56 protein-coding genes (2 of these 56 cut by a window edge) are annotated in these 55847 nt (G+C 65.2%); 42 read left to right on the top strand and 14 right to left on the bottom strand.

Annotation, left to right across the window (positions count from 1 at the left end; genetic code table 11):
* From WN73_RS08555 to WN73_RS08565, 3 genes are all read left to right on the top strand, one after another.
* Positions 1-1085, top strand: partial view of an NAD(P)/FAD-dependent oxidoreductase gene (locus WN73_RS08555; RefSeq protein ID WP_271552335.1) — the 3' portion only. Its footprint begins 37 nt before the window's first position; 1085 of the gene's 1122 nt are visible here — the last part of the coding sequence; the start codon falls outside the window, past its left edge; it ends in the stop codon at positions 1083-1085.
* Between the two features lie 15 nt (positions 1086-1100).
* Positions 1101-1448, top strand: coding sequence for a RidA family protein (locus WN73_RS08560; protein ID WP_271552336.1), 348 nt, complete (start codon positions 1101-1103; stop codon positions 1446-1448).
* A gap of 162 nt (positions 1449-1610) precedes the next feature.
* Positions 1611-3224, top strand: a complete 1614-nt coding sequence (locus WN73_RS08565) for an ABC-F family ATP-binding cassette domain-containing protein (RefSeq protein ID WP_271552337.1) — start codon at positions 1611-1613, stop codon at positions 3222-3224.
* A gap of 190 nt (positions 3225-3414) precedes the next feature.
* On the opposite strand, the gene WN73_RS08570 is transcribed toward WN73_RS08565, so the two are convergent.
* Positions 3415-4743, bottom strand: coding sequence for a dicarboxylate/amino acid:cation symporter (locus tag WN73_RS08570; protein WP_271552339.1), 1329 nt, complete (start codon positions 4741-4743; stop codon positions 3415-3417).
* A 139-nt stretch (positions 4744-4882) separates the two neighbouring features.
* Between WN73_RS08570 and WN73_RS08575 the strand changes: the two genes are divergently transcribed.
* On the top strand, positions 4883-6202 hold the full coding sequence (locus WN73_RS08575; RefSeq protein ID WP_060910229.1) for a solute carrier family 23 protein: 1320 nt from the start codon (positions 4883-4885) through the stop codon (positions 6200-6202).
* 73 nt (positions 6203-6275) lie between these two features.
* Positions 6276-7112, top strand: a complete 837-nt coding sequence (locus WN73_RS08580) for an SDR family oxidoreductase (protein WP_271552340.1) — start codon at positions 6276-6278, stop codon at positions 7110-7112.
* Positions 7113-7165: 53 nt separating this feature from the next.
* On the opposite strand, the gene WN73_RS08585 is transcribed toward WN73_RS08580, so the two are convergent.
* The gene (locus tag WN73_RS08585) at positions 7166-7426 is read right to left on the bottom strand and encodes a DUF1488 domain-containing protein (protein ID WP_161536566.1); all 261 of its coding nucleotides are present in this window, start codon (positions 7424-7426) and stop codon (positions 7166-7168) included.
* Positions 7427-8171: 745 nt separating this feature from the next.
* Between WN73_RS08585 and WN73_RS08590 the strand changes: the two genes are divergently transcribed.
* The 8 genes from WN73_RS08590 (at position 8172) to WN73_RS08625 (ending at position 17222) form a co-directional block, all read left to right on the top strand.
* Complete coding sequence (locus WN73_RS08590; RefSeq protein WP_028172988.1) at positions 8172-8951, top strand: sensor histidine kinase; 780 nt, start codon at positions 8172-8174, stop codon at positions 8949-8951.
* Positions 8952-8996: 45 nt separating this feature from the next.
* A complete protein-coding gene (locus WN73_RS08595) occupies positions 8997-9401 on the top strand; it encodes a hypothetical protein (protein WP_011089917.1) in 405 nt (134 codons plus the stop codon).
* 146 nt (positions 9402-9547) lie between these two features.
* A complete protein-coding gene (locus WN73_RS08600; RefSeq protein WP_271552341.1) occupies positions 9548-10369 on the top strand; it encodes an NAD-dependent protein deacetylase in 822 nt (273 codons plus the stop codon).
* 140 nt (positions 10370-10509) lie between these two features.
* Positions 10510-12594 (top strand): hydantoinase/oxoprolinase family protein, encoded by a 2085-nt coding sequence (locus WN73_RS08605; RefSeq protein WP_271552342.1) that lies wholly within the window; start codon positions 10510-10512, stop codon positions 12592-12594.
* 2 nt (positions 12595-12596) lie between these two features.
* Positions 12597-14255: a hydantoinase B/oxoprolinase family protein gene (locus WN73_RS08610; RefSeq protein WP_271552344.1), complete on the top strand. Its 1659-nt coding sequence runs from the start codon at positions 12597-12599 to the stop codon at positions 14253-14255.
* A gap of 30 nt (positions 14256-14285) precedes the next feature.
* On the top strand, positions 14286-15284 hold the full coding sequence (locus WN73_RS08615) for a TRAP transporter substrate-binding protein (protein ID WP_271552346.1): 999 nt from the start codon (positions 14286-14288) through the stop codon (positions 15282-15284).
* Positions 15285-15292: 8 nt separating this feature from the next.
* The gene (locus WN73_RS08620; RefSeq protein WP_028172992.1) at positions 15293-15886 is read left to right on the top strand and encodes a TRAP transporter small permease subunit; all 594 of its coding nucleotides are present in this window, start codon (positions 15293-15295) and stop codon (positions 15884-15886) included.
* A gap of 31 nt (positions 15887-15917) precedes the next feature.
* Positions 15918-17222 (top strand): TRAP transporter large permease, encoded by a 1305-nt coding sequence (locus tag WN73_RS08625; protein WP_271552347.1) that lies wholly within the window; start codon positions 15918-15920, stop codon positions 17220-17222.
* Positions 17223-17273: 51 nt separating this feature from the next.
* On the opposite strand, the gene WN73_RS08630 is transcribed toward WN73_RS08625, so the two are convergent.
* Positions 17274-17918, bottom strand: a complete 645-nt coding sequence (locus WN73_RS08630; protein ID WP_271552349.1) for a glutathione binding-like protein — start codon at positions 17916-17918, stop codon at positions 17274-17276.
* Between the two features lie 107 nt (positions 17919-18025).
* Here WN73_RS08630 and WN73_RS08635 point away from each other — a divergent pair, with 107 nt between their 5' ends.
* Positions 18026-18694 (top strand): TetR/AcrR family transcriptional regulator, encoded by a 669-nt coding sequence (locus tag WN73_RS08635; protein ID WP_271552351.1) that lies wholly within the window; start codon positions 18026-18028, stop codon positions 18692-18694.
* A gap of 184 nt (positions 18695-18878) precedes the next feature.
* Here the strand turns inward: WN73_RS08635 and WN73_RS08640 are convergent, their stop codons facing one another.
* Both WN73_RS08640 and WN73_RS08645 read right to left on the bottom strand, forming a co-directional pair.
* Positions 18879-20846 (bottom strand): methyl-accepting chemotaxis protein, encoded by a 1968-nt coding sequence (locus WN73_RS08640; protein ID WP_028172994.1) that lies wholly within the window; start codon positions 20844-20846, stop codon positions 18879-18881.
* A gap of 283 nt (positions 20847-21129) precedes the next feature.
* Complete coding sequence (locus WN73_RS08645; RefSeq protein ID WP_271552354.1) at positions 21130-22095, bottom strand: 2-hydroxyacid dehydrogenase; 966 nt, start codon at positions 22093-22095, stop codon at positions 21130-21132.
* A gap of 144 nt (positions 22096-22239) precedes the next feature.
* Here WN73_RS08645 and WN73_RS08650 point away from each other — a divergent pair, with 144 nt between their 5' ends.
* From WN73_RS08650 to WN73_RS08665, 4 genes are all read left to right on the top strand, one after another.
* Complete coding sequence (locus tag WN73_RS08650; protein ID WP_011089906.1) at positions 22240-22608, top strand: YciI family protein; 369 nt, start codon at positions 22240-22242, stop codon at positions 22606-22608.
* Positions 22605-23906, top strand: a complete 1302-nt coding sequence (locus WN73_RS08655; RefSeq protein ID WP_028172996.1) for an RNA polymerase sigma factor — start codon at positions 22605-22607, stop codon at positions 23904-23906. Before WN73_RS08650 ends, WN73_RS08655 begins: the two co-directional genes overlap by 4 nt.
* A gap of 166 nt (positions 23907-24072) precedes the next feature.
* Positions 24073-24612: an SRPBCC family protein gene (locus WN73_RS08660; RefSeq protein ID WP_028172997.1), complete on the top strand. Its 540-nt coding sequence runs from the start codon at positions 24073-24075 to the stop codon at positions 24610-24612.
* 35 nt (positions 24613-24647) lie between these two features.
* Entirely contained in the window at positions 24648-25061 is a 414-nt protein-coding gene (locus WN73_RS08665; RefSeq protein WP_011089903.1) for a VOC family protein, read from the top strand.
* Between the two features lie 101 nt (positions 25062-25162).
* On the opposite strand, the gene WN73_RS08670 is transcribed toward WN73_RS08665, so the two are convergent.
* From WN73_RS08670 to WN73_RS08685, 4 genes are all read right to left on the bottom strand, one after another.
* Entirely contained in the window at positions 25163-25513 is a 351-nt protein-coding gene (locus tag WN73_RS08670) for a hypothetical protein (protein WP_028172998.1), read from the bottom strand.
* A 449-nt stretch (positions 25514-25962) separates the two neighbouring features.
* Positions 25963-26307, bottom strand: a complete 345-nt coding sequence (locus tag WN73_RS08675) for a hypothetical protein (protein ID WP_028172999.1) — start codon at positions 26305-26307, stop codon at positions 25963-25965.
* 273 nt (positions 26308-26580) lie between these two features.
* Positions 26581-27018 (bottom strand): hypothetical protein, encoded by a 438-nt coding sequence (locus tag WN73_RS08680; protein WP_011089901.1) that lies wholly within the window; start codon positions 27016-27018, stop codon positions 26581-26583.
* A 126-nt stretch (positions 27019-27144) separates the two neighbouring features.
* Entirely contained in the window at positions 27145-27933 is a 789-nt protein-coding gene (locus WN73_RS08685) for an SDR family NAD(P)-dependent oxidoreductase (RefSeq protein WP_271552361.1), read from the bottom strand.
* Positions 27934-28152: 219 nt separating this feature from the next.
* Here WN73_RS08685 and WN73_RS08690 point away from each other — a divergent pair, with 219 nt between their 5' ends.
* The 10 genes from WN73_RS08690 to WN73_RS08735 all read left to right on the top strand — a co-directional run bounded on the left by WN73_RS08690 (position 28153) and on the right by WN73_RS08735 (position 33477).
* On the top strand, positions 28153-28518 hold the full coding sequence (locus tag WN73_RS08690; protein ID WP_028173001.1) for a nuclear transport factor 2 family protein: 366 nt from the start codon (positions 28153-28155) through the stop codon (positions 28516-28518).
* Positions 28519-28695: 177 nt separating this feature from the next.
* Positions 28696-29100, top strand: coding sequence for a YciI family protein (locus WN73_RS08695; protein WP_271552362.1), 405 nt, complete (start codon positions 28696-28698; stop codon positions 29098-29100).
* Positions 29101-29165: 65 nt separating this feature from the next.
* Positions 29166-29528 (top strand): hypothetical protein, encoded by a 363-nt coding sequence (locus WN73_RS08700; RefSeq protein WP_271552363.1) that lies wholly within the window; start codon positions 29166-29168, stop codon positions 29526-29528.
* 152 nt (positions 29529-29680) lie between these two features.
* Positions 29681-30421, top strand: coding sequence for a TetR/AcrR family transcriptional regulator (locus WN73_RS08705; RefSeq protein ID WP_011089896.1), 741 nt, complete (start codon positions 29681-29683; stop codon positions 30419-30421).
* Positions 30422-30542: 121 nt separating this feature from the next.
* Positions 30543-31028 carry a DUF2852 domain-containing protein gene (locus WN73_RS08710; protein ID WP_028173002.1) on the top strand — a complete coding sequence of 162 codons (486 nt, stop codon included), beginning with the start codon at positions 30543-30545 and terminating at the stop codon, positions 31026-31028.
* A 236-nt stretch (positions 31029-31264) separates the two neighbouring features.
* Positions 31265-31450 carry a hypothetical protein gene (locus tag WN73_RS08715; protein ID WP_271552364.1) on the top strand — a complete coding sequence of 62 codons (186 nt, stop codon included), beginning with the start codon at positions 31265-31267 and terminating at the stop codon, positions 31448-31450.
* A 67-nt stretch (positions 31451-31517) separates the two neighbouring features.
* On the top strand, positions 31518-31775 hold the full coding sequence (locus WN73_RS08720) for a hypothetical protein (RefSeq protein WP_028173003.1): 258 nt from the start codon (positions 31518-31520) through the stop codon (positions 31773-31775).
* Entirely contained in the window at positions 31772-31921 is a 150-nt protein-coding gene (locus tag WN73_RS08725; RefSeq protein ID WP_167771257.1) for a hypothetical protein, read from the top strand. Before WN73_RS08720 ends, WN73_RS08725 begins: the two co-directional genes overlap by 4 nt.
* A 52-nt stretch (positions 31922-31973) precedes the next feature.
* The gene (locus WN73_RS08730) at positions 31974-32741 is read left to right on the top strand and encodes a serine O-acetyltransferase (RefSeq protein ID WP_271552365.1); all 768 of its coding nucleotides are present in this window, start codon (positions 31974-31976) and stop codon (positions 32739-32741) included.
* Between the two features lie 25 nt (positions 32742-32766).
* Entirely contained in the window at positions 32767-33477 is a 711-nt protein-coding gene (locus WN73_RS08735; protein WP_271552367.1) for an SDR family NAD(P)-dependent oxidoreductase, read from the top strand.
* 70 nt (positions 33478-33547) lie between these two features.
* Here the strand turns inward: WN73_RS08735 and ggt are convergent, their stop codons facing one another.
* On the bottom strand, positions 33548-35254 hold the full coding sequence (ggt, locus tag WN73_RS08740) for a gamma-glutamyltransferase (RefSeq protein WP_161536552.1): 1707 nt from the start codon (positions 35252-35254) through the stop codon (positions 33548-33550).
* Between the two features lie 655 nt (positions 35255-35909).
* Between ggt and tolQ the strand changes: the two genes are divergently transcribed.
* The 11 genes from tolQ to WN73_RS08795 all read left to right on the top strand — a co-directional run bounded on the left by tolQ (position 35910) and on the right by WN73_RS08795 (position 48702).
* Positions 35910-36626, top strand: a complete 717-nt coding sequence (gene tolQ / locus WN73_RS08745; RefSeq protein WP_018641591.1) for a protein TolQ — start codon at positions 35910-35912, stop codon at positions 36624-36626.
* A gap of 43 nt (positions 36627-36669) precedes the next feature.
* A complete protein-coding gene (gene tolR / locus WN73_RS08750) occupies positions 36670-37119 on the top strand; it encodes a protein TolR (protein ID WP_028173005.1) in 450 nt (149 codons plus the stop codon).
* A 3-nt stretch (positions 37120-37122) separates the two neighbouring features.
* Complete coding sequence (locus WN73_RS08755; RefSeq protein ID WP_011089888.1) at positions 37123-38082, top strand: cell envelope integrity protein TolA; 960 nt, start codon at positions 37123-37125, stop codon at positions 38080-38082.
* 23 nt (positions 38083-38105) lie between these two features.
* Positions 38106-39470, top strand: coding sequence for a Tol-Pal system beta propeller repeat protein TolB (tolB, locus tag WN73_RS08760; protein WP_028173006.1), 1365 nt, complete (start codon positions 38106-38108; stop codon positions 39468-39470).
* A gap of 236 nt (positions 39471-39706) precedes the next feature.
* The gene (locus tag WN73_RS08765; protein WP_028173007.1) at positions 39707-42037 is read left to right on the top strand and encodes a putative bifunctional diguanylate cyclase/phosphodiesterase; all 2331 of its coding nucleotides are present in this window, start codon (positions 39707-39709) and stop codon (positions 42035-42037) included.
* 181 nt (positions 42038-42218) lie between these two features.
* Positions 42219-42944: an N-acyl amino acid synthase FeeM domain-containing protein gene (locus WN73_RS08770; RefSeq protein ID WP_011089885.1), complete on the top strand. Its 726-nt coding sequence runs from the start codon at positions 42219-42221 to the stop codon at positions 42942-42944.
* Positions 42945-43214: 270 nt separating this feature from the next.
* Positions 43215-43703 (top strand): peptidoglycan-associated lipoprotein Pal, encoded by a 489-nt coding sequence (gene pal, locus WN73_RS08775; RefSeq protein WP_028173008.1) that lies wholly within the window; start codon positions 43215-43217, stop codon positions 43701-43703.
* Between the two features lie 189 nt (positions 43704-43892).
* A complete protein-coding gene (gene ybgF, locus WN73_RS08780) occupies positions 43893-44939 on the top strand; it encodes a tol-pal system protein YbgF (protein WP_271552380.1) in 1047 nt (348 codons plus the stop codon).
* An 82-nt stretch (positions 44940-45021) separates the two neighbouring features.
* Positions 45022-46107 (top strand): tRNA lysidine(34) synthetase TilS, encoded by a 1086-nt coding sequence (tilS, locus tag WN73_RS08785; RefSeq protein ID WP_271552382.1) that lies wholly within the window; start codon positions 45022-45024, stop codon positions 46105-46107.
* Between the two features lie 242 nt (positions 46108-46349).
* Positions 46350-48272, top strand: coding sequence for an ATP-dependent zinc metalloprotease FtsH (gene ftsH / locus WN73_RS08790; RefSeq protein ID WP_011089881.1), 1923 nt, complete (start codon positions 46350-46352; stop codon positions 48270-48272).
* A gap of 40 nt (positions 48273-48312) precedes the next feature.
* Positions 48313-48702 (top strand): DUF3052 family protein, encoded by a 390-nt coding sequence (locus WN73_RS08795; RefSeq protein WP_060910252.1) that lies wholly within the window; start codon positions 48313-48315, stop codon positions 48700-48702.
* Positions 48703-48796: 94 nt separating this feature from the next.
* On the opposite strand, the gene WN73_RS08800 is transcribed toward WN73_RS08795, so the two are convergent.
* Entirely contained in the window at positions 48797-49666 is an 870-nt protein-coding gene (locus WN73_RS08800) for an alpha/beta fold hydrolase (RefSeq protein WP_271552385.1), read from the bottom strand.
* Between the two features lie 255 nt (positions 49667-49921).
* Between WN73_RS08800 and WN73_RS08805 the strand changes: the two genes are divergently transcribed.
* The gene (locus WN73_RS08805) at positions 49922-50248 is read left to right on the top strand and encodes a BA14K family protein (RefSeq protein WP_028173012.1); all 327 of its coding nucleotides are present in this window, start codon (positions 49922-49924) and stop codon (positions 50246-50248) included.
* Between the two features lie 96 nt (positions 50249-50344).
* Here the strand turns inward: WN73_RS08805 and WN73_RS08810 are convergent, their stop codons facing one another.
* The gene (locus WN73_RS08810; RefSeq protein WP_271552387.1) at positions 50345-51829 is read right to left on the bottom strand and encodes a hypothetical protein; all 1485 of its coding nucleotides are present in this window, start codon (positions 51827-51829) and stop codon (positions 50345-50347) included.
* A gap of 287 nt (positions 51830-52116) precedes the next feature.
* Here WN73_RS08810 and WN73_RS08815 point away from each other — a divergent pair, with 287 nt between their 5' ends.
* On the top strand, positions 52117-52281 hold the full coding sequence (locus tag WN73_RS08815; protein ID WP_028173014.1) for a Flp family type IVb pilin: 165 nt from the start codon (positions 52117-52119) through the stop codon (positions 52279-52281).
* A gap of 336 nt (positions 52282-52617) precedes the next feature.
* Here the strand turns inward: WN73_RS08815 and WN73_RS08820 are convergent, their stop codons facing one another.
* Positions 52618-54105, bottom strand: a complete 1488-nt coding sequence (locus WN73_RS08820) for a hypothetical protein (protein WP_271552390.1) — start codon at positions 54103-54105, stop codon at positions 52618-52620.
* Between the two features lie 287 nt (positions 54106-54392).
* Here WN73_RS08820 and WN73_RS08825 point away from each other — a divergent pair, with 287 nt between their 5' ends.
* Positions 54393-55073, top strand: coding sequence for a TetR/AcrR family transcriptional regulator (locus WN73_RS08825; RefSeq protein WP_271552391.1), 681 nt, complete (start codon positions 54393-54395; stop codon positions 55071-55073).
* A 150-nt stretch (positions 55074-55223) separates the two neighbouring features.
* Here the strand turns inward: WN73_RS08825 and pyk are convergent, their stop codons facing one another.
* Positions 55224-55847 carry the 3' end of a pyruvate kinase gene (gene pyk, locus WN73_RS08830; protein WP_011089873.1) on the bottom strand. Its footprint extends 813 nt past the window's final position, so 624 of the gene's 1437 nt are visible here — the last part of the coding sequence; the start codon falls outside the window, past its right edge; it ends in the stop codon at positions 55224-55226.

The raw sequence follows: 55847 nt of genomic DNA on the forward strand, positions 1-55847 counted from the left end.
GCATCCACGGATGCTCGACCACGCTGCATCTGTGCCTCGCCGGCCTGAAGCCGGTGCTGATCGAGAAGGACTATGCCGGCCGGCATGCTTCCGGCGTCAATGCCGGCGGCGTGCGCCAGCTTGCGCGGCACATCCCGGAGATCCCGCTCTCGATCCGCTCGATGGGGATCTGGGAGAGGATCACCGACCTCCTCGACGACGATTGCAGCTTCGAGAGCCACGGCCAGGTGCTGGTCGCCGAGAACGAGGAAGAGCTCGCGGTCTGCCGCGCGCGCGTCGCCGAGCTCAATGCGCTCGGCTTCACCCATGAAGAGCTGATCGACGCCACTGAGCTGCGGCGGCTGGTGCCTGCGGTGGCCGAGACCTGTCCCGGTGGCGTGGTCTCGCGCCGTGACGGCGCGGCCAATCCTGCGCAAACGACGACCGCGTTCCGCCGCAAGGCCGAACAGCTCGGCGCGACCGTGCGCGAGGGCGTGGCGGCCAGCAACATCCGCTACAGCGACGGCCTCTGGTACGTCGATGTCGGCTCCGACACCTATGCCGCGCCGGTGCTGGTCAACGCAGCCGGCGCCTGGGCTGGAAAGATCGCCGCCGCGCTCGGCGAACCGGTGCCGGTCGAAACCGTGGCCCCGATGCTGATGATCACCTCGCGCGTGCCGCACTTCATCGATCCCGTCGTGATCCTGCGTGGCCGCAAGCTGTCCTTCAAGCAGTTCTCGAACGGCACCGTGCTGATCGGCGGCGGGCATCTCGCGACGCCCTATCAGGACCGCAATGAGACGGTGCTGGACTGGAAGAGCCTCGCGATCAGCGCGCGCACCGTGTTCGAGCTGTTTCCGGTGATGCGCAGCGCGACGATCGTTCGTGCCTGGGCCGGCATCGAGGCCAAGATGAAGGACGACATCCCCGTGTTCGGGCCGAGTTCGCGGCACAAGGGTCTCTATCACCAGTTCGGCTTCTCGCTGCACGGCTTCCAGCTCGGTCCCGGCGCCGGCGCCGTGATGGCGGAGCTGATCGTCAACGGTGGCACCCAGACACGCATCAGTGATCTCGGCATCGACCGTTTCCACCCTTCCACGCTCTAGCAACAAGAGGACATCATGAGCATCACCCGCAGCATCCGCACGCCCATCATGCACCGCGCCGTCGAGGCCAACGGCTTCATCTTCCTCGGCGGCACCATCGCCGACGACACGTCGGTTTCGATGGGCGATCAGACCCGCAATATTCTCGGCAAGATCGCCGGCTATCTGAAAGAGGCCGGCACCGACAAGAGCCGCGTCGTCAGCGCCTCGATTTTCGTCACGGATCTTTCCAAGAAGAAGGAGATGGACGCGGCCTGGACCGAGTTCTTCGGCGACAATCTGCCGACCCGCGCCACCGTCGGCGTCGCCGATCTCGGCGGCAGCGCGTTGATCGAAGTCGTGGTCACCGCCCTCAAGGGTTGACGGCATTCTTCGACGAGGACGGCAGCGCGCGACGCGCTGTCGTCCCTTTGGCTTGATCTTGCGCCTCTGCCGGACTAGGTAGAGGCATCTCAATCAGGAACTTCGCAGCCATGGATTTCACCCCGACCGCAACGCCGATCCGCCTTGCTCACGGGGAATTTCATGCCTGCTTCCATCATCCTGTCGAACCTGTCGCTGTCCACGCCTGACGGCCGTTCTCTTTTTTCCAATATCGATCTGACATTCGCGGCCGAGCGAACCGGTCTCGTCGGCCGCAACGGCGTCGGGAAATCCACACTGCTGGCGTCGATTTGCCGGGAACATGTTCCTCAGTCCGGGCGCATTCTGACCAACGGAACCGTCGGCCTGCTGCGCCAGGACGTTCAACTGCTTGCGGGTGCGACCGTGGCCGATCTGTTCGGCGTGCGGGAAGCGCTGAAGCTGCTTGGCCGTGCGGCGCGGGGCGATGCCTCCGCCGACGACATCGCTGCGATCGACTGGACTCTCGAAGCGCGGCTCGAAACCGCGCTGGCGCGCGTCGGGTTCGATCTTGCTCCCGATACGGAGCTGTCCTGCCTGTCCGGTGGCCGGACGACGCGGGTTCGTCTTGCCGCGCTGGTGTTCGCCGAGCCCGACTTCCTGCTGCTGGATGAGCCCACCAACAACCTCGACCGGGACGGACGCAGGGCCGTGATCGATCTCCTCGCCGCTTGGCGCGGCGGCGCGATCGTCGTCAGCCACGATCGGGGCCTGCTCGAAACCATGGACGCGATCGTCGAGTTGACGTCGCTCGGAGCAACGCGATACGGCGGCAATTGGAGCAGGTACCGCGAGCAGAAGGCCGTCGAGCTCGCTGCCGTCAGGCACGACCTTGCTTATGCCGAGAAGCGGCTGTCCGAGATCGACGGCAAGGCGCAGGAGGCTGTGGAGAGGAAGGCGCGCAAGGACAGCGGCGGCAGGAAGAAGCGTGCCAAGGGCGACATGCCGCGCATCCTGGCCGGCGCGCGCAAGGATCGCAGCGAGGACACCGGCGGAAAGACGGCGCAAGTTGCCGAGCGGCGGCGCGCGGAAGCGCTCGAGGCCGTCGACACGGCGCGCCGGCGCATCGAGATTCTCCAGCCGTTGTCCGTGAGATTGCCGTCGACAAACCTGCCGGCGGGGAGGGAGGTGGTTTGGCTCGATCGGGTCAGCGCCGGCTATCGTCCGGAGCGCGCGATCCTGCGGGATCTGTCGTTCACGATCGTCGGGCCGGAGCGTGTGGCGGTGGTCGGGCCAAATGGTTCAGGCAAGACGACGCTACTGAAGCTCATTGCCGGCGAGATGTGCCCCCTCGTGGGCACGGTGAGGGTCAAGCCCGAGTTCGCGCTGTTCGACCAGACGGTCAGCCTGCTCGATCCCGCGATCTCGATCCTGGACAATTTCAGGCGCCTCAATCCAGAGGCGGGCATGAATGCGTGCCATGCCGCCCTTGCGCGCTTCATGTTTCGCGCCGACGCTGCCTTGCAGATCGCCGGGAGCCTGAGCGGCGGACAGCTGCTTCGTGCCGGTCTTGCTTGCGTGTTCGGCGGGGCGACGCCGCCCTCACTGCTGATCCTGGACGAGCCGACCAACCATCTGGATATCGCGTCCATCGAAGCCGTCGAAGCGGGCTTGCGGGCGTATGATGGCGCGTTGCTTGTCGTCAGTCATGACGAGGCATTCTTGCAGGCGATAAGGATTACGCGGCGGCTCGATTTGGCCGCCGAGGTGCCTGGCGCCGATGGCCGGATCCTCTGATCCCGCCTCGCCGTCCGGATATCGCGGAGATTTTCAAAAGCCCGACGCCCTGCCCCCAGCGCGTCGGGCGGAAAGATTGACTATCAATCGGTAATCGCAATGCCATTGTTGTGACGCGTATCTCACCACTTTTCCACTCCGGGAAACTACCGCGTCGGAACCGGGTTGCTCCTGCTCGATCTGTGTCGCTTTACGCGCCGCCGCCCGGTTCCAGCGCCTCGCCGATCTCCAGCGGATGGGCCATGGTCTCGTGCAGCGCGTCGCGGTCGAGCTCGCCCTCGGAGATGCTGATGACGACGCAGGCGACGCCGTTGCCGATCAGATTGGTCAGCGCGCGGCACTCGCTCATGAACTTGTCGATGCCGACCAGGATCGCGATCGACTGGATCGGAATATCAGGCACGATCGAGAGCGTCGCGGCGAGCGTGATGAAGCCGGCGCCGGTCACGCCCGAGGCGCCCTTCGAGGTGATCATGGCGATGCCGAGGATGCCGAGCTCCTGCCAGATCGTCAGATGCGTGTTGGTCGCCTGCGCCAGAAACAGCGTTGCCAGCGTCATGTAGATGTTGGTGCCGTCGAGGTTGAAGCTGTAGCCGGTCGGGATGACGAGGCCGACCACCGAGCGGGAGGCGCCGAGATGCTCCATCTTCTGGATCATCTGCGGCAGCACGGTCTCCGATGACGACGTGCCGAGCACGATCAGCAGCTCGTCTTTGATGTAGGCGATGAAGCGCAGGATCGAGAAGCCGGCGAGCCGGGCGATCGCGCCCAGCACGATCAGCACGAACAGCATGCTGGTGAGGTAGAACGTGCCGATCAGCGCGGCGAGGTTGAGCAGCGAGCCGAGGCCGTAGGCGCCGACGGTGAACGCCATCGCGCCGAACGCGCCAACGGGAGCGACGCGCACGATGATGCGGATGATGCCGAAGAACATCTTCGCGGCCTTGTCGATCGCATCCGCAATGGGCTCGCCGGCCTTGCCGAGGAAGGCGATGGCGAAGCCCGAGAGGATCGAGATCAGCAGCACCTGGAGTAAATCGCCTCGTGCGATGGCGCCCACATAGCTGTCGGGGATGATCGCCATCAGATGGGCGACGATGCCTTCCTCCTTGGCCTTGGTGACGTAGGTCGCGACAGATTTCGGGTCGATCGTGGCGGGATCGATGTTGAAGCCGTGTCCGGGCTGGAGCACCTCGCCGACCAAAAGGCCGACCGCGAGCGCGACGGTCGAGACCGATTCGAAATAGATCAGCGACTTCAGCCCGACCCGGCCGACACGCTTGAGATCGCCCATCGAGGAGATGCCGTGCACCACGGTGCAGAAGATCACCGGCGCGATCATCATCTTGATCAGCGCGATGAAGCCGTCGCCGAGCGGCTTCAGCTCCTTGCCGAAATCGGGATAGAAATAGCCGATGAGCACTCCGAGCACGATCGCGATCAGCACCTGGATGTAGAGGATCTTGTACCAGGGCTGATGCCGGCGACGGATGGCTGGCTGGATCGCGATCTGTGTCATATGATGAGCCCGGAACGCATTGATTTTGCAAGATTTGAATCTTGCATGACTCGCATCATGTGATGGCCGCCGCAGAAGCGACAATCACATTTTTGTCGGATCGCACGAAGATCAATCGCTGCACCGCAACGGGGGGAGCATGACAACCACGACAGGCTCGGACGAGCAGACGCAGGGCTACTTTCCGCGCTGGAAACTCAAGACCTCGGGCGTGATCATGCCGGAGGAGCGGCTGTCATGGGGCCAGACCATCGTCTCCGGTCTGCAGCATTGCGTGGCGATGTCGGGCTCGACGATCATCGCGCCGCTGCTGATGGGGTTCGATCCCAATGTTGCGGTCCTGTTCTCCGGCGTCGGCACGTTGATCTTCTTCGTCATCGTCGCCGGACGCGTGCCGAGCTATCTCGGATCGAGCTTCGCCTTCATCGCCGTCGTCCTCGCCGCCACGGGCTATGCCGGGCAGGGGCCGAACCCGAACATCTCCGTTGCGCTCGGCGGCATCGTCGGAGCCGGGGTGCTCTACGGCGCGATTGCGCTGATCGTGATGTGGTCGGGCGTCGGCTGGGTCGAGCGCCTGATGCCGCCGGCCGTCACCGGCGCCGTGGTCGCCGCGATCGGTCTCAACCTCGCGCCGGTCGCGGTCAAGGCGGTGAGCGCCAATGCGTTCGACACCTGGATCGGGCTTGCGACCGTTCTCATCATCGGCGTGGTCGCCGTTGCAGCTCCAGGCCTGTGGCGCCGCCTGCCGATCATCCTCGGGGCGATCGGCGGATATCTCTTGTATTTTCTGTTCGCGAACGGCCTCGGTTTCGGCAAGCCGATCGACTTCGCACAGCTCTCGGCCGCGTCGTGGCTCGGCCTGCCGAAATTCACCACGCCGACCTTCCAGGCCGATGCGATCTTCCTGATCGCGCCGGTTGCGGTCATCCTCGTCGCCGAGAACCTCGGGCACATCAAGGCCGTCGGTGCCATGACAGGCCGCAGCCTCGATGCCTATCTCGGCCGCGCCCTGTTCGCCGACAGCCTGGCCACGATCGTCGCAGCCTGCGGCGGAGGCACCGGCGTCACCACCTATGCCGAGAACATCGGCGTCATGGCGGCGACGAAGGTCTATTCGACGCTGCTGTTTGCCTTGGCGGCCACGGTGTCGATCCTGCTCGGCTTCTCGCCGAAATTCGGCGCGCTGATCCTGTCGATCCCGGGTCCCGTCATCGGCGGCCTCTCGATCGTGCTGTTCGGATTGATCGCGGCGATGGCCGGGCGGATCTGGGTCGAGAACAAGGTCGACTTCGCCAATCCTGCGAACCTGATTACCGTCGCCGTGGCGCTGACCGCGGGCGCGGGCGACCTCACGCTCAAATTCGGCGCGTTCACGATCGGCGGGATCGGAACCGCGACCTTCGGCGCCATCATCCTCTATCAGATCCTCACCTCTTCCCTCGCGCAACACGCGGAATGAATCCCAGGGCTGCGCTGGTGTGATGGAACAAAACGTCGTTTCCGTCGATGATGAGGCACTCCGGAGAAAGCTCATGCCACAGACCGACCGCTCGATCCCCTTTCCCTCGCGCCTCGTTGGCCAATACGCGCTGGTGACCGGCGCCTCGCAAGGCATCGGCCGTGCCGTTGCCGTCCGGCTCGCCCAGGAAGGCGCGACCGTCGCCATCAACTATTTCGATCACCCTGGGAAGGCCGAAGAGACGCTCGCGCTCGCGCGGACGGCATCGGGCGACCGCGGCCACGGCGGGCTCGATCATGTCATCGTCCAGGCTGACATCGGCAGCGAGCAGGACATCGCCGCGATGTTCGAGACCATCCTGGCGCGCTGGAAGCGCCTCGACTGTCTCGTCAACAATGCCGGCTTCCAGCGGGAATCGCCGAGCGATGCGCTCGACGTCGAAATCTATCGCCGCATCATCGACGTCAATCTCAACGGTGCCGTGCTCTGCGCGCAGAAGGCGCTGGCGCATTTCGTCGCGCGCGGCGGAGGCGGCAGCATCATCAATTGCTCCAGCGTCCACCAGATCATTCCGAAGCCCGGCTATCTCGCTTATTCGATCAGCAAGGGCGGCCTGGCCAACCTCACGCGCACGCTGGCGCTCGAATTCGCGAGGCACGGCATCCGTGTCAATGCGGTAGGTCCGGGCGCGATCGACACGCCGATCAACGCGGCCTGGACGGGCGACCCGGAAAAGCGCGGCGTCGTCACCAGCCATATTCCGCTCGGCCGCGTCGGCACGCCGGAAGAGATCGCCGCCGTGTTCGCCTTCCTTGCTTCAGACGATGCGAGCTACATCACCGGGCAGACGATCTATGCCTGCGGGGGCCTGACCATGTTCCCCGAGTTTCGCGAGAACTGGGCAAGCTAGAAACGTGGGCTCACGGACGAAGCCACGAACTCTTCACCCTCGTGCCGATCGCTTCAGAAATCTCCTGCGAGCAGGTCGTAGGAGCCTCTGCTGCCGCGCACATACTTCCTGGCCGCGGTGGCACATATCAAGTCGCGATTGCAATCGAACGCGTTCAGGAGTCCCGATTCGGTCGCATGGACGCCCGGTTGAATCCGCATCAACGCGCCTTCATCGATGAAGAACGAGGCCTCGATGGCGCTGTCGTGTCCCCAGAACCGCACGGCATGGCGTGTCCGGTCATATGAGCGACTGTGATTTGGAAAATCAATCATGGTTCGGGCCGATCAGGTTGCAGGTGCCGTGCGCCTTCACGCCGTTTGAGCCGGGGGCACGCTGGGTGGCCGACGCTCGGCTTGCGTACGTCAGGTACACGGACGTTTCGTCGAGACCTGACAAGAGCGAACCGGTTGCGCCTCTTTCAAATGATGATCTGGCGACAGGGATACAACCCGGTTCGATGCTGCTCGCGACAAATAGTTCGTCGCAAGCCTCGCTATTCGGCGAAAGGTGACTATATCTCGTTGATCACCGCCCGCCCCTCGGCCGTTATCGGTGACTGAGAGCATTGCGCTCCCGCCGCGACCAAGAGGCGGTCAATATGTCGGTTTCCCCCGGATTCACCCTTCGCGAGTGGCTCGTACCTCCGGTCTTGCTGCCCATCTTCTTCGTGCTGGTGATCGCCGTTTCGATGCTGATTCAATGGTAGTCGGCTTCGGCGCGCCTTCGCCGTCGGATCAGGCAAGCACCGCATTGGACTCAATTCAGCCGTCGGTGGGTTGCGAGTTGAACTCGAGGGCGATCGACGCCCTCCGTCGAGCTCGCGAGATGCCGTCGGGTGACAAACGTACGGCGGCAATGCGCAGGGCCGCGATTCTCGGAAATGCCGCTGAAATCCTCGCGTATTTCTCGCCAGCGAAGGCACCCAAGCAAGATCACGACGCCGCTGAAATCCCGCCTTCGTGACGGAGCGTTCCACTGAAACCAGGTCCGGCAGCAACCCTCGTGACACAGTCGCCAATGCTCGAGATCGATCTCCGCACGGGCCAGCACCTCGGCGGCGGAGAGTCGCATGAGGATGCTCTGGCGGCAGAGAATGTCAGCCTGCGGCTTCTCCTTGCCCAGGCCGAGATCAACACGAGGGGCCTGCTTGCCAGGGCGGGCATCGACGCCAGGGAGCGAGAGACGTCCGAGAAGCTGCAAAAGCTGATCCTTGAAGAACTGCACCACCGCATCAAGAACACGCTCGCGACCGTCTCGGCCATTGTCTCCCAGAGCTTGCGCGGCGAGCAAGGCTTGGCGCACGCACAGCAGGCGATCGCGGGGCGGCTGCTCGCGCTTGGCCGGGCGCACGATCTCCTCGTGCGGGCGAGCTGGTCGAGCGCCGACCTCGGGGCGGTCGTCCGCAGCGCCGTCGAAGCTTTCGACGATCCTGCTGAATCGAAGTTCTCGATTTCGGGGCCCGATCTCCGGATCAATTCGGCTGCCGTGGTCGCGGTCGCGATGACGCTCAATGAGCTTTGCACGAACGCCACGAAGTATGGAGCCTTTTCCGCTCCAAAGGGGTGCGTCGATCTCCACTGGACGATCGATCCGCAGACGCAACGCTTGCGCCTGACCTGGATCGAGAAGAATGGTCCGGTGATCCAGTCACGCGCAAAGCGCAGCTTCGGAACGCGATTGATCGAGACGCTGGGTCGCGAACTCCAGGGCGACGTGCAATTGACCTACGCGGAGAGGGGCTTCGCGTACACGTTCGACGCTCCATTGGCTTCTCTGAGTGTCCCGATGCCGGCCTAGCCGGCAGGCTGAAATACGCCGAGACTTTCAACGAAAGGAGGCGGCATGTTCAAATTTCTACAGTATCGTGCAAGAGCGGCCGCGTACGGCGAACTGGCCAGGAGTTCGCCCGGCAAGGATGATACCCGCAAATTCGAGAAACTGCAGGACAGCCTTGCATCGCGCGCGGACAACGAGCAGGTCCTCGCGGACCAATACGTGGATGCAGTGAACGCCGGGGGGACGGAGCGACTGCGCGGCGCAGCCCTGGCGGCGGAGGAAGAGCGTGTCTTGCGGTGTCTCGGCGCGGCCGTCATCATGCAATGGAATTCCCTGCCGACGACGCTTCAGCGGGAGATCTTCGACACCGCCGGATCGGTCGGAACATTGTTGGACACGGCGGCGCTCCGTGGGCAGATAGCCCGGTTTCTTCACAAGCACAGGCATGACACCGATCCCAGCAAGATCTGACGGGTGATGTGTTCGGGGCAGAACAAACGGGTGCGCGAGCATTCGCCGCCGGCATTTCTCCGGCGCGGATCAAGCCGTCGCCGGCTTCGATCCGCCGGTCCGGGAGTGATCTGGCAAAATGTCGCGGCGCGGACTACATCTGCGCCATGTCAAATGCTCCGCTGGCAAACCAATCGCTCCAGGATTTCGTCGCCCGGCACCAACGTCTGTTCGTGCTGACCGGCGCCGGCTGCAGCACCAATTCGGGCATTCCCGATTATCGCGACAGCCATGGCAACTGGAAGCGGACCCAGCCGGTCAATTTCCAGGCCTTCATGTCGGAGGAGCACACGCGCCGGCGCTATTGGGCACGCAGCCTGATCGGCTGGCGGCGGTTCGGTCAGGCGAGGCCGAACGATGCGCACCATGCGCTGGCCCGGCTCGAGGCGAACGGGCGGTGCGGGATGCTGCTGACCCAGAATGTCGACCGGCTGCATCAATCCGCCGGCCACAGGCAGGTGATCGACCTGCATGGTCGGCTCGATCTGGTCCGCTGCATGGGCTGCGGGGCGAAGACGCCGCGGAGCGAATTCCAGGATACGCTTGGCCGCGCCAACGCAGAATGGCTCGCGCTCGATGCCGCGGATGCGCCTGATGGCGATGCCGATCTGGAGCACGCGGATTTTTCGTCGTTCAAGGTGCTCGCCTGCGAAGCCTGCGGCGGCATCCTCAAGCCCGACGTCGTGTTCTTCGGCGAGAACGTGCCGCGCGACGTCGTCGCCACCGCGCAAGACCATCTGTCGCAGGCTGACGCGATGCTGATCGTCGGCTCCTCGCTGATGGTCTATTCCGGTTTCCGCTTCGTGCAGGCTGCCGCACAGCGGCAGATCCCGATCGCCGCGGTCAATCTCGGGCGCACCCGCGCCGACGATCTCCTGACGCTCAAGGTCGAGGAGCGCTGCGAAGCGGCGCTTGCATTCCTGCTCTGATCGCGTGCGGGGCGAACACGCCTTGCCTATTGCATGGGTGCCAAGCAGAATAGCCGGGCGCGGCGTTGCCGGCATGCCTGATGGCACGGAAATTGCTGCGTTTTTGTCCCCAGTCTTGACGATCAGCCGGAGAATTTGGAATGCTTGAGGGAGCCGAGGTGCGGCTTGCCGTCGATATCGGTGGCACGTTCACCGACATCGTTCTGGACATGGGCGAGGTGCGCAAGACGCGCAAGGTGCTGACGACGCCGCAGCGGCCCGAACAGGCGGTGCTGGACGGGATGCGTCTCATTCTCGCCGATGCCCGCGCGCATATCAGCGACATCGACGTCTTCATTCACGGCACCACGCTCGCGACCAACGCCATCATCGAGCGCCGCGGCGCCAAGACGGCGCTGATCGCGACCGACGGCTTTCGCGACGTGCTCGATATCGGCACCGAGAGCCGCTACGACCAATACGACCTCACCATCGACAAGCCGAGGCCGCTGGCGCCGCGCAGTCTGCGCTTCACCGTGCCCGAGCGCATCGACGCGCACGGCGCCATCCGCCTCCCGCTCGACGAGGCGTCGGTGCGCGCACTCGCGCCAAAATTGCGTGAATTGAAGGTCGAAAGCGTCGCGATCGCCTTCCTGCATTCCTACGCCAATCCCGAGCATGAGCGCCGCGCAGCCGCGATCCTCAGCGAGGAGATGCCCGGCATTTCCGTGACGGTGTCATCGGCGGTGTGTCCGGAGATCCGCGAATATGAGCGCACGTCCACCGCGGTCGCGAACGCCTATGTGCAACCGCTGATCGACGGCTATCTCGCCCGCATGGCCGATGCCCTGCAGGTCGAGCAATTCCGCGGCGCCATCTATCTCGTCACGTCCGGCGGCGGCGTCACCTCGATCGAGACGGCGCGGCGCTTTCCGGTGCGCCTCGTCGAATCCGGTCCTGCCGGCGGCGCGATCTTCGCGGCGCAGATCGCGGCGCGTCTCGGCGAGAGCAAGGTGCTCTCCTTCGACATGGGCGGCACCACGGCCAAGATCTGCCTGATCGAGAAATACCAGCCCGAGACCTCGCGCGTGTTCGAGGTCGATCGCGCCGCGCGCTTCCTGAAAGGCTCCGGCCTGCCGGTGCGCATTCCCGTGATCGAGATGGTCGAGATCGGCGCCGGCGGCGGCTCGATCGCCCATGTCGACGCGATGAAGCGCGTCACCGTTGGCCCCGAGAGCGCGTCCTCGGAGCCGGGCCCCGCCTGCTACGGCCGCGGCGGCCAGCGCCCGGCCGTAACCGATGCGGACGTCGCTCTTGGCATGATCGATCCCGACGCCTTCGCGGGGGGCACGATCAAGCTCGACCCCGAACTCTCGAAGCAGGCGCTGCTCCGCAGCGTCGGCGAGCCGCTGGGCCTGTCGGCGGAAACCGCGGCCTATGCCGTGCATGAGGTCGTCTGCGAGAACATGGCGAGTGCGGCACGCGTACACGCGGTCGAGCGTGGCGCCGTGGTCGGCCAGCATACGCTGATCGCCTTCGGCGGTGCCGCACCGCTGCATGCGGCGCGTGTCGCCGAGAAGATCGGTGTCTCCCGGGTGATCGTGCCGTCGAATGCCGGCGTCGGCTCCGCGGTCGGGTTTTTGGCGGCGCCCATCGCTTACGAACTGGTGCGCAGCCGTCACGTCCGGCTCGACGATTTCGACACCAAAGCGGTCTCCGACCTCTTGCAGGAGATGGCGACCGAGGCGCGTGCGCTGGTCGAGCCTGGTGCTGCCGGTGCGCCGGTGCGCGAACGCCGCGCGGCTTTCATGCGCTATGTCGGCCAGGGCCACGAGATCAGCGTCGAGCTGCCGAACCGGCCGCTGAATTCAGCCGATCTCGCCGGCCTGCGCCAGAAGTTCGAGGCGGATTATTCCTCCATGTTCGAGCGGTCGATTCCGGGCGCTGCGATCGAGGTCCTGAGCTGGTCGGTGCTCGCGACCACCGATGCGCGCAATCCGTCCGTCGTCGCTTCCGTCGCACGCATGCCTGCGGGCAAGGCGTCCGGCAGCCGGAAATTCTTCGACGGCCGGGCCGGAGAGGTGATCGAGATCCCGCTCTATCGCCGCGAGGACATGGCGCCGGGGGCGACGATTGCCGGCCCCGCGGTGATCGCGGAGGATGAGACCTCGACCTTCGTCTCCAACAGTTTTGACGCCCATATCGACGGTGCCGGCAGCATCGTCATGGAACGGAAGGCAGCTTGATCATGAGCAAGGCAAATGGCGCGAGCCTGATCGACCTTCAGATCATGTGGCACCGGCTGATCGCCGTGGTCGAGGAGCAGGCGCAGGTGCTGCTCCGCACCGCGTTCAGCCCGATCGTGCGCGAATGCGGCGATCTCTCCGCCGGCGTGTTCGACCTCAAGGGGCGGATGTTGGCGCAGGCGGTCACCGGCACGCCCGGTCACGTCAACTCGATGGCGGAATCGGTCAAGCACTTCATCGACCGCTTCCCGATCGAGACGATGAAGGAGGGGGACGCCTACATCACCAACGATCCCTGGATGGGCACCGGCCACCTCAACGACTTCGTCGTCACCACACCGTGCTTCAAGGACGGCAAGCCGGTCGCGCTGTTCTCCTGCACCAGCCATCTCATGGACATCGGCGGCATCGGCTTCGGCCCTGACGCCACCGACGTGTTCATGGAGGGGCTCTACATCCCCATGCTGAAGCTGATCGACCAGGGCGTCGTCAACGAGACGCTGATGGCGATGATCCGCACCAACACGCGGCTGCCGATCGACACCGAGGGCGACACCTATTCGCTCGCGGGCTGCAACGACGTCGGCTGCGAGCGCCTGGTCGAGATGATGACCGAGTTCGGCATCGACACGCTGGACGAGCTCGGCGACTACATCTGCGACCGCTCGCGCGAGGCCGTGCTGGCCGAGATCGCCAAGCTGCCGAAGGGAAGCTGGCGCAACACCATGGTCGTCGACGGCTATGACGCGCCGGTGACGCTGGCCGCAACGCTGACGATCTCGGACGCGGGCATTCACGTCGATTTCGACGGCACCTCGGCCGCCTCGAAGTTCGGCATCAATGTGCCTCTGTCCTACACCACGGCCTACACCGTGTTCGGCCTCGGCTGCGTCGTCGCTTCGCAGATTCCGAACAATGCCGGCTCGCTCTCGCCGCTGACGGTGTCGGCTCCCCCTGGCGCGATCCTCAATGCGCCGAAGCCTGCGCCGGTCGCCTCGCGCCACATCATCGGCCAGATGCTGCCCGACGTCGTGTTCGGCTGCCTGCGCCAGATCATTCCCGAGCGCGTGCCGGCGGAAGGCACCTCGTGCCTGTGGAATCTCAATGTGCGCGGACAGACTCGTTCGGGCGTCGGCGGCAATTACGGGTTCTCGATGGCGGTCACCAGCAATGGCGGCACTGGTGCGCGCTTCGGCAAGGACGGCCTGTCGGCCACCGCCTATCCCAGCGGCGTGCGCGGCACGCCGGTCGAGATCGCGGAAACACAGACGCCGCTGATCTTCTGGCGCAAGGAGCTGCGCCCGGATTCCGGCGGAGCAGGGCGCACCCGCGGCGGCCTCGGCCAGATCATCGAGGTCGGCAGCGGCGTCGACGCGCCGTTCGACATTCTGGCAGCGTTCGATCGTATCGATCATCCGCCGCGCGGCCGCGACGGCGGCCGGAACGGCGAGGCCGGCTATGTCGGCCTGAAATCCGGCAAGAAGCTGCGTGGCAAGGGCTTTCAGCAGGTGCCGCCGGACGATCGGCTGGTGGTGCTGACGCCCGGCGGCGCCGGCATCGGCGATCCGGCTGAGCGGCCGCGCGCGGCCGTCAACGACGACATCGAAAGCGGCCTCGTGTCTGCGGACAACGCGGTTGCGGTTTATGGGTACACGCGATGACGCGTCAGGCGTCGTGAACGGAGGGGCTCAATGATCACGCGACGGAACTTCACTGCGGGCGCAGCGACGCTGCTCGCCGCCGGCCACATCTCGACCCGCGCGCGGGCCGCAACGACAAGCTGGGACATGTCGACGGTCTGGCCCGACGGCAATTTCCACACCCAGAATGCGATGGCGTTTGCCGAGGAGGTGAAGAAGCAGACCGGCGGCTCGGTCGCGATCACCGTGAAGGCCGGCGGCCAGCTCGGCTTCAAGGGCCCCGAGCACTTGCGCGCCGTGCGCGATGGCCTCGTGCCGCTCGCCGACGTTCTCAACATCCAGCAGGTCGGCGATGAGCCCTTCATGGGCGTCGAGAGCATCCCCTTCCTGTGCAGCTCTATGGACGAGCTCAAGGTGCTGCACAAATATGTGCGGCCCGAATACGAGAAGGTCGCCGCGCGTAACAACCAGAAGATCCTCTACATCGTGCCGTGGCCGACGCAGTACCTGCATCTCAAGGTCAAGGTCGCCGACCTCGAGGGCCTGAAGAACATCAAGATCCGCGTGCCCGACAAGAACGCCGTCGACATGCTGGCGGTGGTCGGCATGGCGCCGGTGATGATCCCCTGGGGCGAGACGATCCCCGCGCTGGCGTCGGGGGCGGTCTCGGGCGTCTCCACCTCGGCGGTGTCGGGCGTCGACGGTAAGTTCTGGGAGTTTCTGAAGTACATCTACCCGACCAACCACGTCTGGTCGTCGCAGATGCTCACGGTCAATCTCGACTCTTGGAAGGCGCTCAGCGCGGATCAGCAGAAGCTCGTCGCGGATACCGCCGCCAAGATGGAGCCGGGTTTCTGGGCGAACTCGCTCAAGGCCGACGTCGACAGTCTCAACCGCCTCAAGGAAGGCGGCATGGAGGTGATCCCGGTCTCGGAGGCGATGATGACGGACATCCGGGCCAAGACCGCGCCGCAGCTCGACGCCTTCCTCAAGCGCGTGCCGGCGGCCGACAAGCCGGTGCGGGCCTATCTCGCTGAAATGAAGCGCTGAGCCAAGCCATGGTCAGCGTTTCGCCCGCAGCACCGCAAAGTCTCAATGCAGCGGCGCCCGCGCCGCTGCGCATCCTGCTCGACGGCATCGACCGTCTCGGCCGGCTCGACGGCTGGATCGGCGGCGGCTGTCTGCTGACACTGACGCTGTTGATGCTGTGCGAGGTCGCAACCCGCTTCCTCTCGAACTTCCTGCCGTTCTTCCCGCCGACCATCTCGATCGCGTGGGAATATTCCTCCTACCTGATGGCGGCGTCCTTCACCTTCGGCGCCGCCATGACCCTGCGCGTCGGCGGCCACATCCGCGTGGTGCTGCTGCTGAAGAACGTCCCCGCACCGTTCCAACGTGCGATCGAAATCCTCTCGGCCGCCGCCGGCTTCGCCTTCATGGCGTTCCTGACCTCCGCGATGGCGAAGTTCGCCTACGGCGCCTATGTGCGCGGCCAGGTCTCGACCTCGAGCGACACGCCGCTGTGGTTTCCGGAAGCCGTCGTCACCTTCGGCATGCTGCTGCTTACGCTCCAGTTCCTGGCGCGCGCGATCCAGGCCATCCTCGGCCTGCCGCTCGAGGATCACCGCATGAAGGCCTCGCCCGTCGAATGATCGTTTTGCCCGCACCCGGATTCAAGATCGCATGACCATCGAAGTCGTCGCCCTGTTTGGGATCCTGTTCGCGCTGCTGGCGGGCGGTGTCTGGATCGGCCTCACGCTCGCGCTCACCGCCACGCTGCTGCTGGCGATGTTCCGCTCGATTCCGCTCGACAAGCTGCTGCCGCAATACGCCTGGAACATTCTGACCACGCAGGAGCTGCTGGCGCTGCCGCTGTTCATCCTGATGGGCGAATTGTTGTTCCGCACCCGCCTGTCGCGCTCGCTGTTCCAGGGACTTGCGCCCTGGGCCGGTCTGCTGCCGGGCCGGCTGCTGCATGTGAACGTGATCGGCTGCACCATCTTCGCGGCGATCTCCGGCTCGTCCGCGGCGACCACGCAGGTGATAGGCCGCATGTCGCTCAACGAGCTCTTGCGCCGCGGCTATTCGCGCGACATCGCGATCGGCTCGCTCGCAGGCGCCGGCACGCTCGGTTTCCTGATCCCGCCGTCCAACATCATGATCATCTACGGCGTGCTCGGTGACGTCTCCATTCTCAAGCTCTTTACGGCCGGCGTGCTGCCCGGCCTGCTGCTGGCGGCCACCTTCATGGGCTGGGTGATGCTGCACACGACGCTCAAGCCCTCGATGGTGCCGGAGACGGAGGCAAAGCTCTCGCAGGTGCCGTGGGGCGAGCGTTTTGCGGCGCTCAAGGATCTCGCGCCGGCGCTGTTCCTGATCGCCTGCGTGCTCGGCTCGATGTATGGCGGGCTCGCGACGCCCTCGGAAGCCGCGGCTGTCGGCGTGCTCGGCGCGGGGCTGGTCGCCTGGGCGCAAGGCTCGATGTCGACGCAGGTGATGCGCGACGTGCTGATCGGCTCGGTCGTGACCTGCTCGATGATCGCGCTGATCGTGCTCGGCGCCTCGATCCTCGGCAATGCCGCAGCCTTCCTCGGCATTCCTCAGGCGGTCGCCGCCTTCGTCAAGGGGCTCGGCCTGTCGCCCTTCATGCTGATCGTGGTGCTGATCATCTTCTACCTGATCCTCGGCTGCTTCCTCGACGGCTTCTCGATGATCGTGATGACGCTGCCGATCGTGCTGCCGATCGTGAAGGGCGCAGGTTTCGACGAGATCTGGTTCGGCATCTTCCTGGTGCTCGCCGTCGAGATGGCGCAGATCACCCCGCCGGTCGGCTTCAACCTGTTCGTGATCCAGGGCCTGACCGAAGACGGCCTCGGCTACATCGCGCGCGTCACGATGCCGTATCTCATGATCATGGTCGGCTTCGTGCTGCTGCTGACGCTGTGGCCCGGGATCGTCACGATCCTGCCGCGGGTGCTGTACGGATAGATTTGCGCCGCCCCGGCGACATAGCCGGGACGGCGCCTTGATTCACGAAGCTTACGCCGCCGCCTTCTTCCGCGCCTGCTCGGCCTTGTACAGCTCGAACTCCTCGGCGATCGCCTTCGCCACCGACGGCCGCTGGCGCAGGCGTTCGTAATACGCCTTCACGTTCGGCCATTTGGCGAGCTCGATCGGCGGCGTCGCCATAGTCCAGTTGATGACCGTGACGAGATAGGCGTCGGCCACGCTGAAATGGTCGAGCAGGAAGTCGCGTCCCTCAAGGTAGTTGTCGAGATAGTCGAGCCGCGACAAGTTCTTCTCAAGCGCGTAGGCCTTCGTCTCCTGCGGCGCCTTGCGGTCGAGCACGGGGATGAAGAGGCCCTTGTGCAGTTCGGTGCCGATGAAGCAGAGCCATTGGTGCAGCCGCGTACGCTCGATGCCCGCGCTCGCGCCGAGGCAGGATTGCGGGAAGCGGTCCGCGACATATTGCAGGATCGCCGCGTTCTCGGTCAGCACCACGCCCTCGTCGGTGCGCAGCGTCGGCACGAGGCCGATCGGGTTGACGGTGCGGAAATCGGTGCCGTCCTTCAGCACCCTCTTGGTCGGCGGATCGACTTCGAGGTAATTCGCCTCGGCGCCGGCTTCGTACAGCGCGACGCGGGTCGCCATCGAGCAGGCGAGCGGCGAGAAATAGAGATCCATCTGTAGCCTCCTTGGGCAGTTCCTCTTTCGGGTATCGCTCAACCTGGCCAGATTGATTTTTGTACTGTGTTGCATAATATATCGGCGGTCAAGGATTAATTTGCGAAATGGTACAAAAATCGAAGCCGCCAACTGCTGCCAATGAGCCCGAGCGCCGCGGCGAACCTAAGCGCCGCGGCCGTCCGCGGGCCTATGAGCCCGATGTCGCGCTCGGCAAGGCGCTCGACCTGTTCCGCAGGCAGGGCTTTGCCGCGACTTCGCTCGACGATCTCAGCGAGGCCACCGGCATGAACCGGCCGAGTCTCTACGGGGCCTTCGGCGACAAGCGCGAGCTCTACATCAAGAGCTACCAGCGCTACCGCGAGGACGCGCGGGCATCCATGGCCGCGATCTTTCGCGAGGAGATGCCGCTGCGCCAGCGGCTGGAGCGCATCTTCGCCTCCGCGCTGAACATCTATCTGTCCGGCGAAACGGGCCCGCGCGGCTGCTTCACGGTGGTGACGGCGGCGTCCGAAGCGGTCGGTGATCCCGACATCCGCGCCATGGTGCTCGACGGTCTCGCCGAGCTCGACAAGGCGTTTGCGAATTGCTTCCGCCGCGCCAAGGAGAAGGGCGAACTGCCGGAGAGCGCCGACCCGGCCGTGCTGGCCCAGCTTGCATCAGCGACGGTACACTCGATCGCCATCCGCTCGCGCGCGCGTGTCTCGCGGAAAGATCTGGAAGCAATCGTGAAGGGCGCGATCGATGTGATGGTGGGAGCTGGCGCGAAGAGCTAGGCCGGGACGACAGTGAGTATGTGGCGCGAGCTATCTCCCCGGTGTCGTCCTGGCGAAAGCCAGGACCCATAGCCACCGAATGTCGTTTGGCGAAGATTCGGGGTTAGAACTTCGCGCGGCAACTCGCCCCTGCGGTAATGGGTCCTGGCTTTCGCCAGGACGACCACCTGATCTGTAGTGTGAGCTACGCCGCCCGGATATGCGCCAGGAAACGATCGACCTCGTCGCGCAGCCGTTGCGACTGCTTCGACAGCTCGATCGCGGAGCCCAGCACTTCCTCGGCCGCCGTTCCGGTCGCCGCGATGCCGGCGGTGACGCCGGAGATGTTCTGCGAGACTTCGCCGGTGCGGGCGGCGGCCTGCTGGACGTTCTGTGCGATCTCCTGCGTCGCGGTGCCCTGTTGCCCGACGGCGGCGGCAATCGCGGCCGAGATTTCGTCGACCTGCTGGATCGTCGCACAGATCGACTGGATGCCGTCGACCGCGCCGGTGGTCTCTCCTTGTACCGCGGTGACCTGCGCGCCGATCTCTTCGGTTGCTTTCGCGGTCTGGGTCGCCAGCGCCTTCACTTCGGAGGCGACGACGGCAAAGCCGCGACCGGCTTCGCCCGCGCGCGCCGCTTCGATCGTCGCATTGAGCGCCAGCAGATTGGTCTGGCCCGCAATGCCATTGATGAAGGAGACCACGTCGCCGATTTTCTGCGCGGCATCCGCCAGGCTCTGCACGCGCGCATTCGATTGCCGTCCGTCGCTCGCGGCCTTGCCGACCACCTCGGTCGCGTGCGCGAGCCGCCGGCTGATCTCGGTCATCGACGAGGACAATTCTTCTGCGGCAGCCGCGACCGTCTGCACGTTCTCGGAGGCCAGCGCCGAGGCCGACGACACCGTGCGGGTCTGCTCGCGCGACTGTTCGACGATGGCGGACATCGAGCGCGCGGTGTGCTCCATCTCGACCGCGGCCGCGGACACCGTGGTGACGACCTCGCGGATGCTGGCCTCGAAATTGTCGGCGAGCGCGGCGAAGGCGCGCCGCTTCTCCGCCTCGGACTGCGCCTTGGCCTCGAGCTGCTCGGCCTGGAGCTTGTCAAAATTCACCGCATTGTCGCGGAACACCGCGACCGCCTTCACCATCGCGCCCACCTCGTCATTCGCCTTGCTGGTGGGCACGGCGACATCGAGACGTCCGTCCGCGAGCTCGCGCATCACGTTCGTGATCGACAGGATCGGGCGCGAGATGCTGCGGGCGATGAGATAGCCGACGATCGCCGCGAGCACGAGCCCGAGCGCGGCGATCCCGATCGCCAGCAGCCAGGCGCGATCGGCGGAAGCCTCGTAATCGGCATTGTCCATCACAAGCTCGACCGCGCCGAGCGGCTTGCCGGAAAAGTCCCTGATCGGTCCGAGCAGCGCGGCGACCGGCGTGGTGTCGAGCCTGGCTTGTCGCACCGTGAAGCCGCCCTCGGCGGCGCGGCCGTAATCGGCCGTATCGAAGAAGCTCTTGCCCTTCAGCGTGCCCCCGAACAGCTTGAAGCCCGAGCCGTCGGCGAGATGGAAGGCGACGTCGACATGGCGGTTGGTCTTGAAATCGTCGAGGAAAGGCTGGCCGAAGGTCAGGCCGAATTCGACCGTGCCGAGATGCTTAGCCCCTTGCGCGATTGGCACCACGCCGCGGATGCCGAGCCCGGCCACGCCGCCTTCGAGCCCGACCACGACCTTGCGGTCCTGGTTGGCGACGACGACGGTCTTGCGGAAGCCGGAGAGGTCGTCGCCGAACTTGGCCGGCTGGTGCACGCGTAGGTAAGACGTCGCCGGCGGCACGTGGAACTGGAACTGGTCGACGCCGTAGTCGGATTTGATCGCAGTGAACACCGGTCCGAACAGGCGCACCAGCGCCTCGCGGTCCTGCTTCGCCATCGCCTCCTGCGTCGCCGGCATCGCGGCCACCACGGCGCTCATCGCGGCGGCGCGGTGCGATTCCTCGGCGATGCGCGATTGCAGGGCGTCGTAATGGCTGCGCAGTTCGCGCTGGTCGGCGCGGTCGATGATGCCGGCGATGATCCACATCGCGCCCAGCACGGCAAACAGCGCGGTCGCCGCCGCCGTCACCGCCAGCGCAACCGTGATCCGCATCCTGAGGCCGAGGCTCGTCCGCATGTCCGACTCGTTCTTTGAGCGTTGGTTAACAACGCTTATCAACTTCTCGCTAAGAGAGGGTGAACGGAATACCGGCTGAGCGGGGTGGTCGTGGGGGGCGAGTGAAACGGTGGGCGCGTGCCAAAAACTCCGATGTCGTCCTGGCGAAAGCCAGGACCATAACCACCGGACGTAGTTTGGCGAAGATTCGTGGTTGCCACTTCGCACCACGACTGCTCCCTGGGGGATTGGGTTCCTGGCTTTCGCCAGGACGACGCCGAGGGTGGGGCGGCCGCGTGCGGCCCTAATACCCCCGCGCCCGGTCCACCACGTTCTCCAGAGCGCCGCCCGCCTCGAACCGTGCGATCTGCTCGGCGACATAGGCCGAGATCGCTTCCGCGTCGGTGTCCGCGGCGTTGTGCGGGGTCAGCAGCACCTTGGGATGGGTCCAGAAGCGGCTGTCTTTCGGCTGCGGCTCCTGCACGAAGACGTCGAGCGAGGCGGCGCCCAGCGTGCCGTCGTCGAGACAGGCCAGGATGTCGGCTTCGTTCTGCAAGCCGCCGCGGCCGGCATTGATCAGCACGGGGGCGCCGAGCGGGCTCTTGCGGTTGAGCTTTGTGAAGACGTCGCGGTTGAGGATGCCGTGCGTGTCCGGTGTCAGCGGCAACAGCGAGACCAGGATGTCGGTCGCGCGCAGGAACGCATCGATTCCGGCGGTGCCATGGAAGCACTCGACGCCCTCGATGGTGCGCGGGCTGCGGCTCCAGCCGGCGACGCGGAAGCCGAGCCGCCGCAGCACGTCGGCCGCGTCCGCACCCAGCGTGCCCAGTCCCATGACGCCGACCGTGACTGCGCTTGCCGGCCACTGATATTTCGGCTCCCAGCGCTTCTCGCGCTGCGACTGCCGCAAATACAGCTCCTGGCGGTGGTGCATCAGCACGTGAAGCACGACGTATTCGGTCATGCGATTGGTCAGGTCGGGCACGGCGACGCGAACCAGCGGCACGTCGGGCAGGCTCTTGTCCGCCATCAGGGCATCGACGCCGGCGCCGAGATTGAAGATCGCGCGCAGATTGGGGAACGAGCCGAGATCGCCGGGCACCGGCTTCCACACCGCGGCATAATGCACCTCGGCCGGATCGAGCGCCGTATCCGGCAGCAGCACCACGCGGCGGCCTCCGCAGACCGAATCGAACCGGGCCTTCCAGCGCTCCGGCAGCCAGTTCTGCTGCGTGCTGTTGATCAGGACGGCCAGTGTGCCTTTGGTCATTCGAAGTGCCTCGTCGTGTTCCGATTTTGAGGGCTCTCCTTGGCACGATCTGCCGGATTTTTCTTGCAAATTTTTTCCGCAGCCCTGTCGGGGCGGGGCATAGTGGATCGTCTTTACAACAAGAGGTCAGGGAAGGTGCTGCCCATGCTTTATGCGATCCTTTGCTATCATGACGAGGACTTCGTCGGCTCCTGGAGCAAGGACCAGGACGAGGCGGTGATGAAGAAGCTCGCCGTGGTGCAGGAGAAGCTCACGAGCCAAGGCCGGCTCGGTCCGGTGGCGCGGCTGTTGCCGACCACCGCGGCGGCGACGCTGCGTAAAGAGGACCCGCCGCTGGTGCTCGACGGCCCCTATGCCGAGACCAAGGAGCAGTTGCTCGGCTTCTACATCGTCGACTGCAAGAACCTCGACGATGCGCTCGACGTCGCGCGGGACCTCGGCGCCGCCAACCCCGGCGGCGCCTATGAGGTGCGTCCCGTCGGCGTGTTCAGGCCCGGAGGAAATTTGACGTGAGCGAGACTGATACCGCCTGGATCGAGACCGCGCTGACTTCGGCGCGACCCCAGGCGGTCGGCGCGCTGCTGCGCTATTTCCGCGATCTCGACACCGCCGAGGAGGCTTTCCAGAACGCCTGCCTGCGCGCGCTCAAGACCTGGCCGCAGAACGGCCCGCCGCGCGATCCCGCGGCCTGGCTGATCATGGTCGGCCGCAATGTCGCGATCGACGAGGTGCGGCGCGCCCGCAAGCAGCAGCCGCTGCCCGAGGACGATCAGGCGATCTCCGATCTCGACGATGCCGAGGGCGCGCTCGCCGAGCGGCTCGACGGCTCGCATTATCGCGACGACATTTTGCGGCTGATGTTCATCTGCTGCCACCCGCAATTGCCGGCGACGCAGCAGATCGCGCTCGCCTTGCGCATCGTCTCCGGTCTCACGGTGAAGCAGATCGCGCGCGCTTTCCTGGTCTCGGAGGCGGCGATGGAGCAGCGCATCACGCGCGCCAAGGCGAAGGTCGCGGAGGCCGGGACGCCTTTCGAAACGCCCGGCCCGATCGAACGCTCCGAGCGGCTCGCGGGCGTCGCGGCGATGATCTACCTGATCTTCAACGAGGGTTATTCGGCGAGCGGCGACACCGCCGAGATCAGAAAGCCGCTCTGCGAGGAGGCGATCCGGCTGGCGCGGCTGCTCCTGCGGCTGTTCCAGAGCGAGCCGGAGATCATGGGGCTGGCGGCGTTGCTGCTGTTGCAGCATGCGCGCAGCGCCGCGCGGTTTGCTGACGACGGTTCGCTGATCTTGCTGGAGGACCAGGATCGCTCCTTGTGGAACGGCGCCATGATCGCGGAAGGGCTGGCGCTGATCGACAAGGCGATGCGCCATCGCCGCAGCGGGCCCTACCAGATTCAGGCCGCAATCGCCGCGTTGCATGCCCGTGCGGCGACGCCGGAGGAGACCGACTGGGCCCAGATCGACCTGCTCTATGGCGCGCTGGAACTGGCGCAGCCGTCGCCGGTGGTGACGCTCAATCGCGCGGTCGCGGTGTCCAAGGTGAGCGGGCCGCAAGCCGCGCTCGACCTGATCGAGCCGCTGGCACCAAAGCTTGGCAACTACTTCCATTTCCACGGCGTGCGCGGTGCCTTCCTGATGCAGCTCGGCCGCAATGACGAAGCCCGCATCGCCTTCGACCGCGCCATCGCGCTCGCCAACACTTCGGCGGAAGCCGCCCACATCCGCATGCACATCGATCGCCTGATCCGGGACAGCCAGCCGAAGAGCAGCAACGGGAGCGCCAGGCAGGGTGCGAAGGCGAAATGACGGCTTGCCGTCATTCCGGGGCGATGCGAAGCATCGAACCCGGAATCTCGAGATTCCGGGTTCGGTCCTGCGGACCGCCCCGGAATGACGATCCAAAAAATCTCATTTCGAATTGTCGGCCTCAGCCTCCTCCCTTCGTCTTAATCCCGTATCCAGGGAGCCGTTCATGCTGAAAGCCATTGCCATCATCGCCATCGTGCTCGCGGTCGGACTAGCGGGCGTCCTCGGCTTCGCCCTCACCAAGCCTGACACCTTTCGCGTCGAGCGTTCGCTCGCCGTGAAGGCGCCGGCCGATGCCATCTATCCGGTGGTCGCCGACTTCCACTTCTGGACCAGCTGGTCGCCCTATGAGAACCGCGATCCCGCCATGAAGCGGACGTTCGGCGGAACAGCACGGGGCAAGGGCGCGACCTATGCCTGGGACGGGAACAACAACGTCGGCGCCGGCCACATGGAGATCCTCGAGGCGAGCACGCCGTCGAAGCTCCGCATCAAGCTCGATTTCGAGCGCCCCTTCGAAGGCCACAACACCGCCGAGTTCACCTTTGTGCCGCAAGGCGATGCCACACTGGTCACATGGGCGATGTACGGTCCGGCGCCCTTCATGTCCAAGGTGATGCAGGTCTTCATCAACATGGACAGCATGATCGGGAAGGATTTCGAGGCCGGCCTCGTCAGCCTGAAGAAGCTCACCGAGAAACAATGAGCCTCACAACCCAGGGAAAGAAAAGGAGAGAAGCGATGCTCAATCCATATCTGTTCTATCAGGACACTTGCGAAGCGGCGTTCAACTTCTACGCCAAGGTTCTCGGCGGCAAGATCGACGCGATGATGCGCGTCTCGGACGCGCCGCCGGACATGCCGGCCGCCCCCGGCCGCGAGAAGACGATCATGCATGCGCGGATGTCGTTACCCGGCGGCAGCGTGCTGATGGCCTCCGACGCGCCGCCCGAGCATGTCCAGAAGCCGCAGGGCTTCTCGATCTCGCTGACGATCGCCGACGTCGCGGACGCCGAGCGCAAGTTCAACGCGCTCGCCGACGGTGGCACCGTCACCATGCCGTTCAGCAAGACGTTCTGGGCCAAGGGGTTTGGCATGTGCGTCGACAAGTTCGGCATCCCCTGGATGGTGAACTGCCCGGCGGAGGGAATGTGACGGGCGCGACCGCCTGGCACGCGGCGCCCCTCCCTCGATCGTTGCGGGTAAGGGGCGCGCCCAAGGCGGTCACGTCATAGCCGGATCGGCCGTTTGCTGTTTCAACGGACCGATCCGGTCACGTCCTCGCCGGGGGACGGCGACTGGACGCAGCGAGGGCAGATCACGAGCTTCGTGCCGAGCTGCCTGTCATTCTCCGCTTCGATTTCGTCATGGACCGCCCACCACGCTTCGGAGTAGGGGCGCAAGGTCCCGAGCACTCTTTCCCGTTCCTGATTGGGATTTTCCTGCGTGGGTGCGGGGTTCGCTGCGCGCCGCTTTGTGACGGGTGGCCGGTTCGGGTTCTGTCCGAGGCCGTCCCATGCGATCGGACGACGCTCCTGCGCCGGCGCCGCCGCGCAGCCCATGAGCGCTGCGCAAAAAGTAAGCAAGACGAAGCCGTGTCGCATCATGCCGAACCCTCAGTGCGGTACGCGACACACAAAATCCGCGTGAGGGATTTTGCATCGCGTCGGTTAAATGGAACCTAAGGGAAACGAACTGGCCGGCATGGCCGGATAGGAATATGGAGTCTCGATTCGCATGACTTTGCGAGAGCAGTGGGGCCGCTTCGTGAAATGATCGGGACCGCATCGCACAACAACTGGCGCAATAATAGGCTGTGAACTGCCTGTCAAAATCGCTAATCATTCCTTCATAAATTCTACAAACTGGGATGGGCGTACTTACAAGGGGAGCGACCGATGGCAGCGGCGCTACAGATCAATTTTGCACTTTGGGGTATGCTTATCTGCGCGAGCATGGAATTGGCGCAGATGATCCAGAGGTTCTTCTAGAACCCGGCGACCGCATGACCGGCGTAATTTCGCCGGCGCGCTTGCGTGCTAGCTCACGAGCGCCATTAGCTCACAAGCAATGCGATGAGCGTGAAGCTGACGCTTGCGATCACAATCATCGAAACGACGTAGTTGCGCGGCCGCGCCGTCCGCGAGGGCGGCGGTCTCCTCGGTCGTAGCGGCGCGATGTCGTGCCGGGCGGGTTCCGTCGGCGCGAGTGCGGCTTCTGCGCCCGAGCCGATATACTTCACGTAGAGCTCGAGCAGCCGCAGTTCGGACGGCAGGTCCATCAGGCCCTCGCGGTCGCGCCGCGTCAGCAGTTCGAATTCGACGGTTTCCTCGGCGCTCAGTTGGCCAAGGACGATCCGTCCCCGGTCCGACAGGCGGTAGCGAAAATCGATGGGCTGCATAGCGTGCGACCCCTTTTAAAAATGAGCAATCTTGAAAAAAACGGCACCATCCTCGTCCGTGACCACTGCTGAGATCGTGACGCCGCCGCGGTCTCAATCTGAGCCGCGACCATCATAGACTGCAGGGAAAGGCTGGAAACCGCGTAAATTGTGCAGGCATTGCGAAGCGGTTGAGCAGATTCGGCGTCCGGAAAGTCGAAATTCTGCAAAACTGCTCAATCGTCGGACAGCGGCGGACGCAACCTGGTCACGCGGCTGGTGACCGCCAAGTCCTCACCGGCAGCGCGGATAGATCGCGGCGAGGTCGCGCCCCTTCAACAGCAGCAACCGTGAGGTGAGGCCGCCGCGGTGGCTGATCCAGTCGCGCACCGGCCCCGGATAGGCTTGGAGCACCGCGTCGGAGGCTTCCGGCTCGGCATAGAAGCGCCCGCGCCGGTCGACCGAACGCGCGGCATGGAAGCCGAGCACGGCGCGTTTGGTGACACAGATGCGCTCGCCCGGCACGATGCTCAGCACCAGCGTGCAGGCGGACAGGCAGGGACCGTCGATCACCACGCGCTCGCCGCTCTCGCGCACCTTCTCGAACAGGTCGAGGAACGGCCCGACCCGTCCGCCGGGTGACTGGATGATGCGGATTTCGGCGGCAACCGGTGCGGAGGCGAGCAGGGCGGTCGCGAGCATCAGGGCTTTGACCAAAACGGCACGTTGCATCGTACTCTCCGCACATTCGACGTCGTCGGGCGGGCAAAGCGTCGCGCGCCCAACAATGGCACCCAAATCCGGAGACGGTGATGGGCACGGCGCGTCGCGCCTTTGTCCACCCCACAAATCCTGTGCCTACCCGTTGCGGCGCTGGCCGCGCAACGTCGGCAGGCCGATACCCGCTGCATCGAAGCCGCCATCGACGGCCAAAATTTGACCGGTGATGTAGCTCGCGCGTTCCGAGCACAGGAAATAGATCGCTTCCGCGAGTTCCTCCTCGAGGCCGTAGCGGTTGAGCGGAATGGCGTCGTGATAGTCGGCGCGGATCTCCTTGGTGTGCACCTGCTTGGCCATCGCGGTGTCGACCGGCCCCGGCGCGACCGCGTTGACGCGGATGTTGAACGAGGCGAGCTCGACCGCGAGCTGCTTGGTCAGGTGCGCGAGCCCCGCCTTGCTGGTGCCGTAGGCCGAGCGCAAGGTCGAGGCACGCACCGCCGAGATCGAGGTGATGTTGACGATGGCGCCGCCGTCGCTGTCGCGCATCAAGGGCACCGCGGCCTTGGTGCAGAGGAACGGGCCGGTGAGGTTGACCTCGAGCACGCGGCGCCAGTCGGCATCCGGCGTCTCCATCAGCGGCGCGAACACGGCGATCCCGGCATTGTTGACGAGCGCGTCGAGCCGGCCGAACCGCCGCTCGATCGTCGTCATCGCGGCGCCGACCGCCGCCGCGTCGGAGACATCGCAGGTCAGCGCGAGCGTCGCCTCGCTTTGGCCGATCTCGGCGACGGCGCGGCCGAGCAGCTCCCCCTCGATGTCGAGCAGCGCCACGCGCCAGCCCTCGCCAAGGAACTTCTTCGCGGTCGCAAGCCCGATGCCGCGCGCGGCTCCGGTGACGAGGGCGACTTTTTGCGGGGCCTGCGGCATTTGCTAATCTGTCCTGTGTTCGAAAGGCTGTTCCCACGCGCGGGCCGGCCCCTTTTACTTCGCTTTGGCCCCGACGAGAAAGGCCCTGGCGATGCCCATCGATCCGGACGAGAACCACTCGACATATTCTTGCGTTCTGCCGGCCGAACGCCTGGCGCGATGTCGGCGCGGCCGCCGCTGCATCGTCTTCTAAGCGACGTCTGCCGAGGAGACCGACCGATGCCTGACGACCACGCCCGCCTGATCCGAGACCTCTTCGCCGCCTATCTCGCCAATGACCGGCAACGGGTGAGCGAGGCGCTCGCCGACGACTTCCGCTTCACCAGCCCGTTCGACGACGACCTCGACAAGGCGACCTATTTCGAACGCTGCTGGCGGGACACCGGCTGGATCGCGCGCCACGAGATCGAGCGCATCTTCGTCGTCGGCGACGAGGCTTTCGTCACCTATCGCTGCCTGGCGACCGATGGCAGGAGCTTTCGCAACACCGAGTTCCTCAGCTTCGCCGGCGGCCGGATCCGCCGCGTCGAGGTCTATTTCGGCGCCGCCTTCCAGGACGGCCGGTTCCTGCCGCAGCCGCGCTGAGGCAGGAACTTCCGAGGCATGACCTCCGGAATAATTTTCCGCCACGGCGTCGATTCCATAGCAAGGCATTCGTCTTACAGGGGAGCGCGGGCTGGTTCGGCCCGCTGATCTCCCCCGGATTCCGGGGCTGCGCCTCGCGGCGCATCCCGGAAGGACCAGGTAAGCAAGGAACTGCCCATGCGATTCATGATGCTGATGATCCCGCTCGGCTACGAGACGGCGCCGCCGGACGTGCAACTCGATCCCGAGCGCGTCGCCGCGATGATGCGCTACAACGAGGCGCTGAATGACGCCGGCGTCCTGATCACGCTCGACGGCCTGCATCCGCCCGCGATGGGCGCGCGCGTGTCGTTTGCGACCGGCGAGCCTGTTGTGACCGACGGACCCTTCACTGAAGCCAAGGAAGTGCTGGGCGGCTACTGGATGATCGAGGTCGCCTCGCGTGCCGAGGCGATCGGGTGGGCGAAGAAGTGCCCGGCCGCGGTCAATGAAGTCATTGAGATCCGGCAGGTGCAGGAGATGACCGACTTTCCGCCGGACGTGCAGGCCGCGGCCGCCGGCTTCGACGGTCTGAAGAACTAGCCAGAGCGGGCGCGATTGGAATTCGCGGCCGTCATCAACAAAGTCATCAACAAAGGAGAGAACCAATGAGCACCGACACTTATCTCGCCGTATTCCTCGGCAGCAAGACCAGCCCGAAATGGGCTGCATGGAACGCGTTGTCAGACGCCGAGCGCAAGGCGAAGGAACTGGAGGGTATCGCGGCCTGGAAGGGTTGGGCCGAGAAGCATCAAGGCGCGATCCAGGCGATGGGCGGTCCGCTCGGCAAGACCAAGCGGGTCGATGACAAGGGCATCGCCGACATCGCCAACGAGATGGGCGCCTTCACCGTGGTCCGCGCCGCGTCCCATGAAGCGGCCGCGAAGATGTTCGAGAACCACCCGCACTTCGCGATCTTCCCCGGCGAGCGCGTCGAGATCATGCCGGTGCTGCCGATCCCGGGCGGTTAGGCACGTACATCGTCATTCCGGGGCGCCCGAAGGGCGAGCCCGGAATCCAGAGGTTTTGGTACGAGATTCCGGGTTCGATGCTAGCGCATCGCCCCGGAATGACGGTGAGGGGCTAGTGACCTTCACGCCCGGCTCATGTAAAGCTCGTTCACATGAGCTGGCGCAAGGAGACGCGCCGCGCCGAGCGCGGCTACCACCACGGCAATCTGAAGGAAGCCCTGTTGCAGGCGGCCCTCGGGTTGATTGCCGAGAAGGGCGCGGCCGGCTTCACCTTCGCCGATGCGGCGCGCATGGCCGGCGTCAGCGCGGCGGCGCCGTACCGGCATTTCCGCGACCGCGACGAGCTGTTGTCCTCGATCGCCCAGCGTGGCTTCGAGCAGTTCGAGGCGCGCTTGACCGCGGCCTGGGACGACGGGCGGCCCGATACGGTCACGGCGTTCGAGCGGGTCGGCAGGGCCTATCTTGCCTTCGCCCGCGAGGAGCCGGCGTTCTACAACGCGATGTTCGAGTCCGGCCTGCCGGTCGATGCCAACCCGGCGCTCCAGGCCGCGAGCGAGCGTGCTTTCAACATCATTCGCGCCGCCGCGGAGCGCCTTGCGGCACTTGCACCGCCCGGCACGCCGCGGCCGCCGGCGATGATGATGGCGCTGCACATCTGGTCGATGGCGCATGGCGTGGCCTCGCTGTTCTCGCGCGGCGATGCTGCGCGACGAAAACTGCCGATGTCGCCGGACGAGCTGTTAGAGGCCGAGGTGCTGATCTATCTGCGCGGTCTCGGCTTCCCGACCGACCGCCGTCCGCCCGCCAAAGGCGCCGAGCCGCCGCCGGTGCCTCCGGAGGCATCCTCCGGTTCTGGCGTGCCGCCGGGCGGCCCCTGGGGCAAGCCGAAATAAAATTGCGCAAATAATTCGCCAGGCCTGTCGGGTGGCCGGCTTGACAAAATCGCGGGATGGTCTAGCTATGTAAATGTTATTTACATTCACAACGGCGCAGATGCCGTCATGGAGATGGGAAATGGCCTACACCGCTGATGTCAATCGATGGCGCGGCCCCTCGGACCAACACTATGAGCGCCCCCATATGCTCGACACGCCTTGGCATCCCGGCTGGATCGCCGTGACCATCCTCGGCTTCATCATCTGGTGGCCGATCGGACTTGCCCTTCTCTTTTTCACACTCGGGAGCAGAAAAATGGGTTGTTGGAGCCACCAGGATCGCTGGCAGAACAAGATGGAGCGGATGCAGTACAAGATGGACCGCATGCGCGGCCGTATGGAGCGCCGCGGCTTCGGCTTTGGCTTCGGCCCGCCCTCGAGCGGCAACCGCGCCTTCGACGAATACCGCACCGAGACGCTGCAGCGGCTCGAAGAGGAGCAGGTCGAATTCAAGAACTTCCTCGACCGTCTGCGTCACGCCAAGGACAAGGAAGAGTTCGACCAGTTCATGGCCCAGCACAAGACGCGTCCGACCCCGCCGCCGACCGACCAGCAGCAGGGTTGATCTGGACACCTCTCAAAGCCTTCAGGCGCATGCCCCCAAAGTCCTGATGGCCCCGAGCCGCCCGCCTGCGCATCCCGCAGGCGGGCGGTTTGGTTTTTGGGGGGCCGCTTTGCCTCGCCTCGCTTGCGGGGAGAGGGAGTAGACCGAGCCACTGCTTGGCTACGAGCCGCCAGAACCCAGACCTGCTCATCCGACACCAAGACTTGCGCGTCCCGTCTCACCGGGCGGCGCTACTCATGTTGGACGACAGCATCATGGACCTCTGGACCCGCCTGCTCCTCGGCGTGACCGCCTTCGCGGTGCTGGGCTACATCGGCGTCGTCTATGGCGGCTGCGCGTCCGATCCCGACTGCCATTTTCGCCTGTGTCCCGGCCGGCATTCGCTATGTGGCGTTGATCACGCACATGTGCAGGACCGGTAGAACCCGACTCGCGCCCGGCCCGACCAAGCCCTGACAGCGCGCTTCCCGCGCGCCAACAGGGCCGACCATGATGAACGCCGAACGTAAGGAGATCAGACAGCGGCTCGCGCTTCTCGAGCGCGCGTCTGCGCTGTTCGATCGATTCGGCGTCTCAGTGCCGCTCGCGATCGCGTTCCTCAACCACTGGCCGACGGAGATCAAGTCCTATCAGGACCTCGTGACCACCGATGCCTGGAAGATCTTTCTCAGCTGCGCCCTCTACGAGCTTGCCGCGTTCGCGCTGCGGCGCGCCGTCAAGTTTGCGACAGCGGACCTTGCCCCATGATCCTGCTCCGCGATTTCGCGCTTTACGTCCTGCCGGCCCTCGTCGCAGGCGGCGGCTGGCTGTATGCGCTGTGCCTGCGCAAGCGGGCGCGGTCGGGCCGCGCCCCCGAGCGGCGTTACGTTCCCCCGGCATCACTGGCGCCTTGATCCGGACCGCCTATATTCGCCTGCACAAACGAAGGGCGCACCGGAGGCGGCGATGGCGGAGGCTGCGATCATGGCGAGCGACGGCCTCTGGCAACGGGTCCGCGGCGAGGCGCAGCGCGCGGCGGATGCCGATCCCGTCTTCGGCAAGGCGCTTGCCGGCACCATTCTCGCTCATGATGATTTCGCCGCGGCCTTGTCCGATCTGATCGGACGCCGGCTCGGCGGCAGCGCAGCCGAGCGCGCGCGCTTCTCGGCCTTTTCCTTCGATGCCTTTCGCGGCTCGCCAGATCTGATCGAGGTGGCCGGCCGTGACTTGCAGGCGATTGCGATCCACGATCCCGCCATCGCCGACCTGTTACCACCACTGCTGCATTTCAAGGGCTATGTCGCCCTGCAAGCCTGGCGCGTCTCGAACTGGCTCTGGCACCACGACCATCGCGATGCGGCGCTGCTGTTCCAGAACGAGGCGTCGAATGCCCTGCAGGTCAGCATTCATCCGGCCGCCAGCATCGGATCGTCAGTCTATCTCGACCACGCCACCGGCATCGTGATCGGCGCCAACGTCGTGATCGGCGACGAGGTCACTATCCTCCAGAACGTCAGCATCGGCCGCGGCAGGGAACTGCCGACGCGCTCGCCGCGGATCGGCCGCGGCGTCTATATCGGCGGCGGTGCGACCATCCTCGGCGACATCAGCATCGGCGATTTCGCCAAGATCGGCGCCGACGCGCTCGTGACGTCAGACGTTCCTGCTGGCTGCACGGCCGTCGGCAATCCCGCGCGACTGACCAACTGCCCCGAACCTGCCTCGGCGGCCTGATCCCATCATTGTACGGAGCCACCCCATGAAGACCGCAATCGTGATCGGTGTCGGCCCGGACCGCGGGCTCGGGGCCCGGCTCTGCAAGCGCTTTGCGGCCGACGGGCTCAAGGTGATCGTCGCGGGCCGCACGCTGTCCGCGTTGCAGGCGGTTGCAGATGACATCATCAAGGCGGGCGGAGCGGCCGTGCCCATCGTCGCGGACGCGACCAGCGAGAGCGACGTTGTCGCTCTGTTTGATGCCGCCGGCGAAGACCTCGATCTCGCCATCTACAACGCCGGCAACAATACGCCCGGCAAGATCATCGAGATGGACGCCGACTATTTCGAGCAGGCCTGGCGCGTCGTGTGCTTCGGCGGCTTCCTGTTCGGCCGCGAGGCGGCGCGTCGCATGGTGCCGAAGAAGGCGGGCACGCTGCTCTTCACCGGCGCCAGCGCCTCGCTGCGCGGCCGCGCCGGCTACGGCGCCTTCAACGCGTCCAAGGCCGGCCTGCGCACGCTGGCGCAGGCCATGGCCAAGGAATATGCGGGCGACGGTATCCATGTCGGCCACGTCGTGGTCGACGGTGCGATCGCCGGCGACAAGATTTTTTCGCGCTTTCCCGATGCGGCGAGCCGCGAAGACAGGCTGATCGACATCGAAGGCATCGTCGATGGCTTCGCGTTCCTCTACCGCCAGCCCGAACGCGCCTGGTCGTTCGAGCTCGATGTGCGGACCTCGAAGGAGAAGTGGTGAGGGGGCGGCCCTCGACCATTTCTACCCCGTCAGTGCCCGCGTATGACCGTCTTAGGGGTGGCGTAGACGATCAATACCCGTCCGCCAGTCCACTGTTGCGGCGTGGATCGTTCGCCCCGTAGTAGCGATTGTTACCGACTTGCTCGCCGTTAAGCGACGGCGCGCCGACGATGATCACCGCGAGGTGGTTCGCCGGTTGCGGCGGCCCGAATTTGTGGCCCATGACCTCCAGAATCTTGCGCGTGTCCGGCGACAGCGCATAGTCCTCGACATTGGTCAGGTCCGGCAGCCATTGCTGGTGGATGCGCGGCATGTCGACGGCTTCCTGGGCGTTCATGCCGTAATCGATCGCGTTGATCATGGTCTGCAGCACGGCCGTGATGATGCGGCTGCCGCCGGGCGTGCCCACCACCATGACGGTCTTGCCGTCCTTGGTGACGATGGTCGGGCTCATCGAGGACAGCGGCCGCTTGCCCGGAGCGATGGCATTCGCCTCGCCCTGCACCAGGCCATAAAGGTTCGGCACCCCGACCTTGGCGGTGAAGTCGTCCATTTCGTCGTTCAGCAGCACGCCGGTCTTGGCCGCCGTCACCTTGGCGCCGAACCAATCGTTCAGCGTGTACGTGACCGATACCGCGTTGCCGTCCTTGTCGGCGATTGAATAATGCGTTGTGTTGCTGCCCTCGTGCGGCGCGACGCCCGGCTTGATCTCCTTGGATATCCCGGCCTTGTTCGGATCGATCACGTCGCGGATCCTGGTCGCGTAATTCTTGTCGAGGAGGCGGTCGAGCGGATTCTTCACGAAATCCGGATCGCCGAGATAGCTGTTGCGGTCCACGTAAGCATGCCGCATGGCCTCGATCTGCACGTGCACGGCCTGCGCGGAATGGTAGCCCAGCTCCTTCAGAGGATAGCCCTCCAGGATATTCAGGATCTCGCAGATGATGACGCCGCCCGAACTCGGTGGCGGCGCGGAAATCACGTGATAGCCGCGGTAGTCGCATTCGACAGGTGCGAGCTCGCGCGTCTTGTAGCCGTCGAGGTCGTCCTGCGTCAGCAGGCCCTTGCCGGCCTGGCTCGATGCCACGATGGCGCTGCCGACCCATCCCTTGTAGAAACCGTCGGTGCCCTTGCTGCTGATCTCGCGCAATGTCTTGGCGAGCTCCGGCTGCATCAGCCGCTCACCCACCTGGAACGGCTGACTGTTGTTGAGGAAGATGGCGGCCGTTGCGGGATCGTCTCGAAAATCCGCGGTGGCGGTACGCAACAGGTCGATATCGCCCTGGTCCAGCGCAAAGCCCTGCTCGGCGAGCTGGATCGCGGGGGCGAGCAGGTCAGCGCGCTTCATGGTGCCGTACTTTTCGCGCGCATATTCCATCCCCGAGACGGATCCTGGCACGCCGACAGCCAGATGCCCCTTGGTCGAAAGGCCCTTGATGACGTTGCCGTCCTTGTCGAGATACATGTTCGCAGTCGCGCCCTTGGGCGCCGTCTCGCGAAAATCGAGAAAGGTCTTGCGGCCGTCGGCGAGCTGGATCGTCATGAAGCCGCCACCACCGAGATTGCCGGCGGCCGGATAGACGACGGCCAGGGCATAACCGACGGCCACGGCGGCATCGACGGCATTGCCGCCGCGCCTGAGCACATCGACACCTACCTGGGTCGCCAGATGCTGCGCGGACACCACCATGCCGTTTTGCGCGGCGACCGGCGCGACCGACGCCGCACGCACGGCGCCGAACGTGACGAGGCTGACCGATACGATCGCTGCGGCCATCCACCGCACATTGGATTGTGGTTTTGGCAAGGGACGCTCCTCGGGCTGGCCGGTGATGCCGGCATATTATTGTCAGCGAACTCAGCCTGTCAGCTCGTGCCCGCCGTGAGATGCGAGGTGGAGCATGTGGACGTGGTGTAGCTGTGGCGCACGCTACGCCTTCTGCGATTTCGGGCTGGGCAGGGGAGGAGGTTCCAGAAGGGGCGTCCGCTGTGCAGTGTCGTAGCGCCACGAGTCCCATTGCGCTCCCTCCCGCCTTGGGGTCGCCTGGGGGGAGGGAACCGGCCTCGCCAGTGGCACCTGGCTCCGGTCCGTCGGCCGCCATGTACCGCCATGTCCCGCAGCAAAACAGCCAACCGTCTGTGCCGCCTGCCTTTCCGGCAGCCAAATTCAGCTCCGGTAACCCCGCATTAACTATCGCCGGGCTCTGGTAAGGGTGGACAATCGCGCCCATAGCCGTCGTCGAGGCCCATAGTTTTGACATCTTGGCAGGGAATGCAGGCGGCCGGCTTTGGACGAGCCCCCTGCACCCCAGAAAGACAAGGCTTTGAGCGGGCTTGCCGGCCGCGCCGGTTCTAGCGCGGCAGTTGGGGAACCGGCGGTCATTTGCTGCCGCGGAACATCGGGTAACGATCGCCTTGAGAGGATACAGCTTATGAATCCGGCCGACGTGGCTCAGTCAGCCCTTCCGGTTGCCGCTTCCGCGGACGTGTCGCTGATCGCGCTGTTCTGGCAGGCTCACTGGATCGTGAAAGCGGTGATGCTGGGACTTTTGTCCTGCTCGGTCTGGGTCTGGGCGATCGCCATCGACAAGATCTTCCTGTTTGCCCGTACCCGCCGCTCGATGGACCGTTTCGAGCAGGCCTTCTGGTCCGGCGAGTCGATCGAGGAGCTCTATCGCACCCTCTCGGCCAAGCCGACGCATTCGATGGCGGCCTGCTTCGTGGCGGCGATGCGCGAGTGGAAGCGCTCGTTCGAGAGCCACGCCCGCTCGGTGGCGGGCCTTCAGATGCGCATCGACAAGGTGATGAACGTCTCGATCGCACGCGAGGTCGAGCGCCTGGAGCGCCGGCTGCTGGTGCTCGCCACCGTCGGCTCCGCCGGCCCCTTCGTCGGCCTGTTCGGCACGGTCTGGGGCATCATGTCGAGCTTCCAGTCGATCGCGGCGTCGAAAAATACCTCCCTGGCGGTGGTCGCCCCCGGTATCGCCGAGGCGCTGTTTGCGACCGCCGTCGGCCTTATCGCCGCCATTCCTGCCACTATTTTCTACAATAAGTTCACCTCCGAGGTGAACCGGCAGGCCCAGCGGCTCGAAGGCTTCGCCGATGAATTTTCAGCCATTCTGTCGCGTCAGATCGACGAGCGGGGCTGACGGACGGCATGTATAGTGTGAAGGGCAATTTGGGCACCAGACCATGGGCATGAACGTCGCGAGTTCGTCCGGAGGCGGCGGCCGCCGCAGCCGGCGCAAGCCGGTCATGGCCGAGATCAACGTCACGCCGATGGTCGACGTGATGCTGGTGCTGCTCATCATCTTCATGGTGTCGGCGCCGCTGCTCACGGTCGGCGTGCCGCTCGACCTGCCGCAGACCCAGGCCAAGAGCCTCGAGCAGAACGATCAGAAGCCGATCCAGATGTCGGTCGACATCAAGGGCAAGGTGTTCATCAACGACGCCGAGATCGCGATCAACGAGCTGGTGCCGAAGCTGAAGGCGATCACGGATGCGCGCGGCGGTCTCGAGGAACGCATCTATCTGCGCGCCGACAAGAAGGCGGATTACGGCACGGTGGCCAGGGTGATGGGCCTGTTGTCCGGCGCGGGGTTCAAGAAGCTGGCGCTCGTCACGGAAGCGGACCAGGGGTAAGCCGTGAAGGTGAACGTCGACAAGACACTCGTTGCGTCGATTGCCCTCCATGTCCTCGTGCTTGGATGGGGGCTGGTCACCTTTAGCAGCAGGGCCTACGTCGCGCCGGAAGAGTCGCTCCCGATCGACATCATCTCCTCCGATCAGCTCGCGAAGATGATGTCGGGGCAGAAGACCGGCGAGAAGGACAAGCCGAAGCCCAAGGTCGAGAAGATCGCCGAGCCCAAGCCCGAAGAGGACGCCGTCGGGAAGGTCACCGAGAAGAAAGAGCTGATCAAGACCAACGCGACGCCCGAGCCGCCGCCGAAGCCCGTCGAGAAACCGGTCGAGAAGAAGCCCGAGCCGCCCAAGCCCGTCGCCGAGGCGAAGCCGAAGGAAGAACCGAAGCCGCAGGAAAAGAAGCCTGATCCGGCCAAGGAAGATCCGATCGCCGAGCTGCAGAAGAAGCTGGAAACGAAGAAGCCGCCGCCCAAGCCCGTGGAGCAGAAGGTCGCGGCGGTGCAGCCGCAGCAGCAGCCGAAGCCGAAGGAGCGCAGCTTCGATCCCGCGCAGATCCAGCGCGACCTCGACAAGCGCGCTGCGACCCGGCATGAACTCGCTGGAACGGCGCTGAATGCGTCGGCGTCGCTGGGATCGACGACCGGGACTGCCGCCAACAACGTTGCGACCTGGCGAGGTGCGTTCCAGGGCGCGGTCAAGCGCTGCTTCACGCCCACCTATAACGGGCAGGACGCCGATCAATACGAAGCCGACATCGACATTCCCATGAAAATCGACGGATCGCTGGCGTCCGAGCCCATCGTGGTTGCGGTGAGAGGACCGTCGCGGTCGATTGCCCAGGCGGTGGCCGAGAGCGCCAAGCGCGCCATCGTGCAATGTCAGGTCTATTCGTTCATGCCGAAACAGCAGTACGAGAGCTGGAAGCTCATCCCGATGACTTTCGGCCTGAAAGACATGTTGTGACATCCGAACAAAAGAATTTTGCAATGAATGACGCTCGATCGATCACCCGCCGCCGCTTCATGACCCTGACCGGGTCGGGACTTGCGATGCTTGGGGGCGGACATGCGTTCGCTCAGGGCCAGCCGCGGCTCCGCATCGATCCCACCGAATTCCAGCCGGTCCCGATCGCGATCACCAACTTCCTGCCGGGCTCACCGTCGGACGGCGACGTCGGCAACGGTGTCACCCAGGTCATCACCAACAATCTGAAGCGCTCTGGCCTGTTCGCGCCGATCGACCAGGCCGCGTTCATCGAGCGCATCAGCAACATCGACGTCGCGCCGCAATTCCAGAACTGGAAGACCATCAACGCCCAGGCGCTGGTCACCGGCCGCATGACGCGGCAGCCGGACGGAAGGCTGAAGGCCGAATTCCGCCTCTGGGACGTGGTCTCCGGCCAGCAGCTTGCCGGCCAGCAATACTTCACCTCGCCGGAATACTGGCGCCGCATCGCCCATATCATCTCCGACCAGATCTACGAGCGGATGACCGGCGAGAAGGGCTATTTCGACAGCCGCGTGGTGTTCGTGGACGAGACCGGGCCGAAGGAGCGCCGCGTCAAGCGGCTCGCCATGATGGACCAGGACGGCGCCAATGTGCGCTATCTGACCCGCGGCTCCGACCTCGTGCTGACGCCGCGCTTCTCGCCGAACTCGCAAGAGATCACCTACATGGAGTTCGGCCAGGGCGATCCGAAGGTCTATCTCTTCAACATCGAGACCGGTCAGCGCGAGATCGTCGGCAACTTCCCCGGCATGACCTTTGCGCCGCGCTTCTCGCCGGACGGCCAGCGCGTCATCATGAGCCTGCAGCAGGGCGGCAACTCCAACCTGTTCGTGATGGATCTGCGTTCGCGCTCGACCACGCGTCTCACCGACACGCCGGCGATCGACACGTCTCCGTCTTACTCGCCGGACGGCACCCGCATCTGCTTCGAGTCCGATCGCGGTGGCCGGTCGCAGATCTACGTCATGGCCGCGGGCGGGGGAGCTGCGCAGCGCATCTCCTTCTCCAAGGACGACACCAACGCCACCTATTCGACGCCGGTGTGGTCGCCGCGCGGCGACTACATCGCCTTCACCAGGCAGGGCGGCGGACAGTTCTCGATCGGCGTCATGAAGCCGGACGGCAGCGGCGAGCGGTTGCTCACCTCCGGCTTCCACAACGAGGGCCCGACCTTCTCGCCGAACGGCCGCGTGCTGATGTTCTTCCGCGATCCCGGCGGCAGCGGCGGACCGTCGCTGTACAGCGTCGACATTTCCGGCCGCAACGAGCTGAAGGTGCCGACGCCGGGCTTCGCCTCCGACCCGGCATGGTCGCCGCTGTTGTCGTCGACGGCTGGTCAATAGATCGCGCGTTTGGACGCGCGATCTTTTCGAAAAATCACGCCGATTTTTTCGGGTTCTGCGCGCGCGGCAAGCTTTCCTTCACCTTGCGCTCGGCAACGCTTGCCTAGTTGCTTGATATTTCAGCGAAAATCGGTTCGCTATTGCCGAAAAACAACCCGACTTTAACGATGTTCCCTCAGGAAAGCTTCACCTGGGCTGAGTAAAAGTACGCTCCAAACAGGACGCGTAACAAGCCGATGCAACTGGCCGACCAGAAGCAGAGCGATCGAGACGAGCTGGAGCCGATACTCTACGCCGCTCTCATCAACTCTATGGTGCAGAATTTCTGGGCGATTTTCCTGGGCTCGGCCTCCGCGGCCGTGGCCGCGGTGATGACTGCGCTGAAGACCGGCGACGTCTGGCTGTGGCCGATCGCGTTTCTCCTGATCGCCATCGGCACCGCGCGCGCATTCCAGATGCGCGGATACGAAAACCGGACGCAGGGACTGTCATTCGAAGAGGCCAAGCATCTGGAGCCGCGTTACTGGATCGGCGCGCTCAGCTATGCGGCGGTGCTCGGCATATGGGCCTTCGTCGTCATCTACAACAACGAGGATCCGGTCGCCGACATGCTCTGTGTCGCCATCGGCATCGGCTACACCGCCGGCGGCGCCGCCCGCAATTACGGCCAGCCCCGGGTGATCCAGTGGCACGTCGCGCTCGCCTGCGGTCCGATGTCGCTCGCCCTGCTGCTGCATGGCGGATTCTACCACATCGGTCTTGCGATCCTGCTCGTGTTCTTCTTCATCGGCCTGAAGAACATCAACCTCAGCCTGCACGCGATCTTCGTCAAGGCGCTGACCTCTAGCTTCCGCGAATCCGCGCTGGCGAGCCAGTTCGATACCGCGCTCAACAACATGCCGCACGGGCTGTGCATGTTTCGCGCCGATGGGCGCCTTGCGGTGATGAACCATCGTTTCGGCGAGCTGATGAGCTTGCCCGAGGATCTGGTCAAGCGCGGCGCCACCGCCGTCGATATCGTGTCGGCCTGCGTCGCCGCAGGCTCCATCTCGGCGGAGAGCGGCAACCAGATCCTGGCCGAGATCGAGCACGCGCGAATCCGCGAGATCGCCACCGCGGATCCCAATCCCGCGCGGGGCCGCTCGCTCGCCTGGACGTTCCAGCCGATGACCGGCGGCGGCACCGTGCTGCTGCTGGAAGACATCACCGAACGCACCAACGCGGAAGCCCGGATCAGCCATCTCGCCCGCTATGACGAGCTCACGGCGCTGCCCAACCGGGTCTCCTTCCGCGACGAAATCGAGCGGCTGCTGGCGATTTCGCACCATGCCGAACGGCTCTCCGCGCTGCTGTTCGTCGACCTCGACCAGTTCAAGCAGGTCAATGACACGCTGGGGCATCCCTGCGGCGACCAGCTGCTATGTGCGGTCGCCAACCGACTGCGCGAGATGCTGCGGCCGGAGGATTTCGTCGCCCGCTTCGGCGGCGACGAGTTCGTCGTGTTCCAGCAGGACATCAGCTCGCCCGAGGATGCCGCGAGCCTCGCCCGCCGCATCGTCGAGCGGCTGAGCGAGCGCTACCGCATCGACAATCATCTGGTCGAGATCGGCGCCAGCGTCGGCATCGCGCTGACCTCGCCGGACGGCATCAGCGCCGATACGCTGCTCAAGAACGCCGACATGGCGCTGTACCGCGCCAAGGCCGACGGCCGCGGCACCTTCTGCTTCTTCCGCGACGAGATGGCGGCGACCGTCGAGGCCCGCCGCATCCTCGAGCTCGACCTGCGCAAGGCGCTCGCCAACGAGGAGTTCGAGCTGTTCTACCAGCCGCTGGTCAATCTCAAGTCCGGCAAGATCACCACATGCGAGGCGCTGCTGCGCTGGAATCATCCGGTGCGCGGCACGGTCTCGCCGGTCGACATCATCCCGGTCGCCGAGGACATGGGCCTGATCGTCGATCTCGGCCGCTGGATCCTGCGCCGCGCCTGCATGGAATGCATGAAGTGGCCGGAGGGCGTCAGCGTCGCCGTCAACTTCTCGCCGCAGCAATTCCACCAGCGCGACGTGCTGAGCGAGATTCGCTACGCGCTGGAGGTCTCGGGCCTGCCGGCGCATCGGCTGGAGATCGAGATCACCGAGTCCTCGCTGCTGCGCAACACCCAGCTCACCCACGACATCCTTTCGCAGCTGCATGCGCTCGGCGTGCGCATCTCGCTCGACGATTTCGGCACCGGCTATTCGAGCCTCAGCTACCTGCATAATTTCCCGATGCAGAAGGTGAAGATCGACCGCTCCTTCCTCGAAGGCATCGACACCGACCGGCCGCTGACGCTGTTGCGCGGCGTGGCGCGGCTGTCCGCCGACCTCGGCATGGCGGTCGTGGTGGAGGGCATCGAGACCAACGAGCAGCTCGAGCTGATCAGCGCCGACGGCACCGTCTCCGAGGCGCAGGGCTATCTGTTCAGCCGCCCGGTGCCCGCCGTGCGGATGCGCCAGCTCCTCAACGCCTCGCATGGACGGCGCGACGAAGCCCTGCTCCAGGTCGTCGGCTCGCGCTCCTTCGCTTAAGTCCGCGTCCGAGAATTTCCCGTCGTTTCAGTCTGTTGCCCGGCACCGTAGTGCTACGGGGGGATTAACCCTAACACTTCGATTGCTTTGCTTCGTTGTTAAGAAGCTGTTAATAAATCATCACGCGCGTGGAGGTTGTTCCCGCGCGCATGCGGTGAGCGGTGGTGGGTAAGGAGTTGGAATGCAGTCCTCAGCCAGAGCGATCATTTCGGCTGTAGGACGGGGCGCCGAGCTCCTGACTGACGTCGATTATCATCTCGCCGACACGGTCGCGGAGAAGGAGAAGATCTACAATCTCCGCTACCGCGCCTATCTGCGCGAAGGTGCCGTCAAGGAATCCGCGGATGCGCGCGTCACCGACCAGTATGACGAATTGCCGAACGCGTGGACCTTCGGCGTCTATCTGCACGGCGAGCTTTGCAGCTCCGTGCGCATCAGCGTGCTGACATCGGAGTGGCGGCAGTCGACCTCGGCCGATGTCTTTCCCGAGATCCTGCTGCCGCGACTCGATCGCGGCGAGGTCATGATCGACCCCACGCGGTTTGTCGCTGATCCCGACCAGGTGAAGCGGGTTCCGGAATTGCCCTACCTGACGACCCGGCTCGCCTACATGGCCTGCGAGCATTTCAATGCCGATCTTGGCCTTGCGATCGTGCGTCCGGAGCATCAGGCCTTCTACCGGCGGGTGTTTCTGCACGAGACCATTGCCGAGCCGAGGCTGGTTCCCGGTCTCACCAAGCCGTTCGGACTGATGGCGGCGGATTTCCCGACCTTCCGCAAGAAGGTGTTCGAGCGTTATCCGATCATGCGGTCCACCGCCTTCGAGCGGCGGATGCTGTTCGGGCGCAGCGCGCAGCGCCAGGCGCCGCAGCAGCCGCTGCGGGTGCCGGATGCCGCTCACGCCTGATTCCCGGCGGGCCGCCTGACGAAGGCGCTCCGGGATTTCCCGGGGCTCAGGCCCAAAATTCAAGCAAAGCCAGCGATTTTGCCCGTGAACGCGGCTTGCTTTCACCCTCGCGCCACATTTACAACCCATTAACCATGGCGGGTGCTTTTCGCCGGTGGGGGGCATTTGACCGGCTCTGGCAACATCCCATCAAGGTTGACGGAACGTTCGCTTAACCAACCCCCTGTAGACCGGACAGCAGTGGACTAACGCGAGCGTGGAGGCTCCGGAATGAAACATCCTATGCGTATCCTCCAGGGATTGAAGCTGGCCGCGGTGCTTGCCGTCGCGCTGTCGATGGGCGCCTGCGCCAACAAGAACTCTGCTGCGGATGCGATGGCCAACGCGGCGACGCCGGGCAGCCAGCAGGACTTCGTCGTCAACGTGGGCGACCGCGTGTTCTTCGAAAGCGACCAGACCGATCTGACCCCGCAGGCGATCGTGACCCTGGAGAAGCAGGCGCAGTGGCTGCAGACCTATCCGCGCTACTCCTTCACAATCGAAGGTCATGCCGACGAGCGCGGCACCCGCGAATACAACATCGCGCTCGGTGCCCGCAGAGCCCAATCGGTGCGTTCGTTCCTCGCCTCGCGCGGCATCGATCCGAACCGCATGCGCACGATCTCCTACGGCAAGGAGCGGCCGGTGGCCGTCTGTAACGACATCTCCTGCTGGTCGCAGAACCGCCGCGCCGTCACCGTGCTGAACGCGAGCTCCTGACGCTTCAAGTCAGGCGCCGTTCATCTTCAGAATTCGATTATGCCGGCGCCCTCACGGGCGCCGGTTTCGTTTCAGCGATCTGTGACAGAAACCCCGTGGTGCCAGTCACATTTTTGGCGTACTCCCCTTCAATGTGTGGCGCGTCGAATGTTCCGTCGCAGGCCATTTCGCTTTCGTCGTCAGGGCAAGATGTCATCCAGATTTAAGGTCTTTACCGGCACCGTGGCGACCGCCGCGCTGCTCTCCTTGTGTTCGCCTGTCCTCGCGCAGTCGGACGATGACCCCGAGATGCGGATCGAGCGGCTGGAGAACCAGCTGCGCCAGCTCACCGGCCAGAACGAAGAATTGCAATACCGCAACCGCCAGCTCGAAGAGCGCCTGCGGGCGCTCGAAGGCGGTGCGCAAGCTGCGCCCGGACAGGCGCCGGTGCAGCCCAGTGTCGCCGCCGTGCCACCCGCGCAGGCTGCGCCGGCCTATCGCCAGCAGCAGCCGCAACCCGCCCAGCCGAATTACGAGCAGCCGCAGATCGCGTCTCCCCCGCCGATCGTTCAGGAGCAGCCGGCGCCCGGTGCCCCCGGCACGCGCCGCCGCGGCGATGCCTTTGACCCCAGCCAGAATCCGAGCGCGCCCGGCGCGCCGCGCGCGCTCGGCGGCGGCCAGCAGCCGATGCCGGCGGGAGTCCCTGGCGGAGCGCCCGGAGGGCGCAACGCCGGCGAGCCGCTCGATCTCGCCAACACCAGCCCGCGCTATCAGCAGGGCGTGCCGCCGGCAGCCCAGCCCGGCTATCCGCCGGCCCAACAGGGCTCCCCTGCGCCAGCCGCCGGCACCGGCCTGACCACCCTGCCACCGTCGGCGACGCCGCGCGACGAGTTCGACCTCGGCATCGGCTACATGCAGCGCAAGGACTATGCGCTCGCCGAGCAGGCCATGAAGAACTTCGCGCAGAAATATCCGAGCGACCCGCTGCTCGGCGACGCGCAATACTGGCTCGGCGAGAGCTACTTCCAGCGCCAGCAATATCGCGACTCCGCGGAAGCCTTCCTCGCCGTCACCACCAAATACGAGAAGTCGGCCAAGGCGCCGGATGCGCTGCTGCGGCTCGGCCAGTCGCTGGCCGCGCTGAAGGAGAAGGAGGCCGCCTGCGCCGCCTTCGGCGAGGTCGGCCGCAAATATCCGCGCGCCTCCGCCGGCGTCAAAGCCGCCGTCGACCGCGAGCAGAAGCGGGTGAAGTGCTGACCATGCGGCGTTGATCGCTGACAACGCGGATGGTGCTGCGCTAAACAGTCGGTCCATCCGCTGGCGATTGCTGGGCAGCGTCATGTCAGACGACGACAATTCTCCGATCTCCGCGCGCGAGGCGAAGCAGCTCTTCGCCGAGTTGAAAAGTGCGCCCGCGCTGGTGCTCGCGGTGTCCGGCGGGCCCGACTCGATCGCGCTGATGTGGCTCGCCGCGCGCTGGCAGCGCAGCCTTGCGCGCGGCCCGCGTCTCACCGTCGTCACCGTCGATCATGGCCTGCGGCCCGAGGCGGCGCGCGAGGCGCGCGAGGTGAAGCGGCTCGCTACCGAGCTCGGCCTGCCACACCGGACCCTGCGCTGGCGCGGCGCCAAGCCGAAGACGGGACTGCCCGCGGCCGCGCGCGAAGCCCGCTACCGCCTGCTCGTGCAGGCCGCGCGCAGCGCCGGTGCGAGCCATGTGCTGACCGCCCACACCCGCGACGACCAGGCCGAGACGCTGTTGATGCGCCTCGTCCGCGGCAGCGGACTTGCCGGGCTGTCGGCGATGGCGCGCCTCACGGAGCGCGACGGCATCGTGCTGGCGCGTCCGCTGCTCGACGTCCCGAAGGCGCAGCTGATCGCGACCCTGAAGCGCGCGAAGATCGGCTTTGCCGATGATCCCACCAACCGCGACCCCGCCTTCACCCGGCCGCGGCTGCGCGCGCTGTTGCCGCAGCTTGCGGCCGAGGGCGGCGACGCCCGCAGTCTGGCGCGGCTCGCAGCCAGGCTGGCGCGCGCCAATGCGGCGGTGGAGGTGCTGACGGACGGGGCCGAGCGCTTCCTTCGCTTGAGGGATCGCGACGATGCGCCGCATGGGCCGGATAGGCGAAGCTTTGAGGCCGGCGCGTTCGCCACCCTGCCGGAGGAGGTCCGGCTGCGGATGCTGCTGCGGGCCATCAACGCGCTCGGGCACGAGGGGCCGGCGGAACTCGGCAAGGTCGAAACCCTCCTGGCCGCGCTCGATCAGGCCATCGCTGCTGGTATGGCCGCAGCTCCCCGCGCAGCCGCAAATGGCCGGCCGATCCTGAAGCAGACCCTTGCGGGAGCCTTGATCAGCCTTGCCGGCGGGCGTATCCAGATCGCGCCGGCGCCGGCCCGGCGGCGCAAGGGCGATAGAGGCGGATCATGACACCGGCTGTTTCGAGGCAGCGCCGTCAGGTCACCTTAACCAGGCAGGAAAAACCCCGGGTAGGTCGCCATTATTTCAGCGGGAATCGCCCTAAGATGGGATAAATAGTCCCATCTCGTTCCCTTGGCAGCGACCGGGGCGGCACCTAAATTGTATGCGTCTAACCGAGAGGATTCCTTGGGGATTTCCTCGTACTGCCCAAGGATTCAGGCCGCGATCCGCGCGACCACGAAGGAAGATCGATGAACGCCAATCTGCGCAATTTCGCCCTCTGGGTCATCATTGTCTTGCTGCTGTTGGCGTTGTTCACGCTCTTCCAAAATCCGGGTCAGCGCGCCTCCTCGCAGGACATCGCCTTCTCCCAGCTCCTGAGCGAGGTTGACCGCGGCAATGTGCGCGACGTGGTGATCCAGGGGCCGGATATCCACGGCACCTTCACCAACGGCTCCAGCTTCCAGACCTATGCGCCGAACGACCCGACGCTGGTCAAGCGCCTCTATGACAGCAAGGTCCAGATCACCGCGAAGCCGCCGGGCGACAACGTGCCCTGGTTCGTCTCGCTGCTGGTCTCCTGGCTGCCCTTCATCGCGCTGATCGGCGTGTGGATCTTCCTGTCGCGGCAGATGCAGGGCGGCGCCGGCAAGGCGATGGGCTTTGGCAAGTCGCGTGCGAAGATGCTCACTGAAGCGCATGGCCGCGTCACCTTCGAGGACGTCGCCGGCGTGGACGAAGCCAAGCAGGACCTGCAGGAGATCGTCGAATTCCTGCGCGACCCCGGCAAATTCCAGCGCCTCGGCGGCCGCATTCCGCGCGGCGTGCTGCTGGTTGGCCCTCCCGGCACCGGTAAGACCCTGATCGCGCGTGCGGTCGCGGGCGAAGCCAACGTGCCGTTCTTCACCATTTCGGGTTCTGACTTCGTGGAGATGTTCGTCGGCGTCGGCGCGAGCCGCGTCCGCGACATGTTCGAGCAGGCCAAGAAGAACGCCCCCTGCATCATCTTCATCGACGAAATTGACGCCGTCGGTCGTCACCGTGGCGCCGGTCTCGGCGGCGGCAATGACGAGCGCGAGCAGACGCTGAACCAGCTGCTGGTCGAGATGGACGGCTTCGAGGCGAACGAGGGCGTGATCCTGATCGCCGCCACCAACCGTCCTGATGTGCTCGATCCCGCGCTGCTGCGTCCCGGCCGCTTCGACCGTCAGGTCGTGGTGCCGAATCCGGACGTTGTCGGCCGCGAGCAGATCCTCAAGGTTCACGTTCGCAAGGTGCCGCTGGCGCCGGATATCAACCTCAAGACCATCGCGCGCGGCACCCCGGGCTTCTCCGGCGCCGACCTGATGAACCTCGTCAACGAAGCCGCTTTGACCGCCGCCCGCCGCAACAAGCGGATGGTGACCCAGGCTGAGTTCGAGGAGGCCAAGGACAAGGTGATGATGGGCGCCGAGCGCAAGTCGCTCGTCATGACCGAGGAAGAGAAGCTCTTGACGGCCTATCACGAGGGCGGCCACGCCATCGTCGGCCTCAACGTGCCCGCGACCGATCCGATCCACAAGGCGACGATCATCCCGCGCGGCCGTGCGCTGGGTATGGTCATGCAGCTGCCCGAGCGCGACAAGCTATCGATGTCGCTGGAGCAGATGACCTCGCGCCTCGCCATCATGATGGGCGGCCGCGTCGCCGAAGAGCTGATCTTCGGCCGCGAGAAGGTGACCTCGGGTGCTGCGTCCGACATCGAGCAGGCCACGCGCCTCGCCCGCATGATGGTGACGCGCTGGGGCCTCTCGGAAGAGCTCGGCACCGTCTCTTACGGCGAGAACCAGGACGAGGTGTTCCTGGGCATGTCGGTGTCGCGGACGCAGAACGCTTCTGAGGCGACCGTCCAGAAGATCGACTCCGAGATCCGGCGCCTGGTCGAGGAAGGCTACAAGGAAGCCACCCGCATCCTCACCGAGAAGCACGGTGATCTTGAGGCGCTGGCCAAGGGCCTGCTCGAGTTCGAGACGCTCTCCGGCGACGAGATCGTCGATCTGCTCAAGGGCAAGAAGCCGAACCGCGAGTCCGTGCTCGAGCCGACCACGCCGCGCGCCTCCGCCGTGCCCCCGGCCGGCAAGTCGCGCCCGCGGCCCGATCCGGATCCGGGCCTGGAGCCGCAACCGCAGGCGTAACGCCTCTCGCGTCGTGGCCAGCTATTCCGGCAAACCGTTAGTGCAAAAGCTCGGCATCAAGCCGGGCTTTTGTATTTTCGTGGACGGCCTTTCGTCGGCCTATCGCGATGTCGTCGGTGAATTGCCCGATGACGTGAAGATCGCAAAGACCGCCAAGGCGCCGCTCGACATGGTGCATGTCTTCGCGACCGAAGCCAAAGGCTTTGCGGTCAAGCTGCGCAGCTACCGCAAGGCGATCGCACCTGATGGGATGATCTGGGCGTCATGGCCGAAGAAGGCCTCGGGCGTCGCGACTGACGTGACGGAAACGCTGGTGCGCGAGGCCGCGCTCGCGAACGGCCTCGTCGACATCAAGGTCTGCGCCGTCGACGACGTCTGGTCCGGCCTCAAGCTCGTGATCCCCGTGAAGGACCGCCCGGCGAAGAAGTAGGCTGGGCAAAGGCGCCTTTGCGCCGTGCCCACCACCTATCGGCAAGCGAGACAGAAGTCGTGGGCACGCTTCGCTTTGCCCACCCTACGATATTTCACTTCGCCGCGGCTCCCGCCCTCTCGCCGCGCCGCTCGAGAAAGCGCAGCACGTCGTCGTTGAACTGCTCCGGATCCTGCAGAAACGAGAAGTGACTGACCTCCGGCTGGATCAGCAGGCCGGCGCCCGGGATGTTCGCCGCCATGAACTCGGTGTTCTCGCGCTTGATCGCCTCGTCGTGATCGCCATCCACGATCCAGGTCGGGACCTTGATCGCCGCGAGATCCGACGCCGTCCATTTCGGCTGGCTCTCCCACATCTTGGTAATCTCCGCGACGAAGCTCTTGTACTCCGTCGGGGTCGGCGAGAGACGCTTGTACTCCTCGCCGGCTCTGGCGATGTAGGCGTTGAAGACGTCGCTTGACGCAATATCGGCAACGCCCGACGGATCCGAGTTGGCCGCGAAAGCGAACAGCTTGGTGACCCGCTCCGGGTGCTTCATCGCGATGTCGAGGCCGATGATCGCGCCGTCGCTCCAGCCGACGATCGCGGCCTTCCTGATCTTGAGATGGTCGAGCAGCCCGACCACGTCCGAGGCCATCAGATCGTAGCCATAGGGCTCCTGGTTGCGGCTGCTGCGCCCGTGCCCGCGGCTCTCCATGACGATGACCTGATAGCGCCGTTGCAGCGCACGGACCTGGTGACCCCAGTAGTTGGCGTTGGCGAGGCCGCCATGCAGCAACAGCACGGGCTCCCCGCGGCCGAACACGGCGTACCAGACCTTGATGCCGTTGACGGGCGCGAAGCCGCTCTGCGCCGCCTTGGGCAAGGTCGGCGTCGGCGGCAGGCTCAGCCATTGCGGCGCCGCATGCGCAGCATTGATCGAGACCATGACGAGAAGGGCGGTGAGGAGTTTGCGAAACATCATGACACGTCTTCCTGTTCGTCCACCGGACATTAGCGCATGACAAAGTGGCGGCGTCACGTTCCAAGACAAAAACCAGGGCGCGGGCTTTCGTCCCTCCCTCGCGTTCCACAAACAAACGACGCTTTCCGTATTTGAACGACCAGATCGCGCCTGGTGGCGAGTCCGCCATCACGGCGAGCTTGTCCAGCACACCATGTCGGCCCACCTCCTGCCGCACCGGCCGCACGATGCACCGGCCAATGATGGAGATCGACTATGACTGGACTTAAGATCCTCGCTGCCGTGGCTGTGTTGTCGGCCCTGACTGCAACCACCGCCTACGCGCAATCCGGCTTTGCGAGCAGTCATCCGGACACGTACGAAGCGGAGAACCCCAATCGCAACCTGAATGGCACGCTGACGCCGGCGGGCCGGCTGGGCCTCGAGTTGCCGGACGGCGCGGCTCCCGCGCAAGGCGCCGACAGCGCCATGGCTCGCGCGGACGGCGCCGCTTCCCGTTCTTGCTCCGAGCGTTACCGGTCCTTCGATCCGGCGACGGGCACCTATCTCGGTCTGGACGGCAACCGCCATCCCTGCAGGTAAGGCAAAGCGGCAAATCACCGGATCAATTGGACCTCCGGCCGCATGGCCGGAGGACTCCATGCAAGATGCTGCCGGGATGAAGCTGGAGTCGCGTCCTCACTTCGACGATTTCGCGGCCGCGCTGTCGTCCCGCACATGGATCACCGCGATGTCGTCGGCATAGATTCGCTTCCAGCCCTTGAGCTGATCGAGGATCTGGGGGCCGGGCGCATCGGCGACCAATAGCGTCGCGTCGATCTTGTACTCATCCAGCAGGCGCGGAAGCAGCTCGGGCTTCTTGCCCTCGGTCGCCTTGAAGAAGTCCATCACGAATTTCTCGCCATAGAGCTCGGCGCGGCCGTCGACGTAGACGGGGATATCGCGCGAGATCAGATAGCCGCCGAACTGATAGGCGTTGAAGATGCGCTGGACCTTGCGCTGCTCGAGCAGGTCGACGGCGGCAACCGGCGTCTGCGTCATCGTGAAGGTGAAGCGGTGGTGCCCCATGTAGAGCGAGGTCGAGGTCCAGCCTGCGGCCACGATCATCAGCGCGCCAAGCGCGGTGACATAGTGGGCCGGCCAGCGGTCGGTGCCGGTGGCGTCCGGCTGCGGGCGCGGGACCAACTCGCCGAGCGGCTTCGCCAGCACCAGCGGCACCAGGAAGGCAAAGGCCTCGATGCTCCTGACATGGGTCAGCGCGCTCCAGGTCAGGAACAGGATCAAAAAGATCCTCGGCGCCGAGAGCACCAGGCCGCGATAGTAGCCGAAGGCGATCAGGCCGAGCAGCGCGCCTTCGAACGAGGTGAACGTGGTAAAGTTCGCCGGCATCCATTCGAAGATCAGCGACAGCAGCTCGCCGAGGCTGAGGATGTTGGTCGCGCCCAGCAGCGTCTTCCAGCCGTACGGCGTGCAGCAGCTGGCGATCACTGCGCCGATGCCGAACAGCACCCAGCGCATGAACAGTCGGAGCCGTTGTCCCTTCTCGGCATGCTCGACGGCCTCGAGCGAGATCGGACCGATCAGCGCCAGGCCGAGCACGAAGCCGCCATGCAGGTTCGCCCAGAGCGCCATAAGCGGCAGCCAATACCAGGACGGCGCACGCCTGCGGTCGGCGGCCGCCATCAGCAGGCCGACCCACGCCACCATGACCGGCAGCGCCAGAATATGCGGGCGCGCCAGGACGTGGTGCAACGACAGCAGCAGCGCCAGCATCGCAAACAGCACTGCCCGCGGTGCCTCGATCTGCGCGTCGAGCAGATAGACGAAGATTGCGGCCGTGAGTGCGGTCGCCATCGCAGTGAGGATGACGGGACCCGCCCAGTCCCATTGCGCATGGGAGAAGGCGAGCAGCACTTGCGACAGCCACGACGTCGAAATCCACGGCGCGCCGGCCCGCGTGAAGGAATAGAAATCCGTGGTGGGCACGGCGCCGTGATCGAGGATCCATTGCCCGACCTTGATCTGCCAGAACGAGTCGGAGTCCTGTAGCAGCGTGTCGCCGACATAGAGGAAGAACAGATAGGCGCCTGCACCGACGCACAGCGGCACCAGGGCTCGCGCGCGGCCCTGCATCGCGATGCTGTTGGCAAAGGAAAGGGACATTCCGCCTCGTCGTCCTGTTGTTCTTGTCGGTTCGGCGGCAGTGGACCACGGCGGTCATAACTTCGGGTAAATCGGGGCCGGGTCGGCGTCACGTCCGGATGATTTAACGGGTTGTTTTAGATTTCGGTTTACCATCGACGAATACACGCAAACCGCTCAGTGTTTACGCAGTCGAATTAACTGCGGCGCAATTCTTTGCCTCTACGTTCGGTTCCATGGTCGGGCGGCGCTGGGAAGCCGAAGAGACCAGACCAGTTGTAGCCTCGTGTACTTTTTGGGAGCACTCTATGAAGAACCTCGTTGCGCGCTTTGTGAAGGATGAATCCGGCGCCACCGCCATTGAATACGGCCTGATCGCTGCCGGCATCGCGCTGGCGATCATCACCGTCGTCAACAACCTCGGCAGCACGCTGAACACCAAGTTCACCTCGATCTCGACCAGCCTCAAGTAAGGCCGGACAAATTGAGAGTTGAAAGAGCCTCGTCCGAGACGAGGCTCTTTTCTTTTGTGCGGGGAGCTTTGCAGCCAGGGACCGAGGGTTAACGGACGTGGTCGCGTTTTGGTCTTGCTGCGGGGTGTCTGGCCCTCATGGTGCGGGGCCAGCCACCACAAGAACGCGGCGAAGCGTCCGCGCAAGGCCGCGAGAGCTGGCGGCCTGGAGCGTGATCCGGACCCGCAGGGCCGCGTTTGCCTAAAATGTGCGGCGGTATTCCCGAGAGTTCATGCTCTAGCAACACGCCAAGGCGCGATGACGATTCTCCAATCTCGTCGCGCTTTGGTTCGTCGCTCACCGTGACGGGGAGGGGAGCGGTGTGTCGTCGCGGACGTGAACCACGGCGACGTCATCCGCATAGAGCCGCTTCCAGCCCGGCAGATGGTCCATGATCCTCGAGGCGGGCACCGTGGGGTTCAGCAGCGTCGCGTCGATCCGGTAGGTATCGAGCAGGCGCAGGAGCGTCTCGACGTTCTTGCCCTCGACGGCGTCGAAGTAGTCGAGCACGAACTGCTCGCCATACAGCTCGGCGCGGCCATCGATGAAGGTCTTGATGTTGCGGGTGATCAGATAGCCGCCGATCGGAGCGGTGCTGAAGATCCGCTGCGCGTGCCGCCGTTCGAGCACGTCGACTGCGGCCGCGGGGGACTGATTGCCGATAAAGGCATACCGGTACGGCGTGGCATAGGACCGCGTGATGCTCCAGCCGGCCGCGACGATCGCGAGCGCAGCGATTGCGCTCACTGCAAAGGAGGACCGGGCGTCTGCCGCCCTCAGCGCGACCGCTCGCGTCACGCCCAATTGCTCGGCGAACGGCTTCGCCAGCACGAGCGGCGTCAACAACGCAAAGGCCTCGATGTTTCTGACGTGGTTGAGGGCCGCCCAGACCAGGCCGAGGAGCAGAAGAATACGGGTCCAGGACAGCACCAGGCCGCTGTAGTAGCCGATGGCGATCAATCCGAGCAGGCTGGCTCCAAACAGATCGAGCGAGCTGAAGTCGGCGGGCATCCATTCCCAGATCATCGAGAGCAGCTTGCCGAGGCTGAGGATCTTCGTCGATGCGAGAAGCGTGTTCCAGCCATAGGGCGTGCAGCAGGCTGCGGCCAGCGCAGCAAGCCCGAACACGGCCCAGCGCGCCGCCAGCGCAAATCGATCCTTGCGATCGGCGGATGCGAGCGCATCGAGGCCGATGGCCCCGATCAGCGCCAGCCCCATGACGAAGCCGCCGTGAAGATTGGCCCATAGCGCCATCAACGGCAGCAACAGCCAGGAGGGCGCGGTGCGCCGGTCGGCGGCCGCCAGCAGCCCGCCGACAAAGGCCACCATGACCGGCAGGGCCAGCATGTGCGGGCGCGCGAGGAAATGCCCCATCGACATGAAGAGGAGCGGGGTGACGAGCAGAAAGGCGCGCGCCGGCTCCAGATAAGGCTCAAGCAGGTGAACGAAGATCGCCGCGGTCGCTCCGATTGCGAGCGATGTCAGGATAACCACGCCCGACCAGTTTGACGCCTCGTAAACCAGCGCGAACAGGACTTGCGACAGCCAGGAGCTGGAGATCCAGGGCTCACCGGCGCGCGTGAACGAATAGATATCGGTGGTGGGCAGCGCACGATGTTCGAGAATCCACTGTCCGATCTTGATCTGCCACAGCGTATCGGAATCCCGCAGCATGATGTCGCCGACGCCGAGGAAGAACAGGTACACACCGGCGCCGATGCAGAGCGGCACGAGCCAGCGCGCAACGCCGCGGACGGGAACGCTGCTCGTAACGGAAACCGACATTGGACTCTCGGGGTTGAACGACCACGCACAACAGCAGATCCGCACCTGAGCATGATCGCTTTTAAGTTGGGGTAAACCGGGCCGGTTCGCCGCCGCCACGCGGTGCAAGGATGCGTTTACTACCTGCTCGCGTGCGCCTCGGAGTTACGTGGCGCCCGTATCCTCATTTGCTCCTTGTCATTCGTCCTGAATAGTTGTTCAGTCCTTGCGGGGCGATTTGCAGCGATTGAGTGACGAAGCGTTCGGCCGCAGGGCGTGCGGCAGGCGTGTGGGACAGGAAGCGCGCCATGGTTTATCGGCGGACGCATCAAGTGGTTAAGCGCCTTGCGGCCCGGCGCAGTGCGATCTTGGCGGCGGCGCGCGAGGCTGCGGCGGAAGGCGGGATGGCGGCGGTGCAGATCGCGCCGGTCGCGGTCCGGGCCAATGTCGCGGCCGGCACGGTCTACCGCTACTTCCCCTCCAAGGCCGAGTTGATCTCCGAATTGATCGCCGAGGTCTCCCGCGACGAGCTCGCGGCGATCCGCCGGGCGGCCGATGCCGCGCCAGGCCCGTCCTCGGCGCTGGCTGCCGCCGTCACCACGGTGGCGGTCCATACCCTGTCGCAGCGCAGGCTGGCCTGGGGCATCCTGGCCGAGCCGGTCGATGTCGATGTCAGCGCCTCCCGGCTTGCCAGCCGGCGCGAGATCGCGGGCGAGATCGCAGGCCGGATCGATGCGGCCGTGCGCGCCGGTCACCTGCCAGCGCAGGACACCGCGCTGGCCGCCACCGCGCTGCTCGGTGCGCTGCATGAGGCCCTGGTCGGGCCGCTCGCGCCTGACAATCTCGAAGATCCCGTCAAGATGCGCGATGCGGTGCAGACCGTGACGCTGCTTGCGCTGCGCGCCGTCGGCGTCATGGACGCCCGCGCCCGCGGCCTGGTGGTGCAGCAGACGCTGCTCCCGACCGCGAAGGCGCTGGTCGGGGCCTGAATCGAGGGCGCGACCGGGGCGGGGGCCTGATCGCGCTCAGGCCGTTGTCCGGGCGCGCCTTTTCGAAAAAACCGAGCAGGCATGCCGGACAGGCCGGCTACTGTGCATGGGGTTGTTTTCGACGTTTTTGCTTGCCGGGCGCCCGCGGACCTAGATATCCGCGCCGCCCTCGGGGCCGACGGAGGCGATGCGCACCATGTTGGTGGTGCCGGGAATGCCGAGCGGCACGCCGGCGACGATGATCACGCGCTGGCCGGCGCGGACGAAGCCGTCGCGGAACGCGATCTGGCCGGCGCGGCTCACCATGTCGTCCTGGTCGCGCGCATCTTCCGCCACCACGCAATGCACGCCCCAGACCACCGCCAGCCGGCGTCCGGCCGCGATGTTCGGCGTGATCGCCACGATCGGTGGCTTCGGCCGCTCGCGCGCGACGCGCACCGCGGTCGAGCCCGAGCTGGTCCAGCAGATCAGGGCCGGCAGGTCGAGCGTCTCGGCGATCTGGCGGGCGGCGTCCGCGATGGCGTCGCCTGCGGTGGATTCCGGCGCGGGGCGCTGCGCGGTCAGCACGGACCGATAAATCGGGTCGCGCTCGACCTCTTCGCCGATGCGGTTCATGGTCGAGACCGCCTCGACCGGGAATTTGCCGGCCGCCGATTCCGCCGACAGCATGATGGCGTCGGCGCCTTCATAGACGGCGGTGGCGACGTCCGAGACCTCGGCGCGGGTCGGCACCGGCGACTGGATCATCGATTCCAGCATCTGGGTCGCGATCAC

The sequence above is a fragment of the Bradyrhizobium sp. CCBAU 45394 genome (assembly GCF_028128655.1).
GTDB lineage: Bacteria > Pseudomonadota > Alphaproteobacteria > Rhizobiales > Xanthobacteraceae > Bradyrhizobium > Bradyrhizobium diazoefficiens.

Bases quoted from the DNA above. Each gene is read 5' to 3' on its own strand.
- WN73_RS08560 (WP_271552336.1), top strand. From the start codon at position 1,101: ATGAGCATCACCCGCAGCATCCGCACGCCCATCATGCACCGCGCCGTC.
- WN73_RS08565 (WP_271552337.1), top strand. From the start codon at position 1,611: ATGCCTGCTTCCATCATCCTGTCGAACCTGTCGCTGTCCACGCCTGAC.
- WN73_RS08570 (WP_271552339.1), bottom strand. From the start codon at position 4,743: ATGACACAGATCGCGATCCAGCCAGCCATCCGTCGCCGGCATCAGCCC.
- WN73_RS08575 (WP_060910229.1), top strand. From the start codon at position 4,883: ATGACAACCACGACAGGCTCGGACGAGCAGACGCAGGGCTACTTTCCG.
- WN73_RS08580 (WP_271552340.1), top strand. From the start codon at position 6,276: ATGCCACAGACCGACCGCTCGATCCCCTTTCCCTCGCGCCTCGTTGGC.
- WN73_RS08585 (WP_161536566.1), bottom strand. From the start codon at position 7,426: ATGATTGATTTTCCAAATCACAGTCGCTCATATGACCGGACACGCCAT.
- WN73_RS08590 (WP_028172988.1), top strand. From the start codon at position 8,172: ATGCTCGAGATCGATCTCCGCACGGGCCAGCACCTCGGCGGCGGAGAG.
- WN73_RS08595 (WP_011089917.1), top strand. From the start codon at position 8,997: ATGTTCAAATTTCTACAGTATCGTGCAAGAGCGGCCGCGTACGGCGAA.
- WN73_RS08600 (WP_271552341.1), top strand. From the start codon at position 9,548: ATGTCAAATGCTCCGCTGGCAAACCAATCGCTCCAGGATTTCGTCGCC.
- WN73_RS08605 (WP_271552342.1), top strand. From the start codon at position 10,510: ATGCTTGAGGGAGCCGAGGTGCGGCTTGCCGTCGATATCGGTGGCACG.
- WN73_RS08610 (WP_271552344.1), top strand. From the start codon at position 12,597: ATGAGCAAGGCAAATGGCGCGAGCCTGATCGACCTTCAGATCATGTGG.
- WN73_RS08615 (WP_271552346.1), top strand. From the start codon at position 14,286: ATGATCACGCGACGGAACTTCACTGCGGGCGCAGCGACGCTGCTCGCC.
- WN73_RS08620 (WP_028172992.1), top strand. From the start codon at position 15,293: ATGGTCAGCGTTTCGCCCGCAGCACCGCAAAGTCTCAATGCAGCGGCG.
- WN73_RS08625 (WP_271552347.1), top strand. From the start codon at position 15,918: ATGACCATCGAAGTCGTCGCCCTGTTTGGGATCCTGTTCGCGCTGCTG.
- WN73_RS08630 (WP_271552349.1), bottom strand. From the start codon at position 17,918: ATGGATCTCTATTTCTCGCCGCTCGCCTGCTCGATGGCGACCCGCGTC.
- WN73_RS08635 (WP_271552351.1), top strand. From the start codon at position 18,026: ATGGTACAAAAATCGAAGCCGCCAACTGCTGCCAATGAGCCCGAGCGC.
- WN73_RS08640 (WP_028172994.1), bottom strand. From the start codon at position 20,846: ATGCGGACGAGCCTCGGCCTCAGGATGCGGATCACGGTTGCGCTGGCG.
- WN73_RS08645 (WP_271552354.1), bottom strand. From the start codon at position 22,095: ATGACCAAAGGCACACTGGCCGTCCTGATCAACAGCACGCAGCAGAAC.
- WN73_RS08650 (WP_011089906.1), top strand. From the start codon at position 22,240: ATGCTTTATGCGATCCTTTGCTATCATGACGAGGACTTCGTCGGCTCC.
- WN73_RS08660 (WP_028172997.1), top strand. From the start codon at position 24,073: ATGCTGAAAGCCATTGCCATCATCGCCATCGTGCTCGCGGTCGGACTA.
- WN73_RS08665 (WP_011089903.1), top strand. From the start codon at position 24,648: ATGCTCAATCCATATCTGTTCTATCAGGACACTTGCGAAGCGGCGTTC.
- WN73_RS08670 (WP_028172998.1), bottom strand. From the start codon at position 25,513: ATGATGCGACACGGCTTCGTCTTGCTTACTTTTTGCGCAGCGCTCATG.
- WN73_RS08675 (WP_028172999.1), bottom strand. From the start codon at position 26,307: ATGCAGCCCATCGATTTTCGCTACCGCCTGTCGGACCGGGGACGGATC.
- WN73_RS08680 (WP_011089901.1), bottom strand. From the start codon at position 27,018: ATGCAACGTGCCGTTTTGGTCAAAGCCCTGATGCTCGCGACCGCCCTG.
- WN73_RS08685 (WP_271552361.1), bottom strand. From the start codon at position 27,933: ATGCCGCAGGCCCCGCAAAAAGTCGCCCTCGTCACCGGAGCCGCGCGC.
- WN73_RS08690 (WP_028173001.1), top strand. From the start codon at position 28,153: ATGCCTGACGACCACGCCCGCCTGATCCGAGACCTCTTCGCCGCCTAT.
- WN73_RS08695 (WP_271552362.1), top strand. From the start codon at position 28,696: ATGCGATTCATGATGCTGATGATCCCGCTCGGCTACGAGACGGCGCCG.
- WN73_RS08700 (WP_271552363.1), top strand. From the start codon at position 29,166: ATGAGCACCGACACTTATCTCGCCGTATTCCTCGGCAGCAAGACCAGC.
- WN73_RS08705 (WP_011089896.1), top strand. From the start codon at position 29,681: ATGAGCTGGCGCAAGGAGACGCGCCGCGCCGAGCGCGGCTACCACCAC.
- WN73_RS08710 (WP_028173002.1), top strand. From the start codon at position 30,543: ATGGCCTACACCGCTGATGTCAATCGATGGCGCGGCCCCTCGGACCAA.
- WN73_RS08715 (WP_271552364.1), top strand. From the start codon at position 31,265: ATGTTGGACGACAGCATCATGGACCTCTGGACCCGCCTGCTCCTCGGC.
- WN73_RS08720 (WP_028173003.1), top strand. From the start codon at position 31,518: ATGATGAACGCCGAACGTAAGGAGATCAGACAGCGGCTCGCGCTTCTC.
- WN73_RS08725 (WP_167771257.1), top strand. From the start codon at position 31,772: ATGATCCTGCTCCGCGATTTCGCGCTTTACGTCCTGCCGGCCCTCGTC.
- WN73_RS08730 (WP_271552365.1), top strand. From the start codon at position 31,974: ATGGCGGAGGCTGCGATCATGGCGAGCGACGGCCTCTGGCAACGGGTC.
- WN73_RS08735 (WP_271552367.1), top strand. From the start codon at position 32,767: ATGAAGACCGCAATCGTGATCGGTGTCGGCCCGGACCGCGGGCTCGGG.
- ggt (WP_161536552.1), bottom strand. From the start codon at position 35,254: ATGGCCGCAGCGATCGTATCGGTCAGCCTCGTCACGTTCGGCGCCGTG.
- tolQ (WP_018641591.1), top strand. From the start codon at position 35,910: ATGAATCCGGCCGACGTGGCTCAGTCAGCCCTTCCGGTTGCCGCTTCC.
- tolR (WP_028173005.1), top strand. From the start codon at position 36,670: ATGGGCATGAACGTCGCGAGTTCGTCCGGAGGCGGCGGCCGCCGCAGC.
- tolB (WP_028173006.1), top strand. From the start codon at position 38,106: ATGAATGACGCTCGATCGATCACCCGCCGCCGCTTCATGACCCTGACC.
- WN73_RS08765 (WP_028173007.1), top strand. From the start codon at position 39,707: ATGCAACTGGCCGACCAGAAGCAGAGCGATCGAGACGAGCTGGAGCCG.
- WN73_RS08770 (WP_011089885.1), top strand. From the start codon at position 42,219: ATGCAGTCCTCAGCCAGAGCGATCATTTCGGCTGTAGGACGGGGCGCC.
- pal (WP_028173008.1), top strand. From the start codon at position 43,215: ATGAAACATCCTATGCGTATCCTCCAGGGATTGAAGCTGGCCGCGGTG.
- ybgF (WP_271552380.1), top strand. From the start codon at position 43,893: ATGTCATCCAGATTTAAGGTCTTTACCGGCACCGTGGCGACCGCCGCG.
- tilS (WP_271552382.1), top strand. From the start codon at position 45,022: ATGTCAGACGACGACAATTCTCCGATCTCCGCGCGCGAGGCGAAGCAG.
- ftsH (WP_011089881.1), top strand. From the start codon at position 46,350: ATGAACGCCAATCTGCGCAATTTCGCCCTCTGGGTCATCATTGTCTTG.
- WN73_RS08800 (WP_271552385.1), bottom strand. From the start codon at position 49,666: ATGATGTTTCGCAAACTCCTCACCGCCCTTCTCGTCATGGTCTCGATC.
- WN73_RS08805 (WP_028173012.1), top strand. From the start codon at position 49,922: ATGACTGGACTTAAGATCCTCGCTGCCGTGGCTGTGTTGTCGGCCCTG.
- WN73_RS08810 (WP_271552387.1), bottom strand. From the start codon at position 51,829: ATGTCCCTTTCCTTTGCCAACAGCATCGCGATGCAGGGCCGCGCGCGA.
- WN73_RS08815 (WP_028173014.1), top strand. From the start codon at position 52,117: ATGAAGAACCTCGTTGCGCGCTTTGTGAAGGATGAATCCGGCGCCACC.
- WN73_RS08820 (WP_271552390.1), bottom strand. From the start codon at position 54,105: ATGTCGGTTTCCGTTACGAGCAGCGTTCCCGTCCGCGGCGTTGCGCGC.
- WN73_RS08825 (WP_271552391.1), top strand. From the start codon at position 54,393: ATGGTTTATCGGCGGACGCATCAAGTGGTTAAGCGCCTTGCGGCCCGG.